Source organism: Streptomyces sp. NPDC031497, from assembly GCF_055580905.1.
In genome coordinates, this window is sequence record NZ_JBVIKO010000032.1 from 1 (window position 1) to 55971 (window position 55971).

The 55971-nt window shown below is 71.9% G+C and carries 54 protein-coding genes (1 of these 54 only partly in view); 37 read left to right on the plus strand and 17 right to left on the minus strand.

From position 1 onward, the window contains the following. Positions 1 to 168: 168 nt before the first annotated feature. Positions 169 to 1017, minus strand: coding sequence for a siderophore-interacting protein (locus ACZ5K7_RS41510; protein ID WP_468922448.1), 849 nt, complete (start codon positions 1015 to 1017; stop codon positions 169 to 171). Between the two features lie 115 nt (positions 1018 to 1132). Next, positions 1133 to 2062 (minus strand): 5'-3' exonuclease, encoded by a 930-nt coding sequence (locus ACZ5K7_RS41515; protein ID WP_468922604.1) that lies wholly within the window; start codon positions 2060 to 2062, stop codon positions 1133 to 1135. 217 nt (positions 2063 to 2279) lie between these two features. On the opposite strand from ACZ5K7_RS41515, the gene ACZ5K7_RS41520 reads away from it, so the two are divergent. The 5 genes from ACZ5K7_RS41520 (at position 2280) to ACZ5K7_RS41540 (ending at position 7679) form a co-directional block, all read left to right on the plus strand. After that, positions 2280 to 3353 (plus strand): quaternary amine ABC transporter ATP-binding protein, encoded by a 1074-nt coding sequence (locus tag ACZ5K7_RS41520; protein ID WP_351700378.1) that lies wholly within the window; start codon positions 2280 to 2282, stop codon positions 3351 to 3353. Continuing rightward, positions 3346 to 5133: an ABC transporter permease/substrate binding protein gene (locus ACZ5K7_RS41525; RefSeq protein WP_468922451.1), complete on the plus strand. Its 1788-nt coding sequence runs from the start codon at positions 3346 to 3348 to the stop codon at positions 5131 to 5133. The genes ACZ5K7_RS41520 and ACZ5K7_RS41525 overlap by 8 nt, the downstream gene beginning before the upstream one ends. A 131-nt stretch (positions 5134 to 5264) precedes the next feature. Further along, a complete protein-coding gene (locus ACZ5K7_RS41530; RefSeq protein WP_468922453.1) occupies positions 5265 to 6242 on the plus strand; it encodes a hypothetical protein in 978 nt (325 codons plus the stop codon). Positions 6243 to 6393: 151 nt separating this feature from the next. After that, positions 6394 to 6963, plus strand: a complete 570-nt coding sequence (locus ACZ5K7_RS41535) for a helix-turn-helix domain-containing protein (RefSeq protein WP_351700387.1) — start codon at positions 6394 to 6396, stop codon at positions 6961 to 6963. Beyond that, positions 6963 to 7679, plus strand: coding sequence for a helical backbone metal receptor (locus tag ACZ5K7_RS41540; RefSeq protein WP_351700390.1), 717 nt, complete (start codon positions 6963 to 6965; stop codon positions 7677 to 7679). Before ACZ5K7_RS41535 ends, ACZ5K7_RS41540 begins: the two co-directional genes overlap by 1 nt. On the opposite strand, the gene ACZ5K7_RS41545 is transcribed toward ACZ5K7_RS41540, so the two are convergent. After that, a complete protein-coding gene (locus ACZ5K7_RS41545; protein WP_468922457.1) occupies positions 7591 to 8709 on the minus strand; it encodes a TDT family transporter in 1119 nt (372 codons plus the stop codon). The genes ACZ5K7_RS41540 and ACZ5K7_RS41545 overlap by 89 nt on opposite strands. 70 nt (positions 8710 to 8779) lie before the next feature. On the opposite strand from ACZ5K7_RS41545, the gene ACZ5K7_RS41550 reads away from it, so the two are divergent. Further along, complete coding sequence (locus ACZ5K7_RS41550) at positions 8780 to 9718, plus strand: LysR family transcriptional regulator (protein WP_351700396.1); 939 nt, start codon at positions 8780 to 8782, stop codon at positions 9716 to 9718. 148 nt (positions 9719 to 9866) lie between these two features. After that, a complete protein-coding gene (locus ACZ5K7_RS41555) occupies positions 9867 to 10820 on the plus strand; it encodes a phosphotransferase family protein (protein WP_351700399.1) in 954 nt (317 codons plus the stop codon). Here the strand turns inward: ACZ5K7_RS41555 and ACZ5K7_RS41560 are convergent. After that, a complete protein-coding gene (locus ACZ5K7_RS41560) occupies positions 10804 to 11490 on the minus strand; it encodes a gamma-glutamyl-gamma-aminobutyrate hydrolase family protein (RefSeq protein ID WP_468922461.1) in 687 nt (228 codons plus the stop codon). The genes ACZ5K7_RS41555 and ACZ5K7_RS41560 overlap by 17 nt on opposite strands. Positions 11491 to 11543: 53 nt before the next feature. Next, complete coding sequence (locus ACZ5K7_RS41565; RefSeq protein WP_468922464.1) at positions 11544 to 12278, minus strand: FadR/GntR family transcriptional regulator; 735 nt, start codon at positions 12276 to 12278, stop codon at positions 11544 to 11546. A gap of 95 nt (positions 12279 to 12373) precedes the next feature. Between ACZ5K7_RS41565 and ACZ5K7_RS41570 the strand changes: the two genes are divergently transcribed. From ACZ5K7_RS41570 to ACZ5K7_RS41585, 4 genes are read left to right on the plus strand one after another with little or no spacing between them, the layout of a single operon-like run. Then, positions 12374 to 13732: a glutamine synthetase family protein gene (locus tag ACZ5K7_RS41570; protein ID WP_468922467.1), complete on the plus strand. Its 1359-nt coding sequence runs from the start codon at positions 12374 to 12376 to the stop codon at positions 13730 to 13732. Between the two features lie 8 nt (positions 13733 to 13740). Next, positions 13741 to 15120 (plus strand): aldehyde dehydrogenase family protein, encoded by a 1380-nt coding sequence (locus tag ACZ5K7_RS41575; protein WP_468922469.1) that lies wholly within the window; start codon positions 13741 to 13743, stop codon positions 15118 to 15120. Continuing rightward, entirely contained in the window at positions 15117 to 15908 is a 792-nt protein-coding gene (locus ACZ5K7_RS41580; RefSeq protein ID WP_468922472.1) for a 3-oxoacyl-ACP reductase, read from the plus strand. Before ACZ5K7_RS41575 ends, ACZ5K7_RS41580 begins: the two co-directional genes overlap by 4 nt. Before the next feature lie 39 nt (positions 15909 to 15947). After that, positions 15948 to 16766, plus strand: coding sequence for a DUF2510 domain-containing protein (locus ACZ5K7_RS41585; RefSeq protein WP_351700684.1), 819 nt, complete (start codon positions 15948 to 15950; stop codon positions 16764 to 16766). On the opposite strand, the gene ACZ5K7_RS41590 is transcribed toward ACZ5K7_RS41585, so the two are convergent. Further along, entirely contained in the window at positions 16763 to 17965 is a 1203-nt protein-coding gene (locus tag ACZ5K7_RS41590; protein WP_468922475.1) for an amino acid deaminase/aldolase, read from the minus strand. The genes ACZ5K7_RS41585 and ACZ5K7_RS41590 overlap by 4 nt on opposite strands. Positions 17966 to 19192: 1227 nt before the next feature. Here ACZ5K7_RS41590 and ACZ5K7_RS41595 point away from each other — a divergent pair. Next, the gene (locus tag ACZ5K7_RS41595; RefSeq protein ID WP_468922477.1) at positions 19193 to 20266 is read left to right on the plus strand and encodes a hypothetical protein; all 1074 of its coding nucleotides are present in this window, start codon (positions 19193 to 19195) and stop codon (positions 20264 to 20266) included. Then, positions 20263 to 21426, plus strand: a complete 1164-nt coding sequence (gene mycP / locus ACZ5K7_RS41600; protein WP_351700423.1) for a type VII secretion-associated serine protease mycosin — start codon at positions 20263 to 20265, stop codon at positions 21424 to 21426. The genes ACZ5K7_RS41595 and mycP overlap by 4 nt, the downstream gene beginning before the upstream one ends. Positions 21427 to 21541: 115 nt before the next feature. On the opposite strand, the gene ACZ5K7_RS41605 is transcribed toward mycP, so the two are convergent. Then, complete coding sequence (locus ACZ5K7_RS41605; RefSeq protein WP_468922480.1) at positions 21542 to 22567, minus strand: serine hydrolase; 1026 nt, start codon at positions 22565 to 22567, stop codon at positions 21542 to 21544. Between the two features lie 150 nt (positions 22568 to 22717). On the opposite strand from ACZ5K7_RS41605, the gene ACZ5K7_RS41610 reads away from it, so the two are divergent. Beyond that, complete coding sequence (locus ACZ5K7_RS41610) at positions 22718 to 23449, plus strand: SseB family protein (RefSeq protein WP_351700430.1); 732 nt, start codon at positions 22718 to 22720, stop codon at positions 23447 to 23449. A 3-nt stretch (positions 23450 to 23452) separates the two neighbouring features. On the opposite strand, the gene ACZ5K7_RS41615 is transcribed toward ACZ5K7_RS41610, so the two are convergent. After that, complete coding sequence (locus ACZ5K7_RS41615; RefSeq protein ID WP_351700433.1) at positions 23453 to 23827, minus strand: DUF1844 domain-containing protein; 375 nt, start codon at positions 23825 to 23827, stop codon at positions 23453 to 23455. 399 nt (positions 23828 to 24226) lie between these two features. Between ACZ5K7_RS41615 and infC the strand changes: the two genes are divergently transcribed. From infC to ACZ5K7_RS41665, 10 genes are all read left to right on the plus strand, one after another. Further along, positions 24227 to 24895 carry a translation initiation factor IF-3 gene (infC, locus tag ACZ5K7_RS41620; RefSeq protein ID WP_351700687.1) on the plus strand — a complete coding sequence of 223 codons (669 nt, stop codon included), beginning with the start codon at positions 24227 to 24229 and terminating at the stop codon, positions 24893 to 24895. Between the two features lie 135 nt (positions 24896 to 25030). Continuing rightward, positions 25031 to 25225 (plus strand): 50S ribosomal protein L35, encoded by a 195-nt coding sequence (gene rpmI / locus ACZ5K7_RS41625; RefSeq protein ID WP_351320349.1) that lies wholly within the window; start codon positions 25031 to 25033, stop codon positions 25223 to 25225. Between the two features lie 98 nt (positions 25226 to 25323). Continuing rightward, complete coding sequence (rplT, locus tag ACZ5K7_RS41630) at positions 25324 to 25707, plus strand: 50S ribosomal protein L20 (RefSeq protein ID WP_018549117.1); 384 nt, start codon at positions 25324 to 25326, stop codon at positions 25705 to 25707. A gap of 167 nt (positions 25708 to 25874) precedes the next feature. Continuing rightward, positions 25875 to 26729, plus strand: a complete 855-nt coding sequence (locus tag ACZ5K7_RS41635) for a TrmH family RNA methyltransferase (RefSeq protein ID WP_351700437.1) — start codon at positions 25875 to 25877, stop codon at positions 26727 to 26729. 53 nt (positions 26730 to 26782) lie between these two features. After that, positions 26783 to 27928: a sensor histidine kinase gene (locus tag ACZ5K7_RS41640; protein WP_351700440.1), complete on the plus strand. Its 1146-nt coding sequence runs from the start codon at positions 26783 to 26785 to the stop codon at positions 27926 to 27928. Between the two features lie 164 nt (positions 27929 to 28092). After that, positions 28093 to 29214 carry a phenylalanine--tRNA ligase subunit alpha gene (gene pheS / locus ACZ5K7_RS41645; protein WP_468922488.1) on the plus strand — a complete coding sequence of 374 codons (1122 nt, stop codon included), beginning with the start codon at positions 28093 to 28095 and terminating at the stop codon, positions 29212 to 29214. After that, positions 29214 to 31727 (plus strand): phenylalanine--tRNA ligase subunit beta, encoded by a 2514-nt coding sequence (gene pheT / locus ACZ5K7_RS41650; RefSeq protein ID WP_468922491.1) that lies wholly within the window; start codon positions 29214 to 29216, stop codon positions 31725 to 31727. The genes pheS and pheT overlap by 1 nt, the downstream gene beginning before the upstream one ends. A 242-nt stretch (positions 31728 to 31969) precedes the next feature. Beyond that, positions 31970 to 33076 carry a PP2C family protein-serine/threonine phosphatase gene (locus tag ACZ5K7_RS41655; RefSeq protein WP_468922494.1) on the plus strand — a complete coding sequence of 369 codons (1107 nt, stop codon included), beginning with the start codon at positions 31970 to 31972 and terminating at the stop codon, positions 33074 to 33076. 213 nt (positions 33077 to 33289) lie between these two features. Further along, the gene (locus ACZ5K7_RS41660) at positions 33290 to 34630 is read left to right on the plus strand and encodes a transcriptional regulator (RefSeq protein WP_351700452.1); all 1341 of its coding nucleotides are present in this window, start codon (positions 33290 to 33292) and stop codon (positions 34628 to 34630) included. 97 nt (positions 34631 to 34727) lie between these two features. Next, positions 34728 to 35264, plus strand: a complete 537-nt coding sequence (locus ACZ5K7_RS41665; RefSeq protein WP_351700455.1) for an NUDIX hydrolase — start codon at positions 34728 to 34730, stop codon at positions 35262 to 35264. Here the strand turns inward: ACZ5K7_RS41665 and ACZ5K7_RS41670 are convergent. Together ACZ5K7_RS41670 and ACZ5K7_RS41675 are read right to left on the minus strand one after the other, a co-directional pair. Beyond that, on the minus strand, positions 35261 to 35518 hold the full coding sequence (locus ACZ5K7_RS41670; protein WP_351700458.1) for a hypothetical protein: 258 nt from the start codon (positions 35516 to 35518) through the stop codon (positions 35261 to 35263). The two genes, ACZ5K7_RS41665 and ACZ5K7_RS41670, sit on opposite strands and share 4 nt — an antisense overlap. 208 nt (positions 35519 to 35726) lie before the next feature. Further along, positions 35727 to 36587, minus strand: coding sequence for a 3-hydroxybutyryl-CoA dehydrogenase (locus ACZ5K7_RS41675; RefSeq protein WP_468922498.1), 861 nt, complete (start codon positions 36585 to 36587; stop codon positions 35727 to 35729). Between the two features lie 171 nt (positions 36588 to 36758). Between ACZ5K7_RS41675 and ACZ5K7_RS41680 the strand changes: the two genes are divergently transcribed. After that, a complete protein-coding gene (locus ACZ5K7_RS41680; protein ID WP_468922501.1) occupies positions 36759 to 37985 on the plus strand; it encodes a glycoside hydrolase family 10-like protein in 1227 nt (408 codons plus the stop codon). A 34-nt stretch (positions 37986 to 38019) separates the two neighbouring features. On the opposite strand, the gene ACZ5K7_RS41685 is transcribed toward ACZ5K7_RS41680, so the two are convergent. Continuing rightward, positions 38020 to 38220 carry a DUF1918 domain-containing protein gene (locus tag ACZ5K7_RS41685; protein WP_351700467.1) on the minus strand — a complete coding sequence of 67 codons (201 nt, stop codon included), beginning with the start codon at positions 38218 to 38220 and terminating at the stop codon, positions 38020 to 38022. 13 nt (positions 38221 to 38233) lie between these two features. Further along, positions 38234 to 39160 (minus strand): DMT family transporter, encoded by a 927-nt coding sequence (locus ACZ5K7_RS41690; RefSeq protein WP_468922504.1) that lies wholly within the window; start codon positions 39158 to 39160, stop codon positions 38234 to 38236. Between ACZ5K7_RS41690 and ACZ5K7_RS41695 the strand changes: the two genes are divergently transcribed. The 3 genes from ACZ5K7_RS41695 to ACZ5K7_RS41705 all read left to right on the plus strand — a co-directional run bounded on the left by ACZ5K7_RS41695 (position 39159) and on the right by ACZ5K7_RS41705 (position 41833). Next, the gene (locus ACZ5K7_RS41695; protein WP_468922507.1) at positions 39159 to 40604 is read left to right on the plus strand and encodes an aminotransferase-like domain-containing protein; all 1446 of its coding nucleotides are present in this window, start codon (positions 39159 to 39161) and stop codon (positions 40602 to 40604) included. The two genes, ACZ5K7_RS41690 and ACZ5K7_RS41695, sit on opposite strands and share 2 nt — an antisense overlap. Before the next feature lie 72 nt (positions 40605 to 40676). Next, positions 40677 to 41123 (plus strand): GNAT family N-acetyltransferase, encoded by a 447-nt coding sequence (locus tag ACZ5K7_RS41700; protein ID WP_468922510.1) that lies wholly within the window; start codon positions 40677 to 40679, stop codon positions 41121 to 41123. A 116-nt stretch (positions 41124 to 41239) separates the two neighbouring features. Then, a complete protein-coding gene (locus ACZ5K7_RS41705) occupies positions 41240 to 41833 on the plus strand; it encodes a histidine phosphatase family protein (RefSeq protein WP_351700479.1) in 594 nt (197 codons plus the stop codon). A gap of 195 nt (positions 41834 to 42028) precedes the next feature. Here the strand turns inward: ACZ5K7_RS41705 and ACZ5K7_RS41710 are convergent, their stop codons facing one another. Together ACZ5K7_RS41710 and ACZ5K7_RS41715 are read right to left on the minus strand one after the other, a co-directional pair. Continuing rightward, positions 42029 to 42472: a DUF6314 family protein gene (locus ACZ5K7_RS41710; RefSeq protein ID WP_468922607.1), complete on the minus strand. Its 444-nt coding sequence runs from the start codon at positions 42470 to 42472 to the stop codon at positions 42029 to 42031. Positions 42473 to 42510: 38 nt separating this feature from the next. Beyond that, entirely contained in the window at positions 42511 to 42747 is a 237-nt protein-coding gene (locus ACZ5K7_RS41715; protein WP_468922513.1) for a hypothetical protein, read from the minus strand. Between the two features lie 197 nt (positions 42748 to 42944). Between ACZ5K7_RS41715 and ACZ5K7_RS41720 the strand changes: the two genes are divergently transcribed. Then, a complete protein-coding gene (locus tag ACZ5K7_RS41720; protein ID WP_468922516.1) occupies positions 42945 to 45431 on the plus strand; it encodes an alpha-L-arabinofuranosidase C-terminal domain-containing protein in 2487 nt (828 codons plus the stop codon). Here ACZ5K7_RS41720 and ACZ5K7_RS41725 read toward each other — a convergent pair. Together ACZ5K7_RS41725 and ACZ5K7_RS41730 are read right to left on the minus strand one after the other, a co-directional pair. Continuing rightward, complete coding sequence (locus ACZ5K7_RS41725) at positions 45418 to 45870, minus strand: carboxymuconolactone decarboxylase family protein (protein ID WP_468922518.1); 453 nt, start codon at positions 45868 to 45870, stop codon at positions 45418 to 45420. The two genes, ACZ5K7_RS41720 and ACZ5K7_RS41725, sit on opposite strands and share 14 nt — an antisense overlap. Positions 45871 to 45921: 51 nt before the next feature. Beyond that, positions 45922 to 46824: a LysR family transcriptional regulator gene (locus tag ACZ5K7_RS41730; protein WP_468922521.1), complete on the minus strand. Its 903-nt coding sequence runs from the start codon at positions 46822 to 46824 to the stop codon at positions 45922 to 45924. Positions 46825 to 46905: 81 nt separating this feature from the next. On the opposite strand from ACZ5K7_RS41730, the gene ACZ5K7_RS41735 reads away from it, so the two are divergent. From ACZ5K7_RS41735 to ACZ5K7_RS41750, 4 genes are all read left to right on the plus strand, one after another. Further along, the gene (locus ACZ5K7_RS41735) at positions 46906 to 47829 is read left to right on the plus strand and encodes a DMT family transporter (protein WP_468922523.1); all 924 of its coding nucleotides are present in this window, start codon (positions 46906 to 46908) and stop codon (positions 47827 to 47829) included. Positions 47830 to 48023: 194 nt separating this feature from the next. Then, positions 48024 to 50645 (plus strand): YfhO family protein, encoded by a 2622-nt coding sequence (locus tag ACZ5K7_RS41740; protein ID WP_468922526.1) that lies wholly within the window; start codon positions 48024 to 48026, stop codon positions 50643 to 50645. Positions 50646 to 50668: 23 nt separating this feature from the next. Beyond that, the gene (locus ACZ5K7_RS41745) at positions 50669 to 51643 is read left to right on the plus strand and encodes a glycosyltransferase family 2 protein (protein WP_351700500.1); all 975 of its coding nucleotides are present in this window, start codon (positions 50669 to 50671) and stop codon (positions 51641 to 51643) included. Next, positions 51643 to 52062 carry a GtrA family protein gene (locus tag ACZ5K7_RS41750; protein ID WP_351700503.1) on the plus strand — a complete coding sequence of 140 codons (420 nt, stop codon included), beginning with the start codon at positions 51643 to 51645 and terminating at the stop codon, positions 52060 to 52062. The genes ACZ5K7_RS41745 and ACZ5K7_RS41750 overlap by 1 nt, the downstream gene beginning before the upstream one ends. A gap of 79 nt (positions 52063 to 52141) precedes the next feature. Here ACZ5K7_RS41750 and ACZ5K7_RS41755 read toward each other — a convergent pair whose 3' ends face one another. Then, a complete protein-coding gene (locus ACZ5K7_RS41755; RefSeq protein WP_468922530.1) occupies positions 52142 to 52465 on the minus strand; it encodes a hypothetical protein in 324 nt (107 codons plus the stop codon). A gap of 37 nt (positions 52466 to 52502) precedes the next feature. On the opposite strand from ACZ5K7_RS41755, the gene argC reads away from it, so the two are divergent. The 4 genes in view from argC to ACZ5K7_RS41775 are tightly spaced (at most 38 nt apart) and all read left to right on the plus strand, a layout consistent with a single transcriptional unit that may run on beyond the window. Further along, on the plus strand, positions 52503 to 53531 hold the full coding sequence (argC, locus tag ACZ5K7_RS41760) for an N-acetyl-gamma-glutamyl-phosphate reductase (protein ID WP_351700510.1): 1029 nt from the start codon (positions 52503 to 52505) through the stop codon (positions 53529 to 53531). After that, positions 53528 to 54679 carry a bifunctional glutamate N-acetyltransferase/amino-acid acetyltransferase ArgJ gene (gene argJ / locus ACZ5K7_RS41765; protein WP_351700513.1) on the plus strand — a complete coding sequence of 384 codons (1152 nt, stop codon included), beginning with the start codon at positions 53528 to 53530 and terminating at the stop codon, positions 54677 to 54679. Before argC ends, argJ begins: the two co-directional genes overlap by 4 nt. Continuing rightward, positions 54676 to 55584: an acetylglutamate kinase gene (argB, locus tag ACZ5K7_RS41770; protein WP_351700516.1), complete on the plus strand. Its 909-nt coding sequence runs from the start codon at positions 54676 to 54678 to the stop codon at positions 55582 to 55584. Before argJ ends, argB begins: the two co-directional genes overlap by 4 nt. 38 nt (positions 55585 to 55622) lie before the next feature. Further along, a protein-coding gene (locus ACZ5K7_RS41775) for an acetylornithine transaminase (RefSeq protein WP_450972294.1) crosses the window boundary here: on the plus strand, positions 55623 to 55971 show its start. It continues 806 nt past the right edge of the window; the window shows 349 of its 1155 coding nt (coding positions 1–349); its start codon is at positions 55623 to 55625; the stop codon falls past the right edge of the window.

A 55971-nucleotide genomic window follows, 5' to 3' on the forward strand; every position in this document is an offset into this window, starting at 1 on the left:
GGTGGCGGCCGGGGGGCGTTATGGGTGTTGGTGGGGCTGACGTCACCGGATACACCCAATACCCGCCGGTGGGTGCCCCCCCACCCCCCCCCCCCCCCCCCCCCTCCCCCCCCCCCGGTCCCGTGTCGCACGGCTCGACCGGCCGTGGGGCCTCGTGGCCCCGCGGCCTCAGGCGGCGGCCGCCCCGCCGCTCTCCTGCTCCGCCTCGATACGGGCGTTCCAGTCACGCTTGGAGGCCTGCCAGCCGTCCTCGTTGTGGCCGAGGCGCCAGTAGCCGGAGATCGACAGGTCCTCGCGCGGGATCTGGCGCTCGACGCGCAGCAGGGCCCGCAGGTCCTTCACGAAGCTCGCCTCGCCGTGGACGAAGGCGTGCACCCGGCCCTCCGGGAACTCCAGCCCCCGTACGGCCTCGACCAGGGCCTCGCCGACGGGCCGCGCGCCCCGGTGCAGCCAGACGACCTCCACGTCGGAGTCGATCTTCTGCTCCTCCTCGGGGCCGGAGATCTCGATGAAGGCGAAGGTCTTCGCCCCGGCGGGCAGGGACTCCAGGGAGCGGGCGATCGCGGGCAGCGCGCTCTCGTCGCCGGCGAGGAGATGCCAGTCGGCGTCCACGGCCGGGGCGTAGGCGCCACCGGGTCCCATGAAACGCACGGTCTCGCCGGGCTGGACGCGGCACGCCCAGGGGCCCGCCAGGCCCTCGTCACCGTGCACGACGAAGTCCAGGCTCAGCTCACGGTGTTCGGCGTCCCAGGAACGCACCGTGTAGGTCCGGGTCACCGGCCAGTGCTCGCGGGGGAACTCGGCGCGGATCCGCTCCACGTCGAAGGGCTCCGGATAAGTGACGCCTTCCGGTCCGAAGAGGAGCTTCACGTAATGATCGGTGCAGGTGTCCGCGGCGAAGCCGGCCAGTCCTTCACCGCCGAGAACGACGCGCTGCATGTGCGGGGTCAACCGCTCGGTGCGCACCACCTGGGCGGAATGGGGCTTGCGCGGCTTACGTCCCGGGCGCTCTGCCATGACCGACCTCCGTACTCCATCGCTTAGGTTTACCTAAGTTAGCATCTCCTTGGTAGTTAACACCTCTTCCATGAACACTTGATGAGTGTGTTTTGCCAGAACAATTCTCCGCCACTCACTCGCCGAGTGTCAGCAGCAGCCGGTGCAGCGAGCCGCCCAGCCCCCAGCGCGCCGACAGCGCGTCCAGCCGGTCGGGATCGCGCGGGGCCTTCGGCAGGGTGGTGTCGACGTCCGGCAGCGGGACGTCCCCGGCGACCCGGACCACCGTCGGCGCCACGGCCACATAGGGCCGGGCCTCGTCCAGCCGCTTGCGCTGCGACGGGGTGAGCCTGGCCTTCGGGTCGTCGACGGCAGCCATGATCCCGGCCAGGTCGCCGAACTCGGCGAGCAGCTTGGCGGCCGTCTTCTCACCGATGCCCGGCACCCCCGGCAGGCCGTCGCTCGGGTCGCCGCGCAGCAGCGCCAGATCCGCGTACCCGCCTCCGTCCACCCCGTACTTCTCGCGCAGCCACGCCTCGTCCGTCATCTGCAGGGTGCCGACGCCCTTGAGCGGGTACAGCACCCGCACCCCGCGCCCGTCGTCCACCAACTGGTAGAGGTCACGGTCGCCGGTGACGATGTCGACCGGGCCGTCGGCGCGGGCGGTGAACGTGCCGATCACGTCGTCCGCCTCGTAGCCGGCGACGCCGACCCGGGCGATGCCGAGCGCGTCCAGCACCTCCTCGATGACCGGCACCTGCGGGGAGAGGGTGTCCGGCACCTCCTCCTCGTCGGGTCCCGTCGCGTGCTCCTCGGCGACCCGGTGGGCCTTGTAGGAGGGGATGAGGTCGACCCGCCACTGCGGCCGCCAGTCGGCGTCCATGCAGGCCACCAGCCGGTCCGGACGGTGGTCCTTGACCAGCCGGTCGATGAAGTCCAGCAGCCCGCGCACGGCGTTCACCGGCGTGCTGTCAGGCGCCCGCACGGAGTCCGGGACGCCGAAGTAGGCGCGGAAGTACAGCGAGGCGGTGTCGAGAAGCATCAGTCGTGCGGTCACGCCTCGCATCATGCCGTACGGCACTGACAGCGACGGGGCGCTCCGCGGCCGTACGGCACGGACGGTCACGGGGCCCCGTGCCGGGGTGGGGCTTGTGGAGACCTCGTGACCTGGCCCACTTGTGCGTTTGACCTGCGCGGACCAGGGCAGGGGCGGCTCCTGTCCCATGTCCCCGAGGCGCCGGGGCCCGCGTTTGCAAGGGTCGGCGCCCCCGAGAGAGGTTCGCGTGTCACCCAGGCTAGAGACCGAGCACCTGTACAAAGTCTTCGGCAGACGACCCGACACCGCCGTGGAGCGGCTCCGCCACGGAGCCGACCGGGAGGAGCTGCGCGCCGACGGCACCACCGCCGCCGTGATCGACGCCTCCTTCCGGGTCGACCCCGGCGAGATATTCGTCGTGATGGGCCTGTCCGGCTCCGGCAAGTCCACCCTGCTGCGCATGCTCAACGGCCTGCTGGAACCGACCGCGGGACAGGTCAGCTTCGACGGCCAGGACCTCACCGCGCTCACCGACCGCGAACTGCGCGAGCTGCGCTCGAAGAAGATCAGCATGGTCTTCCAGCACTTCGCGCTCTTCCCGCACCGCAGCGTCCGCGACAACGCCGCCTACGGCCTGGCCGTGCAGGGCGTGCCCCGCGCCGAGCGCGTCCGCCGCGCCGACGAGGCGCTCGCCCTGTGCGGACTGGCGGGCTGGGAGGACTCCTGGCCCGACGAGCTGTCCGGCGGCATGCAGCAGCGTGTCGGCCTGGCCCGCGCCCTCGCCACCGACGCCGACCTGCTCCTCATGGACGAGTCGTTCAGCGCCCTGGACCCGCTGATCCGCCGCGACATGCAGGACCAGCTGCTGGAACTGCAGAAGACGCTGAAGAAGACGATCGTCTTCATCACCCACGACCTCAACGAGGCCATGCGCCTGGGCGACCGCATCGCGGTGATGCGCGACGGACGCATCGTCCAGACCGGCACCGCCGAGGACATCCTGCTGCGCCCCGCCGACGACTACGTCGCCTCCTTCACCCAGGACGTCGACCGCTCCCGGGTGCTGACCACCGCCGCCGTCATGGACACCGACGTGGCCGGCGACGAGGCGAACTGCGGCTGCGCCACCGCGACCCCGGACACCCCGTTCACCGAACTGTGCGCCCTCAGCGCCCGGTTGGCCCACCCGGTCGCCGTCCTGGACCGGGACAACGCTGTCGTGGGCGTCGTACGGCGAGCGCGTCTGGTCGGATTCCTCGCGGAGGACACGGGCGAACCCGTCGTCTGCGACGGCGGAGGGAAGGTGACCGCCCGTGCCTAGGCTGCATCTCGGCGACTGGGTCGACTCCGGTGTGAACTGGCTGGTCGCGCACATGTCCTGGCTCTTCGACGCGATCCGTACGGTCGTCGAGGGCATGTACGACGGCATCGACGGCGTCCTCACCGCCCCGGCACCTCTGCTGCTGGCGGGCATCTTCGCGGTCCTGGCCTGGTGGCTGCGCGGACTGACCGCGGGCGTCCTGGCCTTCGCCGGCTTCGCGCTCGTGGACTCCCTCGACCTGTGGGACCGCGCGATGTCCACCCTGGCGCTGGTCCTGGTCGCCACGGTGATCGCGCTGGTCATCTCGGTACCGCTGGGCATCTGGGCGGCCCGCTCCAGGGCGGTCAGCGCGACCGTACGACCGGTCCTGGACCTGCTCCAGACCATGCCGTCGATGGTCCTGCTCATCCCGGCGATCCTCTTCTTCGGCCTGGGCACCGCCGCCGGAGTGATCGCCACCCTGATCTTCGCGCTGGCCCCCGGCGTCCGCATGACCGAGCTGGGCATCCGCCAGGTGGACGCCGAACTGGTCGAGGCCGCCGAGGCGTTCGGCACCACACCCCGCGACACCCTGCTGCGCGTCCAGCTGCCGCTCGCGCTTCCGACCATCATGGCCGGCGTCAACCAGGTCATCATGCTGGGCCTGTCGATGGTCGTCATCGCCGGCATGGTCGGCACCGGCGGCCTCGGCGGCGCCGTCAACGAGGCCATCGGCCAGCTCGACATCGGCTTCGGCTTCGAGGCGGGCGTCGGCATCGTCGTCCTCGCCATCTACCTCGACCGGATGACCAGCGCGCTCGGCACCCAGCTGTCCCCGCTCGGCCGCCGCGCCGCCGCCAAGGTCCGCCCCACCCCCTGGACCTACCGCCCCCGCCCGGCCGTAGCCGTCGTCGGTGTGGTCGTCCTCGCTCTGGTCGCGAGCGGTCTGGGCATCTTCGGCTCCTCGTCCGACGGCACCCGGGCCTCCGCCACGAACATCGGCCAGGGCAAGGAGATCAAGATCGGCTACATCCCCTGGGACGAGGGCATCGCCTCCACCTTCCTCTGGAAGGAACTCCTGGAGGAACGCGGATACAAGGTCACCACCAGCCAGTACGCGGCCGGCCCCCTCTACACCGGCCTCGCCACCGGCCAGCTGGACTTCGAGACCGACTCCTGGCTGCCCACCACGCACGCCGAGTACTGGAAGAAGTACGGCAAGCAGCTCGACGACCTCGGCTCGTGGTACGGCCCCACCTCCCTGGAGCTGACCGTCCCGTCGTACGTGAAGGACGTGAACTCCCTGGCCGACCTGAAGAACCACGCCTCGGAGTTCGGCGGGAAGATCGTCGGCATCGAGCCCAGCGCCGGCATGATGGGCCTGCTCAAGTCCAAGGTCCTCAAGGCGTACGGACTCGACGGCGGCTACCAGGTCGTCGACGGCTCCACGCCCGCCATGCTCGCCGAGCTCAAGCGGGCCTATGCCAAGCGGCAGCCGATCCTGGTCACCCTGTGGTCCCCGCACTGGGCCTACAGCGACTACGACCTGAAGAAGCTGAAGGACCCGCAGGGCGCCTGGGGTTCCGGCGACGGCGTGCACACCCTGTCCCGCAAGGGCTTCGCCGGGGCCAACCCCGAGATCGGCAGGTGGCTCAAGGACTTCTCCATGACGGAGCAACAGCTCACCGGTCTGGAGGCCGCGATCCAGCAGGCCGGCCAGGGCAAGGAACAGGACGCGGTCCGGGCCTGGCTGAAGCACAACCCGGGACTCGTCGACACATGGGCGCCGATCCCGAAGTGAGCGAGGGGGAGGGGGGCCGCTCCACGCCGCACCGTCGGTGTGGCGAAGCCCACCTCCTTCGGGCTGCTTCGGGCGGGGCCGGGGACCGTACTGTCTGACGCCCCGGTCCCGCCCGTTCCTGTGAGCAGCCCGTGATCCGCAGGCTTCTGCCCCTCCTGCTGTTGCTGACGGCCGCGGTGACCGTGCCGCAGTTCTCCCAGGCGAGTCCGGAACCGGCCTCGGTCGCCACCGCCCGGTTCGAAGCGCTCGCCGGGGACGTGACACGGGCGGACGGCGCGGTCTTCGACGCCCGGGACGACACCGGCCGGACCATGGACACCGCCGACATCACCCCGATACCGGCGTCGTACGGCGGCGGCTACCTCGCCGTCTACCACACCACTCTCGCCGACGGCCGCTTCCACACGGCCGTCGCCACCTCCACCGACCTGCGCACCTGGACCCGCCGCCACGACTTCGGGCCGGGCACCAGCCAGCCCTCCCTGCGCACCGACGGCACCGGCGGATGGGTCCTCGCCTACGAAAAGGATCCGGCCAACCACATAGCGCTACGGCACTACCCAAGCCTCACCGCGCTGCTGACCGGAGCGGCCGACCGCGCGTTCGACGCGCCGCGCACCCTGTCCCGCTGCGCCGAGGGCACCCCGGACATCACGGCGGTCCACGGCGACACCGTGGAACTGACCGGCCACTACCGCGCCGGCTGCGCCACCGACCGCCAACTCCGCGCCACCCTGCGGGACTTCACCCTCTGGCGGGCCCGCCCCGATCAGCGCCTCGACCTGGCACTCCTGGCCTGGGGCACCGCCGGGAACATCGGGGACCGCGCCCGCATTGAACTGATGGGGCACCCCCTCGTCCTGATCGAGGGCCAGCGCCTGCGTGACGACTTCGGCAGCTGGTCGGTCTACGCCTACGACCCCGCCTCCGGCCGGGCCGACCGGCTCGGCCTGCGCACCCCCGGCGGCAGCGGCGCCTTCGCCAATCCGTCGGCCACGCTGCTCACCGACCCCGACGGCCGTCCGGCCCTCCTGGTCAGCGTCTTCATCCCGAAGGAGGAGTCCGCGCCCGGCGAGTCCGGCGAGCTCGTCTACTGGCGCGAACTGTGAGGGTCGCGCTCACCCGACGTGACGGGGATGTGACGGCCGCCTGAAACGGTTTGCCGAACATGCGTAGGGTGCAGAGAACCCAACAGCGGGGGTCCGGCCGAAGCGGGGCACCCGGAAGACGGAACGACGAGCGAAGGAGGGAGCCGGAGCGATGGGCGACCACAAAGACCAGCAGCCCGTGCGGGTGGGCGCGGCAGTCCGGCGGCGCCGTCGCGCGCTGGAGCTCACCCTCGCCGTCGTGGCCGAACGCAGCGGCCTGTCGGTGCCCTTCCTGAGCCAGATCGAGAACGACAGGGCCCGGCCCAGCCGCACCTCCCTGGAGAAGCTCGCCGACGCCCTGCGCACCACGGCCGTCGAACTCCTCGCCGCCGCCGACCCGGCGTGCAGCGTGGACGTCGTACGCGCCGACGCCACCGAGCCGGACTTCGCGCGCAAGGTGCGCTCCCTGGTGCGCGGCCACCATCAACTGCACGCCTCGGAGTTCACCGGCGACCACGACGCCGGCCGCGAATTCCAGCACCGCAACGACGAGTTGATGTACGTCGCCGACGGTGCCGTGGAGATCGAGGCCGAGGGCCGCGCCTACCGCCTCGGCCGCGGCGACACCCTCTACCTCACCGGCGGAGTCCGCCACCGCTGGCGGGCGACGGTCCCGGACACCCGGGTGATCGTGGTCGCGGTGGCGGAGCACATCGAGGCGGTCCAGGACCGCCCCCGCTGATGCGCGTGGTCTCCCTGGTCCCCTCGCTCACCGAGGCGGTCGCGGAAACGCTCCCCGAAGTCCTCGTCGGTGCCACCGACTGGTGCACCCATCCGGCCGACCTCGACGTCACCCGTGTCGGCGGTACCAAGAACCCGGGGATCGACCGGATCCTCGCCCTCGCCCCCGACCTGGTGATCGCCAACGAGGAGGAGAACCGCGCCCCCGACCTCGACGCCCTGCGGGCGGCCGGCGTGGAGGTGCTGGTCACGGAGGTGCGGGAGGTACCGCAGGCCTTCCGCGAGCTGGCCCGGGTGCTGACCGCGTCCGGCGCGCGCACCCGTCCGCGCTGGCTGGACGAGGCCGAGGAGGCCTGGTCGACGCCGGTGCCCGAGCCTCGTACCACCGCGGTCGTCCCGATCTGGCGGCGGCCGTGGATGGTCCTCGGCAGGGACACCTTCGCGGGGGATGTCCTCAAGCGGCTCGGGATCGAGAACCTGTACGCCGCCCACCCCGAGCGCTACCCCCGCGTCCCGGTCGCGGAACTGAACGACGCGCGGCCCGGCCTGGTCGTCCTCCCGGACGAGCCCTACCGCTTCACCGCAGGCGACGGCCCGGAGGCCTTCCCCGGCCTGCCGTGCGCACTGGTCAGCGGGCGGCACCTGACGTGGTACGGGCCGTCACTGGCCGAGGCGCCACGGGTGCTGGACGGGGCCCTGCGAGCAGCTCGCCGCTGAGCAGCCCGCGTACGGTGCCGGCGGCGGCCGCGAGCCAGCCGGCCACGAGGAGGGCGTACAGCCCCACCGCCAGCCAGTCGTACACCGCGAGCCCGGTGTGCCGGCCCAGCGCGGCGGCGCCCGTGACGCACGTCCCCACCGGGAAGGTGAAGGCCCACCACGTCATGGCGAACCGCATGCCGTGCCGCCGCGCCCGCACCACATGCGCGACCGCCAGCGCCAGCCACAGCAGCGCGAACCCCATGACCGGAACGCCGTACAGCACGGCGAGGAGGCCGAAACCGGCGGCGTACGGGGCCGGCACCACACCGGGAGCGAGGTCCGCGAAGGCACCGACCGCCGTCGTGGACTGCCCGAGCGGGCCCAGCACCAGGAAGATCGTGGGGGTGAGGGCGAGGGGCAGCGGACCGGCGGTGACCAGCCGGGCGAAGACGAGCGTCAGCATCAGCAGCGTGGCCAGCAGGCTCAGCCCGAAGAGCGCGAAGCAGCCGTAGAGCAGGGTCTCGCGCGGCTGTCCGGGTGGCAGATACGGGACCAGCCGCGGCCCGAGCGCGGCCGACACCATGGGCGCGACCAGCGGTAGCAGCCACACCGGGGTGGCCTGAGCGGGCTGGACCCGGTGCCGTACGGCCAGCAGGTACGGCACGGCGACGGCGGCCGCGAGCCCCACGGCCGTACCGGCGACGAACAGCACGGCGTCGAGGGCGACGGCCGCGGGCTCGCCGATCCAGTCCTGCCCGAGGGCGAGCGCACCGCCGCCGACCGCGAGCAGGGCCATGGCGAGACAGCCGTAGAAGGGGGCGACCGCCGGGTCGCGGAGGTGGGCGAGGGCCTGGTCGCGGTGGTGGGTCCAGTGCAGGGCGCGGGCGACCAGCAGGACCAGGAGTTGCAGCAGGGACAGTGCCCAGATGCCGACGAAGAGCTCGCGCGGACCGTCGGCGCCGAGCGCGGCGCCGCCCAGGGCGAGGGCCGCGGTGCCCATGACGGAGGCGTACCAGTTGGGGCCGAGATGCCGGACTGCGGTAACCATGAACCCACCGTCCCGCTGACCCGGGACCGCGACCAGGGAGTCCGTGTCTATGGGGGCATAAGCTGGTCTTATGAGCAAGACGGGCGAGGCGGGCGAGACGGGGGATCGGGCGGCAGGCGGCACACTTGCGCACCGTGTGCCGGATCTCGGTGCGCTGGAGCTGCTCCTTGCGGTGGCGCGGCTGGGCAGCCTCGGGGCGGCGGCCCGGGAGGTCGGCATCACCCAGCCGGCCGCCAGCAGCCGGATCCGGTCGATGGAACGGCAGCTGGGGGTGGCCCTCGTCGACCGCTCACCACGCGGCTCGCGGCTCACCGACGCGGGGGCGCTGGTGACCGACTGGGCGCGGCGGGTGGTGGAGGCGGCGGCGGCCTTCGACGCGGGGGCGCAGGCACTACGGGACCGACGGGACTCGCGGCTGCGGGTCGCGGCGAGCATGACCATCGCCGAGTACCTCCTGCCCGGCTGGCTGCTCGCGCTGCGCGCGCAGCGCCCCGACACCGCGGTGTCCCTGCTCGCGGGCAACTCGGCGGCCGTGGCCGAACGGCTGCTCGCCGACGAGGCGGACCTGGGCTTCGTGGAGGGGCTGACGGTTCCGCAGGGCCTGGACTCGACGGTGATAGCCCACGACCGCCTGATCGTGGTGACGGCCCCCGCGCACCCGTGGGCCCGCCGCCGGCGCCCGCTGGCGGCCGAGGAACTGGCGGCGACCCCCCTGATCCTCCGTGAACGCGGCTCCGGCACCCGCCAGGTCCTCGACGCGGCGCTGGGCGGCCTGGCCCGCCCGCTGATCGAGCTGTCGTCGACGACGGCGGTGAAGGCGTCGGCGGTCAGCGGCGCGGGTCCGGCGGTCCTGAGCGAACTGGCGGTGGGCGAGGAACTGGCGATGCGGCGGCTGGTGAGCATCCCGGTGGAGGGCGTCGCGCTACGGCGTGACCTGCGAGCGGTCTGGCCGACGGGCCACCGCCCCACAGGCCCGGCCCGCGAGCTGCTTTCCCTGACCCGGGGGTGAGGGACCTTGGCCCACCGGCCACCCCGGCTCGGTCACCTGAAGACAAGCGGTCTGAAAACACGGCTCGTCCGACGTTCGAGGAAGGGGCCGCTCCGGCCGACGTGAAAATCCTTGGCGGTAGCCATGCCACGGCCTCCACCATCGCCCCATGCCCACCTCCGCCCCGCCCGCCGAAGGCACCCGTACCCCCTGGGAAGCCCTTCCGGCCCCCGTCCGTACCGCCGTCGCCGACCTGCTCGGCGGCGCCCCGGTCACCCATGCCACCACCCAGACCGGCGGCTTCTCCCCGGGCGTCGCCGCCCGGATCCGTACCGCCGCCCACCGCACCGCCTTCGTCAAGGCGGTGAGCGCCGACTCCAACCCGCACAGCCCCGCCCTGCACCGGGCCGAGGCCCGCAACGCCGCCGCACTCCCCGCCTCCGTCCCCGCGCCCCGCCTCCTCGGCAGCTACGACGACGGCACCTGGGTGGCCCTGGTCTTCGAGGAGGTCGACGGCCGTCAGCCCCGCATCCCCTGGCGTCCGGACGAACTGCGCCGCGTCCTCGACGCCGTCGCCGCCCTCGGCCGTACCCTCACCCCTTCGCCCCTCGCCGCCCCGCCGGCCGCCGAGCACCTCGGCGACGCCTTCGACGGCTGGCGCAGCCTGATCGAGGCCCCCGCCGGCGTCGCCGACCGCCTCGACGCGTGGACCGTCTCCCATCTCGCCGAGCTGGCCGGACTCGCCGCGCCCTGGCGGGATTCCGTCGCCGGCGACACGCTCGCCCACGGCGACCTGCGCGCCGACAACATGCTGCTGACCGCCGACGGGGGAGTCGTCTTCGTCGACTGGCCGCACGCGGTGCGGGCCGCCCCCTGGTTCGACCTGCTGGTGATGCTGCCGTGCGTACGGGCGCAGGGCGGCCCGGACCCGCAGGACGTGTTCACCGCGCATCCGCTCGGCCGGGACGCGGACCCGGCCGCCGTCACAGCCGCCCTCGCCGCACTGACCGGCTACTTCCTGGAGCACTCGGTGCGGCCCGCGCCGCCCGGACTGCCCACCCTGCGCCCGTTCCAGCGTGCGCAGGGCGACGCGGCGCTGGCCTGGCTCAGGACGCGGCTGTGACCAGTGCCCGCATCACCCGCAGGTCCTCGCCCATCTCGGGGTGCCACTGCACTCCGAGGACCCAGCCGTGGCCGGCGGGGAGTTCGATCGCCTCGATCGTGCCGTCGGCCGCGTGGGCCGAGGGCAGCAGGCCGGTGCCCAGGCGGTCCACCGCCTGGTGGTGGAAGGTGGGGACGGCGGTCTCCTCCGGGACGGTGTCGGCGTACCGCGTGCCGGGAACGGGCTTCACCTCGTGGCTGCCGAAGACGCCGGGCACTTCGGCATGGCCGTCTATGTGCTGGACGAGCGTGCCGCCCAGGGCGACGTTCAGGAGCTGCATGCCCCGGCAGATCCCGAGCAGCGGCGTGCCCGCCGTCAGCGCCGCGTCGATCAGGGCCAGTTCCCAGGTGTCCCGGGCGCGGGCGGGACGGCCGGTGCGGGGGTCGGGTTCGGCGCCGTAGCGGACCGGCTCCACGTCCGGGCCGCCCGCGATCACCAGGCCGTCCAGGCGGGCCACCGTCGCCGCCGCGTGCTCGGGGTCGTCCGGCGGCAGCAGCGCGGCCAGGCCGCCCGCCCGCTGGACCAGCCGTGGGTAGCCGGCCGGCAGCAGGGCCGCCTCCAGCTCCCAGACGCCCCAGCGCGCCCCGGCCTCCAGGTATGTGCTCACGCCGATCAGCGGCCGTCCGGCCATGACCCCTCCTTCAAAGGTGTGCTTCCACACCTTTATGGCACGGCGACCGGCCGTTACGCCAGAAAGCCCCGCAGCAGAGCCGCCGTCCCCGCGCAGTGCTCCCGCATCATCTCCCGGGCGCCGTCCGCGTCCCCGTCCAGGACCGCCTCCACCAGGGCGATGTGCTGGCGCTGCGAGTGCTCCAGGTTGCGGACCAGGAGCGGGATGCAGTCGAGCAGGTCGTTGACGGTCGCCCGGACCGCCGCGTACTGCGCGGTCAGGGACGGCGAGCCGCACAGTTCGGCGATCGTGAGGTGGAGGAGGGTGTCCAGGCGGCGGTAGTCCGCGAGCGGTGCCTCGTGGGTACGGGCCAGGGCGTCGCGGAGGCGGACCGCCTGGTCCGCCGACAGCCCGTGCGCCGCGCACAGCCCGGCCGCGCCCACCTCGAGGACCTCGCGGAAGCGCAGCACGTCCTCGATGTCGACCTCGGCGACCCGGCGCCGCAGCTCGTCCTCGCCGCCCGCGTCGGCGCGCGGCAGCACGAACGTGCCGCCGTACCGTCCGCGCCGGGACTCCACCAGACCCTGGTCCTGGAGCACCTTCAGCACCTCGCGCAGCGTCACCCGGCTGATCCCCAGCCGCTCCGCGAGCTCCCGCTCGGCGGGCAGCCGCTCGCCGCCCGGAACCAGGCCCAGCCGGACGACCTGGAGGATCTGCTCCAGCGCCTCCTCGAAGCCGTTGCCCGCCCGTACCGGTCGCAGCACCGGCGTCAACGGGTCGTCGAGGGCGCCGTCCGCATCCAGCGACATATGGCCGTACCCCCTTCCCAAGCAATGGTTCTCAGCAATACCTTAGAGCTCCCGGCCCGGCCGCAGCAGCGCGATGAAGCCCAAGGAGTCCTCCCGTGGCAGACCGCACACCCCCGCTCAGCGTCGAGGAACTGCACACCCTCGTCGCGAGCGGTGAGATCGACACTGTCGTCCTGGCCTTCCCCGACATGCAAGGGCGCCTGCAGGGAAAGCGGTTCGCCGCCCGCTTCTTCCTCGACGAGGTGCTGCGCCACGGCACCGAGGGCTGCAACTACCTGCTCGCCGTCGACACCGAGATGAACACGGTCGAGGGCTACGCCATGTCCTCCTGGGACCGCGGCTACGGCGACTTCGCCATGCACCCCGACCTCGCCACCCTCCGCCGGGTGCCCTGGAACGCGGGCACCGCCATGCTCATCGCCGACCTCGCCTGGAACGACGGTTCCCCGGTCGTCGCCGCGCCCCGGCAGATCCTCCGCCGCCAGCTGGAGCGCCTCGCCGAACTCGGCTACACCGCACAGGTCGGTACGGAGCTGGAGTTCATCGTGTTCAAGGACACGTACGAGGCCGCCTGGGACGCCAACTACCGCGGGCTGACCCCGGCCAACCAGTACAACATCGACTACTCGGTGCTGGGGACCGGGCGGATCGAGCCGCTGCTGCGCCGGATCCGCAACGAGATGGCCGGCGCGGGACTGACGGTCGAGTCCGCCAAGGGCGAGTGCAACCCCGGCCAGCACGAGATCGCCTTCCGCTACGACGAGGCCCTGGTCACCTGCGACCAGCACGCCGTCTACAAGACCGGGGCGAAGGAGATCGCCTCCCAGGAGGGCGTCTCCCTCACCTTCATGGCCAAGTACAACGAGCGGGAGGGCAACTCCTGCCACATCCACCTGTCGCTGACGGACGCGGACGGCGCCAACGTCTTCGCCGCCGAGGACGGCATGTCCGAGGTCATGCGGCACTTCCTCGCCGGACAGCTCGCCGCCCTCCGAGACTTCTCGCTCCTCTACGCGCCCAACATCAACAGCTACAAGCGGTTCCAGCCGGGCTCCTTCGCCCCGACCGCGGTCGCCTGGGGCCACGACAACCGCACCTGCTCGCTGAGAGTCGTCGGCCACGGCCGCTCGCTGCGCTTCGAGAACCGGCTGCCCGGCGGCGACGTCAACCCGCACCTCGCCGTCGCCGGACTGGTCGCGGCCGGACTGTACGGCGTCGAGCAGAAGCTCGAACTCCCCGAGCCCTGCCCCGGCAACGCCTACACCGCCGACTTCGCGCACGTCCCGACCACGCTCCGGGAGGCCGCCGAACTCTGGGAGAACAGCCCCATCGCCCAGGCCGCCTTCGGCGACGAGGTCGTCGCGCACTACCGCAACATGGCCCGCGTCGAGCTGGCCGCCTTCGACGCCGCGGTGACCGACTGGGAGCTGCGCCGCTCCTTCGAACGCATGTGAGGCACCACTTGTCGCAACAGTACGAACTCGACGTCCTCGACCCGGCCACGGAGGAGGTGATCGCGACCGTCCCCGGGGCAGTGGAGGAGGACATCGACACCGCCGTACGACGGGCCGCAGAGGCCCAGCGGCGGTGGGCCGCGCTCGCGCCCGGCGAACGGGCCCGGCTGCTGCGCCGGTTCGCCGTCGTCGTCGACGAACACCGCGAAGAACTCGCCCAGCTGGAGGTCCGCGAGGCCGGGCACACCATCGGCAACGCCCGCTGGGAGGCGGGCAACGTCCGGGACCTGCTCGACTACGCGGCCGGCGGAGTGGAGCGGCTGACCGGACGCCAGATCCCGGTGCCCGGCGGCCTCGACATCACCCTCCTCGAACCCCTCGGGGTCGTCGGCGTGATCGCCCCCTGGAACTTCCCCATGCCCATCGCGGCCTGGGGGACCGCCCCCGCTCTCGCGGCCGGCAACGCGGTGCTCCTGAAGCCCGCCGAGACCACCCCCCTCACCGCGCTCCGCCTCGCCGAACTCGCCCTGGCGGCGGGCCTGCCCGAGCACCTCTTCCAGGTACTGCCCGGCCGCGGCGACATCGCGGGCGAGGCCCTGGTCCGCCACCCCGGCGTCGCCAAGATCGTGTTCACCGGCTCCACCCGCGTCGGCAAGCGCATCATGGCGCTCTGCGCCGACCAGGTGAAGCGCGTGACCCTCGAACTCGGCGGCAAGAGCCCCAACATCGTCTTCGCCGACGCCGACATCGAGGCCGCCGCGGCCGCCGCCCCCATGTCCTTCCTGGACAACTCCGGCCAGGACTGCTGCGCCCGCACCCGCATCCTCGTCCAGCGGTCCGTCCACGACCGCTTCCTGGAACTCCTCGCCCCCGCGATCGAGTCCGTCACCGTCGGCGACCCGGCCGACGAGAAGACCGACATGGGCCCGCTGATCTCCAGGTCCCAGCTGGACCGCGTCCGTTCGTACGTCGACCCCGAGGCGCCCGGCATCCGTGGCAAGGCCCCCGAGGGCCCCGGCTTCTGGTTCCCGCCGACCGTCCTCACCGGCGTCGACCCGCACGCGCGCGTGGCCGTCGAGGAGGTCTTCGGACCCGTCGCCGCCGTCATCCCCTTCGACGACGAGGCCGACGCGATCCGCATCGCCAACGACACCGACTACGGCCTCTCCGGCTCCCTGTGGACCCGTGACGTCGGCCGCGCACTGCGCGTCTCGGGGGCCGTCAAGGCCGGCAACCTGTCCGTCAACTCCCACTCCAGCGTCCGCTACTGGACCCCCTTCGGCGGCTACAAGCAGTCGGGGATCGGCCGCGAACTCGGCCCGGACGCGCTCACCGCCTTCACCGAGACCAAGAACGTCTTCATCAGCACGGAGGGCCCCGCACAGTGACCGCTGAGACCCCTGACATCGTCTGCCGCCGACTCGTCGGCCGCACCGCCGTCATCACCGGAGCCGGCAGCGGCATCGGCCTCGCCACCGCACGGCGGCTCGCCTCCGAGGGCGCGCACGTCGTCTGCGGCGACGTCGACGACACCCGCGGCAAGGCCGCCGCCGAGGAGGTCGGCGGGCTCTTCGTGAAGGTCGACGTCACCGACGCCGAACAGGTCGAGGCCCTCTTCAAGACGGCCTACGACACCTACGGCAGCGTCGACATCGCCTTCAACAACGCCGGCATCTCGCCGCCCGACGACGACTCCATCCTGGAGACCGGCCTGGAGGCCTGGAAACGCGTCCAGGAGGTCAACCTCACCTCCGTCTACCTGTGCTGCAAGGCCGCCATCCCCTACATGCGGCGCCAGGGCAAGGGCTCCATCATCAACACCGCGTCCTTCGTGGCGCGGATGGGCGCGGCGACCTCACAGATCTCGTACACCGCGTCCAAGGGGGGAGTTCTGGCCATGTCCCGTGAACTGGGCGTCCAGTTCGCCAGGGAGGGCATCCGCGTCAACGCGCTCTGCCCGGGACCGGTCAACACCCCCCTCCTCCAGGAACTGTTCGCCAAGGACCCCGAGCGGGCCGCCCGCCGCCTCGTCCACATCCCGCTCGGCCGGTTCGCCGAGGCCGAGGAGATCGCCGCCGCCGTCGCCTTCCTGGCCAGCGACGACTCCTCCTTCGTCAACGCCAGCGACTTCCTGGTGGACGGCGGGATCTCCGGGGCGTACGTCACACCCCTGTAGGAGCCACCCCAACTCCCGTCCTACAGTGCGGGAGTGAGCATGACGCCGCCCGGCTGGTACCACGACCCACAGGCCCCGCACCTGGAGCGCTGGTGGGACGGCAGGACCTGGACCGCGCACCGGCGCACCCCGTCCGGCCTCCCCGCGCCGCCGACCCCGACGGCGGCCGGGGCGTCCGGACGCGCCAAGGCGGTCGCGCTGATATCCGCCGGAGCGGTACTGGCGACGGCGATCGTCGGCGGCGCCACCGTGCTCCGCACCGACGGGCTGCGCGCCGGCACGGACACCACGATCAACACCGCCCCCACCGGCCCACCGCCGCCGTCCCTAGTGGTCGACCAGCTCAACGGCATCACCCTGCCGGTCCCGACCGGCTGGACCAGCCCCTCGTACCTCGCCCAGGACGACGTCGTGATGACCACCGACGGCACCTACGGCTGTCCGGCCGACACCGGCCGGTGCCGGCACGGCGAGGTCATCAGCCGTACGGCGGGCAGCGCCGACGGCAGCTCCGCGCGCACCGTCGCCGAACGGGACGTACCGGACGCGGCCGAGACGGCCTACGGCCACGATCCCGGCGGCCGGCGGCCCTTCGGCGGCATCCGTTCCCACCAGGTCGTCAAGGCCGGGCGGGTCGCGGTCGCCGGCGGCGACGGATACCTGGTGCGCTGGCGGGTCAGGACGGCCGAGGGACCCGGCGGCTACGTCCAGTCCCTCGCCTTCCCCTCCCACACCGGCATCCCGGCCCCGGTCGTCGTCCGGTTCGTCTTCGACGCAGGCCCGGACGGACCGCCGCTGTCCGACATGGACGCGATCACCAGCGGTATCCGCCCGGTGGACCGGAAACCGGAAGGTTAGAGGAAGGTGTGACCTTCCCCGCGGTACGTCGGCACGGTCGCCGTCACCCGGTCGCCCTCGACCAGCCGCAGCTCGTCGAACCGCTCACACAGCTCGCCCGCCTTGGCGTGCCGGAACCACACCTTGTCGCCGATCAGCAGGTCGTCCGCCGCGGAGCCGAGCAGCGGGGTCTGCACCTCGCCGGGGCCCTCCTGCGGGTCGTACGACAGCCCCTGCGGCAGGTACGGCACCGGCAGCCGGTCGGGGCCCGCGGCGCCCGAGGCCGGGTAGCCGCCGCCGAGGACGGTGACGACCCCGACACCGGGCCGCCGGACCACCGGCATGGCGAACAGGGCGGCCGGCCGGCCGGTGAACGACGTGTAGTTGTCGAAGAGCCGGGGCACGTACAGGCCCGACCCGGCCGCTATCTCGGTGACCGCGTCCTCCGCCGCCGTGGTCTGCACACTGCCCGTGCCGCCGCCGTTCACGAACTCCAGGTCCGGCGTCACCGCCCGGACCGCCCGCACCACCGCGGCGCGCCGCTCGGCCAGCTCACGGCGGGCGGTGGCCTGCATCAGCCGGACCGCGCGGGAGCGCAGCGGCCGGCCGGCGACACGGTCCCCGACCCCGGCGATGTGCCCCTCGTACGCCATGATCCCGACCAGCCTGAAGCCCGGCCGGCGGGCCACGGTCCGCGCCAGGTCGGCGAGCTGGGCGGGGGAGTACAGCGGCGACCGCCGGGCCCCGACCCGCACCCGGCCCCCGAGCAGCTTCAGCGAGGTGTCCAACTCCAGGCAGACCCGCACCTCTTCGTTCCCGCCGGCGCGGGCCGCGTCGATCAGGTCGAGGTGCGCCGGGTCGTCGATCATCACTGTCACGGCGGCGGCCAGCTTGGGGTCGGCGGCCAGTTCGGCGAACCGGGCCCGGTCGGCGGACGGATAGGCCAGCAGGATGTCCTCGAAACCCGAGCGCGCGAGCCACAGCGACTCCGCGAGCGTGAAGGACATGATCCCGGCGAAACCGTCCCTGGCGAGGACCCGTTCCAGCAGGTGCCGGCAGCGTACGGACTTGCTCGCGACCCGTACCGGCTTGCCGCCGGCCCGGCGCACGAGATCGTCCGCGTTGGCGTCGAAGGCCTCCAGATCGACGATCGCGAGAGGGGCGTCCAGATGGGCGGTGGCCCGGTCGTAACGGGCCCGGTCGGCGGCGCGCGCAGTCATGAACGAAGCCTGCCAGACAGGATTACCGCAGGGTAGGGGGACGATACGGGCAGATACCCCGGGGTCGTGGACTGGTTCCCGTTCGCCCTCGGACAACCCGTAGAGTGACGCGCACGTACGGCGGACGACCCCGGCCGCCTGACCCGCGCCGGGATGCGGATCCGCGTGTGCGGGTATGCGTGCCCGGGGGCGGACGTCTGTCGCGCCGGGGGGCACGCCGGCCCGTACGGGGAGTTGGCCCGGGCACGAGGAAACGGGGGGCGTATGAGCACGGAAGCGCGGCACGCCCCGATCCCGCGACGCCCTTCGCCCGATCCCGCGCGCAGCGCCGACGGCGGTGGCGACGGGGCGGCCGGCCAGGATGCGGAGCCGGGTACCGCCGACGCGAGCGGCCGGACCGGCGGCCCGGGGTTCTTCGACCGGCCGAACCGAGTGAACTGGTCGCACGGGTCCGACGTATCCAGTGGTAGGGCCGACACCACCGGGCAGGACCAGCTGCCGGGACGGCCCGGCGTGCAGCAGAGTCGTGAGGACCGGACGAGTCGGGGCGGTGCGGTGGCGCAGGGCGAGCAGGGTGCGGGGGACAGGGCGGGCGCCCGCCCGGTGTCTGCCGAACGCATCACACGCCCCCGCTATCCCGACCTCCGCCCCCCGCAGAGCCCGCCCACCGCGCCCCCACCCCCCGCCTCGGCCCGCTTCCCGGACACCCCACCCACCACCTCCGCCGCACAGCCCGGCCGGTCCACGCCAGCCGCCCCGCCCGCCGCACAGACCGCCCGGTCCGCGCCGCCCGTTTCCCCCGACCGGGAGGGTGGCGGCGTCACACCGTCCGGGGCTTCCGGGCGGGAGAGCGGCCGGAGTGTGCCGCCGGAGTTTTCGGGTCCGGGGGTCCGCCGCAGCGAATCGCCGGTGCCGCCCGGCGAGGATCGCCGGAACGAACGGCCGGTGTCTCCCGGAAGGGAGGCCGGTCGCGGTGCGCAGTCCCGGCCGCCGTACGGGCCCGGGCTGTCGGACCGGCGTCCGGAGTCCGCTTCGGAGTCGACCGCCTCGCTTCGTCCGGTCCGTGCCGCGGAGGAACCGGAGGCGTCCTCGGACGGACCCCCCGGTGCCGCCGAGCCGGCCCGAGGTTCCTCCGGCGTGCCCGGTGCCAGGCGGCCCGAGCGGTCGCGCGGTGACTTCCCGGCCCCCTTCGGTGCGCCGGAGTCGGGGACCGCCTGGAGCCCGCACATGCGGACGTTCCCGATGCCGACGGCCCCGCCGCGCCCCGCGACGCCTCCGCAGACGACCCCGCCGCCGCCCCGTCCGGCGAAGCCCCCCAAGCCGACCACCCCGCCGCTCCCGCCCCGGCCCACGGCACCCCCGGACCCCGGCGTCGCCCCGCCGTCCCGTGACACCGCCGCCTCGCCGCACGGCCCCGGCCCGTTGCCGGACCCGGCGATGTCCTGGACCGCCACCCCGGGAACTCCCGGCAGCAACCGGCCCGTTGTCACGTTCGGCGAGCCCGAGGGGTACGACGAGCGGGGCTGGGGGCGGTCGTTGGTCAGTCGGGTGGCGCCCCGTACCGCCGCTGCCGCCGCCTGCATGGTGCTCGGCCTGGGCCTCATCGGCGGTGCGGTGACCGGAAGCTGGATCGTCGACGACGACGGTGACGTGGCCGTGGCGACCAGCTTCAGCGCGGCCGCCGGCCTGTGGCACAACGTGCCCGTCGACGAACTCTTCCCGCCCACCGTGCTGGGCACCGGCGCCGGCCCCGGCGGAGCCGACCGCACCTGGACCCGGATCGCCGTCGCCCCCGCCACCGGCTGTGCCGACGCCTTCGACCCGCTGCTGCGCAAGGCGCTCGCCCCCGTCGGCTGCCAGCGCCTGATCCGCGCCACCTACACCGACGCCACCCAGAGCTATGTGACGACCGTGGGGCTGCTGTTCACCAAGGCCGACCCGGCCGGGATGACCGCCCTCGCCAAGCGGTTCAAGGACGAGCACCTGGACCGCCGTACCGACCTGATGCCCCTCCCGTACGCCGCGAAGGGCACCGCCGCCGAGCGGTTCGGCCGGCACCAGCGCGCCTCCTGGACGATCTCCGTGCTCACCGACGCCCCGGTCGTCGCCTACGCCGTCTCCGGCTGGGCCGACGGCCGCAGCGTCGACACCCCGCAGTCCGCCGCCGACGCGGAGGCCTCCGGCGCCACCACGGCCGCGGCCCAGGCCGGCCTCGGCAACGAGGCCCAGGGCCTGGCCGACCGCATCGAACGGCGACTGCGGCAGACCACCGCAGACTCGGCAACGGAGAAGCCCTCATGAAGCGCCGCGCAACCGGGGCCGCGGTGAGCCTGCTGCTCGCCGGCTCGCTTGCCCTCCTGCCGTCCACGACCGCCTACGCGGACAGCATCCGCGCCCAGCAGTGGGGCCTGTCCGCCCTGCACCTCGACGAGGCGTGGGGGACCACCAAGGGCAAGGGCGTCACCGTCGCCGTCCTGGACACCGGTGTCGAGGCCGACCACCCCGACCTGGTCGGCAACGTCCTCACCGCCAAGGACATGATCGGCTTCGGCGCCAGGCCCGGCGAGCGCACCTGGGCCCGGCACGGCACCGCCATGGCCGGCATCATCGCCGGTCACGGCCACGGGATCGGCGACGGCGAGGGCGTGATGGGGGTCGCCCCGGAAGCCAAGATCCTGCCCGTCCGGGTCATCCTCGAAGACGGCGACAGCGCCCGCGGCAAGGCCCGCTCCAGCCGTGGCAACGCCCTCGCGGAGGGCATCCGCTGGGCCGCCGACCACGGCGCCGATGTCATCAACCTCTCCCTCGGCGACGACTCCGACTCCGCGCACCCCGAGCCCAGCGAGGACGAGGCCATCCAGTACGCCCTGAAGAAGGACGTCGTGGTCGTCGCCTCGGCCGGCAACGGCGGCGACAAGGGCGACCACATCTCCTACCCGGCCGCCTATCCGGGCGTCATCGCCGCCACCGCGGTGGACAAGTTCGGCACCCGCGCCGCCTTCTCCACCCGCCGCTGGTACGCCACGGTCAGCGCACCCGGCGTCGACATCGTCATCGCCGACCCGGACCACAAGTACTACGAGGGGTGGGGCACCAGCGCCGCCTCCGCCTTCGTGTCGGGCGCCGTCGCCCTGATCAAGGCCGCCCATCCCGGCCTCACCCCGGCCCAGGTCAAGAAGCTCCTGGAGGACACGGCCCGCGACGCCCCGTCCGGCGGCCGTGACGACTCCCGGGGCTTCGGCATGATCGACCCGGCGGCGGCGATCAAGGACGCGGCCAAGCTGAAGACACAGAGCCTGACCTCGGCGTCGTACGGCAAGAAGTACTTCGGCCCGGGCCCGGACACGGAGAAGGCGACAACCAGCGCGACGGACTGGGCGGCCCCACTGGCGGGCGGCGCGGGCGGCGTACTGCTGGTGGCAGCGGGAGTCCTGTGGCGCAACCGCCGCCGGTCTCTCTGAACAGCCCCTGCTTTGGAGACGCCCTGACGGCAGGCGCCCCCTTCAGGGACGCGGGGAACTGCGCGACCAGCCCCCACCGGTCCCGCACCCGCCCGCGAACCGTTGCACCCTCCCCCTACTGCGAAGCCGAAGCAGACGCGGACGAATCGACGGCCGTGAAGGAACGCACCGCCGCCTTCGCCGCCCCCTCCACCAGCGAGATCCCCTTCGCCTGGCTCACCGTCCCGTTGGACAGCACCGCGACCAGATAGTCGGTCCCGCCCACCGTCACCCGCCCGATGCTGTTGACATCCCACAGCCCGGTCGAACTCCGCGCCAGCCACCCGTTCTTCAGCGCGAACTCCGAACCGTCGGCGGCGGCCGAAACCCCCCACCGCTGGTCGGACTCGATCGTCTTCATCAGGCCCTGGAGATACGACCGCGAGGCCTCGCTCAGTTTCGAGTCGTCCCCGAACACCTGCTGGAGCAGGGTGAGCTGGTCCGCCGCCGTGGTCTGGGTCAGCCCCCACAGCGCTCCGTCGCCGCCCTCGGTGTCCGTCAGCCCGAAGCGCTTGTTCGCCGCGTCCAGACCCGCCGCCTTGCCGATGACGTCCCACAGCTCCGACGCCGACGTGTTGTCGCTGTTCTCGATCATCTTCGTGGCGTACGCCTTCTCCGTCGCCGTCAGATGCCGTCCCGCGTCCTGCGCCTGGAGCAGCAGCGTCGCCAGGATGTCGACCTTGACGATGCTCGCGGTGTCGAACGCGGTGTCGCCGTAGACCGCGCTGTCCCCGGAGTCCAGGTCGAGGACGGCCGCCGACACCTTCGCCCCGGACGGCACGGTCACCGCCCCCATCGCCGTGCTCAGCAGCGCGTCCCGGTCCACGGCCGGCTCCGTCACGGGTTCCACCGATGCCTCCCCGCTCGCCGAGGCCGATGAAGAGGAAGAAGAGGAAGAAGAGGAAGGGGAAGAGGGCGTCGGCGAACCAGCCGAGGATACGGCGCCGCCGTCGCGGGCGTGCGCCTTCACGTACACGGTTCCCGCCGCGGTGACGCCGAGGACGGCGACCGTGGCGAGGGAGACGTAGAGAAGAGCCCGGCGCCGGGGCCGGGCACGGCGGCGGGCCCGCCGGGATCCTGGGGTGGCTCTGGGGGACTCCATGCCCGCGATGCTCGGGGCGTGGACTGTGCGATCCGTTTGCTGGACGTTAGAAGCAGATCAGGGATATCTGAGAATCCCGTGAAAGCCGTGTCGATCCGGTTTCGGGGGCCGCACAACCGCAGCAGCATCCCCCCGATAGGGTCGGGGACCGTGGCGAACAAGAACATTCCCGACTCCGGCTACTCCGCCGACGACGGCTCCGCCGACCCCCGGCTGGCCGCCGCGCTGGCCGCCTGGGCCGAGGACCGCACGGCGGTGGGACCCGTCCTGGCGGCACTGAAGGGCGCCCGGCTGCTCGTCCCGGTGGTGGCCGTCCTCGGCGAGGTGGAGGAGGACGGGAACGGGCTGCGCCGCGAGAAGACCAGCGACATGGCCGTGCCCACCCTGAAGGCCGGTCACCGCACCGCCCTGCCCGCCTTCACCTCCACCGAGTCGCTGGCCCGCTGGGACCCGGCGGCGCGGCCCGTCGCCGTCCCCCTGCATCAGGCGCTCCAGGCCGCCGCGCACGAGAAGGCGGACACGGTGGTGCTGGACCTGTCGGGGCCGGTGCCGTTCGAACTGACCGGGCCGGCGCTGCTCGCGCTCGCGGAGGGGCGGACCACGGTCGATCCGCTGGCCGACCCGGCCGTGATCGAGGCCGTCCGTACGGTGGTGGCCGCCGAGCCCGCCGTGCGCCGTGCCCACCTCGGGCCGGGCCGGGCCGACGGCACCCTCGCCCTGGTCCTCGACCCGGCCGCACCGCCCGCCGAGACCGCCCAGGCGGTCGCCGGGCGGCTCGCCGCCGACGAGACACTGCGGGCCCGCCTGGTACGCGGCCTGGACCTGGCGCTGCTGCCGGCCGGGGCCGTGCCGCCGGGCGAGCCCTTGTACGAGCGGAACTGACCGCTAGCCGTAGACCGGGCCGGTGTACTTCTCGCCGGGGCCCTGGCCCGGCTCGTCGGGGACGATCGAGGCCTCGCGGAAGGCCAGCTGGAGCGACTTCAGGCCGTCCCGCAGCGGGGCCGCGTGGAAGGAGCTGATCTCGGTCGCGGACGCGTCGAGCAGCCCGGCGAGGGCGGTGACCAGCTTGCGGGCCTCGTCCAGGTCCTTGTACTTGTCGCCCTCCTCGGTGAGGCCGAGCTTCACGGCCGCGGCGCTCATCAGGTTGACGGCGACCGTCACGATCACCTCGACCGCGGGGACCTCGGCGATGTCGCGGGTCATCTCGTCGAAGTCGGGCTGGCCGGCGTCACCGGTGCCGGGAAGGGGCGTTTCACTCATGACGCACACGATAGGCGCAGCGGGCCCGGGTCTCCGACCTGGCCCCACGACGCCCCAATTGGTCCTCTCTCGGCTTTGCTGCTAACCTTGTGTGACGACCGGCCGAACAGGTATGCCTCACGGCTCACCGACCCGGCCCACAAGTGGAGGCTTCGAACTCCCACCTGACCGCCCTGCCGGGCGGCGGGTCACCGGTCAGACGGTCGCTTCGCCGCTATGGCGACGGCGTTCCGTCCGATAGTGCGCCCCGCGATCCCCGCGGCGGTGCTCCGGTAGTTCGAGGAGCCCTGCCTGTGATCGTCCGGGGCATTTTTTGTGCTTCGGTGCGGTTAGGTCTTACGAGAAGAGACGTTACGCGGCTGTCCGCCAGACGTCGCGTGGTGCTACCGAGGAGGATCCATCAGCACCGAGCCCCGCATCAACGACCGGATTCGCGTTCCCGAGGTGCGACTTGTCGGTCCCAGTGGCGAGCAGGTGGGCATCGTCCCCCTGGCCAAGGCACTGGAGCTTGCGCAGGAGTACGACCTCGACCTGGTCGAGGTGGCGGCGAGCGCACGCCCGCCGGTCTGCAAGCTCATGGACTACGGCAAGTTCAAGTACGAGTCGGCCATGAAGGCCCGTGAGGCGCGCAAGAACCAGGCGCACACGGTCATCAAGGAAATGAAGCTCCGGCCGAAGATCGACCCGCACGACTATGACACCAAGAAGGGTCACGTCGTACGGTTCCTCAAGCAGGGCGACAAGGTCAAGATCACGATCATGTTCCGTGGTCGCGAGCAGTCCCGGCCCGAGCTGGGCTACCGACTGCTGCAGCGTCTCGCGGAGGACGTCCAGGACCTCGGTTTCGTCGAGTCGAACCCGAAGCAGGACGGCCGGAACATGATCATGGTTCTCGGTCCGCACAAGAAGAAGACCGAGGCGATGGCCGAGGCCCGGCAGGCGCAGGAAGCCCGCAAGGCCGAAGCGAAGGCCAACCCCGGCAAGTCGCAGAACGCCGCCGAGCTGGATGCCGACGCCGAGGTCGAGGCCGAGGCCGAGGCGCCCGCCGAGGAGCCTGCCGAGGCGTGATCCCGGGGCAACCGCCCCAGGTCAGCACCCAGGGGCGACAGCCTCAGGATGTAAACCGATACAAGAGCGACGTTCCACTGTGCCCGGTTTCGCGACCGGGCACCGGAGCGCCATCGACGAGGAGATAACGGCGCTATGCCGAAGAACAAGACGCACAGCGGTGCCAGCAAGCGCTTCAAGGTGACCGGCTCCGGCAAGGTCCTGCGTGAGCGCGCCGGCAAGCGCCACCTGCTCGAGCACAAGTCGTCCCGCGTGACGCGCCGCCTCACCGGCACCGCCGAGATGGCCCCCGGCGACACCGCGAAGATCAAGAAGCTTCTCGGCAAGTGACGCGCGGGCGCCGGCCGGCGCCCTGAAGTCAGATCCGGGACCCAGTCGTTTCCGGGCCGCGTGAGTCCAACCGCGGCCCCGCTACAAGGAGTTAACAAGTGGCACGCGTCAAGCGGGCAGTCAACGCCCACAAGAAGCGCCGGGCGATCCTCGAGGCGGCCTCCGGCTACCGCGGTCAGCGTTCGCGCCTGTACCGCAAGGCCAAGGAGCAGGTCACCCACTCGCTGGTCTACAACTACAACGACCGCAAGAAGCGCAAGGGCGACTTCCGTCAGCTGTGGATCCAGCGCATCAACGCCGCTGCCCGCGCCAACGGCATCACGTACAACCGCTTCATCCAGGGTCTGAAGGCCGCGAACGTCGAGGTCGACCGCAAGATCCTGGCCGAGCTGGCGGTCAACGACGCCGGCGCGTTCGCCGCGCTCGTCGAGGTCGCGCAGAAGGCGCTGCCGGCGGACGTCAACGCGCCGAAGGCCGCGTGACGCTGGCGCTGGCCCTGGCCGACGTGACTTGAGGACCCGCAGGCTTTAGGGCTTGCGGGTCCTGTTGTTGAGGTTCCACGGCCGCGGGCCGGTGGGGGCTGGTCGCGCAGTTCCCCGCGCCCCTACAGGGGCGCCTTTCGTCGCGTTACCTTGAAAGTGATCCACACATGCCCAGCCCCGAGCTGATCTCTCCCCGTTCCGCACGTGTCGCCGCTGCCCGGCGGCTTGAGAAGCGGAACTTCCGGGGGAAGGACCGGCTGTTTCTCGCCGAGGGGCCGCAGGCCGTGCGGGAGGCGGCTGGGCATCGGACCGGCGGAACGGCGACGCTCGTCGAGCTGTTCGCGACCGTCGAGGCCGCGGAGCGGTACGCCGACATCGTCGGGGCGGCCCGTGACGTCGGCGCCCGGATCCACCTCGCCTCCGAAGAGGTCATCGCCGACATCTCCACCACCGTCACCCCGCAGGGGCTGGTCGGTGTCTGCCGGTTCCTGGACACCCCGTTCGAGGACATCCTCGCCGCCCGCCCCCAGCTCGTCGCCGTCCTCGCCAACGTCCGCGACCCCGGCAACGCCGGGACCGTGCTGCGGTGCGCCGACGCCGCCGGTGCCGAGGCCGTCGTACTGACCGACGCCTCCGTCGACCTGTACAACCCCAAGGCGGTGCGCGCCTCCGTCGGGTCGCACTTCCATCTGCCCGTCGCCGTCGGCGTGCCCGTCGAGGAGGCGGTCGCCGGGCTGAAGGGCGTCGGCGTACGGATCCTCGCCGCCGACGGCGCCGGGACCGACGACCTCGACGACGAGCTCGACAAGGGCACCATGGGCGGGCCCACCGCCTGGGTCTTCGGCAACGAGGCCTGGGGGCTCCCGGAGGAGACCCGCGCGCTGGCGGACGCGGTCGTGCGCGTTCCGATCCACGGGAAAGCCGAAAGCCTGAACCTCGCCACCGCCGCCGCCGTATGTCTCTACGCAACGGCCCGTGCACAGCGCGCCTCCGGAGGGTGCCGTTCCGTCACCGAGAGCTAGTAGGGTGACCAGCTCGGGGGCCTCCTGCGCCGTCTGAGAGGTGGAGTACGGGGATGAGTGTCGGCACCAGCAACGCGCCGGGCGGCCGCGGCACCGGACGCGTACCCGCACCCCGGCACGGCGACCTCACCGGGCTCGGCATCGACCCCGACGAGCTGCCCGACGGCCTGGTGGTCGCCGACGAGCACGGCATCGTCGTCTGCTTCAACGCCGCCGCCGCCCGGATCACCGCCACCGCCCCCGCCGACGCCCTCGGACAGCGCCTGGAGAAGGCACTGCCCTTAGAGGACCTGGAGGGCAGGCGCTGGTGGCAGCTCACCGATCCCTACGGCGGCCTCGCCATCCGGTTCGGCCAGCCGGAGCGGAACCTTTTGCTGCCCGGCGGCCGGGAGGTGCTGGTCTCCGCCACCTACGTACGTGCCGAACCGACCGGGCCCGTCCGCCGGGTCGTCGTGTCGCTGCGGGACACCGAGGCCCGGCGCCGTACCGAACGCAGTCACGCCGAACTGATCGCCACCGTCGCCCACGAGCTGCGCTCGCCGCTGACCTCCGTCAAGGGGTTCACCGCCACCCTGCTCGCCAAATGGGAACGGTTCACCGACGACCAGAAACGGCTGATGCTGGAGACGGTCGACGCGGACGCCGACCGGGTCACCCGGCTCATCGCCGAGCTGCTGGACATCTCCAGGATCGACAGCGGACGCCTCGAACTGCGCCGGCAGCCCGTCGACATAGGAGCGGCCGTCGGACGGCACATCCAGGCGTACGTCGCCGCCGGGCAGCCCGCCGACCGCTTCCTGCTCCGCATCGAGCAGCCACTGCCCGCGCTGTGGGCCGACCCCGACAAGGTCGACCAGGTCCTCAGCAACCTCATCGAAAATGCCGTGCGGCACGGCGAGGGAACCGTCACCATTGACGTCACGCCCTCGGCGTCCCCCCGCGAAGGGGAGGACCTCGACAACACGGCCACGTCGGTCACCGTGAGCGACGAGGGACCAGGCATCCCGGAGGAGTCCATGAACCGCGTCTTCACCCGCTTCTGGCGGGGCAGCAAGCGCGGCGGCACCGGCCTCGGGCTGTACATCGTCAAGGGCATCGTCGAGGCCCACGGCGGCACCATCACCGTCGGACGCGCCGCGAGCGGCGGCGCCGAGTTCCGATTTACGTTGCCCGTGAGCGCACCGGCGTATCTCGCCTGAGATCACAGACACTGTCCGTGATCACGGAGACCGCCTGAGCCGCCCGCGGGCGCTTCGCATTCCGCCACCCCGTTAGACTCGGCCTTTGGCACCTTTGTGTCCTTCACACGGCCCACTCACGGTCTCGGGGACCACCGCCAGCCAATCGGGAAGCACGGGAAGAGATGTCGGCACCCAATAAGTCGTACGACCCTGTCGAGGTCGAGGCGTTGAAACCGGAAGAGATCGAGCGCATGCGGGACGAGGCGCTCGCCGCCTTCGCCGCCGCGGACTCGCTCGACGCGCTCCAGGAGGCCAAGGTCGCCCACACCGGGGGCACCTCCCCGCTGGCGCTCGCCAACCGCGAGATCGGCGCCCTGCCCCCGCACGCCAAGGCCGCCGCCGGAAAGCTGGTCGGCCAGGCCCGCGGCGCCGTGAACAAGGCCCTCGCCGGCCGCCAGGAGGAACTGGAGGCCGAGCGTGACGCCCGGGTGCTGGTCGAGGAGGCGGTGGACGTCACACTGCCCTACGACCGGGTCCCGGTCGGTGCCCGGCACCCGCTGACCACGTTCTCGGAGCGCATCGAGGACATCTTCGTGGCCATGGGCTACGAGGTCGCCGAGGGCCCGCAGGTCGAGGCCGAGTGGTTCAACTTCGACGCCCTCAACATCGGCCCGGACCACCCGGCCCGCGGCGAGGCGGACACCTTCTTCGTGCAGGGCCCCGAGGGCGGCACCGAGTCCGGTGCCGTGCTGCGCACCCACACCTCGCCGGTCCAGATCCGCTCCCTGCTCGACCGCGAGCTGCCGGTCTACGTGATCTGTCCGGGCCGCGTCTACCGCACCGACGAGCTGGACGCCACCCACACCCCGGTCTTCCACCAGGTCGAGCTGCTCGCCGTCGACGAGGGCCTGACCATGGCCGACCTCAAGGGCACCCTGGACCACATGGTCCAGTCGCTGTTCGGCGAGGGCATGGAGACCCGGCTGCGGCCGAACTTCTTCCCCTTCACCGAGCCCAGCGCCGAGATGGACATGCTGTGCTACGTCTGCAAGGGCGAGTCCGTCGGCAACCCCGACCGGCCCTGCCGTACCTGCTCCTCCGAGGGCTGGATCGAACTGGGCGGCTGCGGCATGGTCAACCCGCGGGTGCTCATCGCCTGCGGCGTGGACCCGGAGAAGTACAGCGGCTTCGCCTTCGGGTTCGGCATCGAGCGGATGCTGATGTTCCGCCACAACGTCGAGGACATGCGAGACATGGTCGAGGGTGACGTCCGGTTCACCCGGCCGTTCGGGATGGAGATCTGATGCGGGTCCCGCTTTCCTGGCTGCGGGAGTACGTCGACCTGCCGGCCACCGAGACCGGCCGCGACGTGCAGGCCAAGCTGATTTCGGCCGGTCTGGAGGTCGAGACCGTCGAGCAACTCGGCGACGGCCTCAAGGGCCCCCTGGTCGTCGGCCGGGTGCTGACCATCGAGGAGCTGGAGGGCTTCAAGAAGCCGATCCGCTTCTGCACCGTCGACGTCGGCACCGCCAACGGCACCGGTGAGCCCCAGGAGATCGTCTGCGGCGCCCGCAACTTCTCCGTCGGCGACAAGGTCGTCGTCGTCCTGCCGGGGGCCGTGCTCCCCGGCGGCTTCGCGATCGCCGCCCGCCAGACGTACGGCAAGACCTCCCACGGCATGATCTGCTCCAGCGACGAGCTGGGCATGGGCTCCGACGGCACCCACGGCATCATCGTGCTGCCGCCGGAGACCGAGGTCGGCAAGGACGCCATCGAGCTCCTCGAACTGGTCGACGAGGTCCTGGACATCGCCGTCACCGCCAACCGCGGCGACTGCCTGTCCCTGCGCGGCGTGGCCCGCGAGACCGCCATCGCCTACGGCCTGCCGCTGCGCGACCCGGCGCTGATCGACGTGCCGGGACCGAACGCCTTCGGCTACCCGGTCCAGGTCTCCGACCCGCTCGGCTGCGACCGCTTCACCGCGCGCACCGTCACCGGGCTGAGCCCCGAGGCCCGCTCCCCGATCTGGCTCCAGCGCCGCCTGCAGAAGGTCGGCATGCGCCCGATCTCCCTTGCGGTCGACGTCACCAACTACGTGATGATGGAGCTCGGCCAGCCGCTGCACGCCTACGACCGCTCCCTGGTCCAGGGCACCATCGGGGTCCGCCGCGCGGCCGAGGGCGAGAAGATCGTCACCCTCGACGGCGTCGAGCGGAAGCTGCACGCCGAGGACCTGGTGATCACCGACGACCGCGGCCCGATCGGCCTCGCGGGCGTCATGGGCGGCGCCAACACCGAGATCGCCGACCACGAGGACATCGAGAACGCCACCTCCGACGTGGTCATCGAGGCGGCCCACTTCGACGCCGTCGCCATCGCGCGCACCGCCCGCCGTCACAAGCTGTCCTCCGAGGCCTCCCGCCGCTTCGAGCGCGGGGTCGACCCGCAGGCCGCGGCCGCCGCCGCGCAGCGCACCGTCGACCTGCTGGTGCTGCTCGCCGGCGGCACCGCCGAGGCCGGCGTCACCGAGGTCATCGCGCCGTCCGCGCCGCACACCATCTCCGTCGCGGCGAACCACCCCGACACCGTCGCGGGTGTCGAGTACGGACGGGAGACCGTCGTCCGCCGCCTCCAGGAGGTCGGCTGCGACGTCTACGGGCAGGACGAGCTGATCGTCACCGTCCCGTCCTGGCGGCCCGACCTCCTCGAACAGAACGACCTGGCCGAAGAGGTCATCCGCCTGGAGGGCTACGAGAACCTGCCCTCCACGCTGCCCAAGCCGCCGGCCGGCCGCGGTCTGACCTACCGGCAGCGGCTGCACCGCCGGGTGGGCCGGGCACTGGCCGGCGCCGGTTATGTCGAGGCGCCGAACTACCCGTTCGTCAGCGAGCAGGTCTTCGACCAGCTGGGCCTGGCCGCCGACGACCCGGCCCGCCGTGCCGTCCGGCTGACCAACCCGCTCAACGACGAGGAGCCCGTGCTGCGCACCTCGCTGCTGCCGGGTCTGCTCGGTGCGCTGCGGCGCAACGACGGTCGGGGCGCCCACGACCTGGCGCTGTTCGAGACCGGCCTGGTCTTCCTCCCGCGCGAGGAGCAGGGCGTCGCAGGTCATCCGCCGGTCGACCGCCGCCCGACCGACGAGGAACTCGCCGCGCTGAACGCCGTGCTGCCCGAGCAGCCCCGGCACGTGGCCGTCGTCCTCGCGGGCGCCCGCGAGCAGGCCGGCTGGTGGGGCAAGGGCCGTCCGGCCGACTGGGCCGACGCCGTCGAGGCGGCGCGCGCGGTCGCCCGTGAGGCCGGCGCCGAGCTGATCGTGCGCTCCGGACAGTACGGGCCGTGGCACCCCGGCCGGTGCGCCGAGCTGGTGGTCGTCGCCGACGGCACCGAACAGGTCGTGGGCCACGCCGGTGAGCTGCACCCGCGGGTGCTCAAGGCGCTGGGGCTGCCCGCGCGCACCTGCGCGACGGAGCTGAACCTGGACGCACTGGAGCAGGCCGGCGACGGTGTGCCGCAGGCGCCGAGCATCTCGACGTTCCCGGTGGCCACGCAGGATGTCGCCCTCGTGGTGGACAAGCCGGTACCGGCCGCCGAGGTCGAGGCCGCGCTGCGCGACGGCGCGGGTGAACTCCTCGAAGGCATCCGGCTGTTCGACGTGTATGTCAACGACGAGCAGCTCGGCGACGGGAAGAAGTCGCTGGCGTACGCGCTGCGGTTCCGGGCCGGTGACCGGACGCTGACCGTGGACGAGGCGTCGGCCGCGCGGGACGCGGCGGTTGCCCTCGCGGGTGAGCGTACGGGAGCGGTGCTTCGGGGTTAGGCGCCGTGGGGACTGCGCGTTTCGGCCGGGTGCGAGTTGCGTCGTGGCTGATAGCGCAGTTCCCCGCGCCCCTTCGGGGGCGCCTGCCACCTGCATAAATGCGGGTGTCCTGTGGTTAGTCACTCATTTGGGTGAGATCCAACCCGGACATGGCCCTTTCGGGGCATGTCGTCGACAGAATCGGACCGGCCTTTCGGGGTCGGTCCGTCTGTTCTGTCAGGGCCTACTTGGGGGCCATCGGCATGATCCGCATCAAGGCTGGGGTTCCCCACAGAAGGCGGCCCCGGACCAGCTCTCGGCGCTCGCGCTGTGCGCTCACCCTGGGGTTGCCCACGGCGTGGGGGGCCGTCGCGGTCTCGTACAAATTCGGATGCCCGCTGGCCGAGCAGAACGGGCTCGGCGCGCGCATCGTCACCAGCGCCGTGTTCTTCGCGGTCGGCACCGGGCTGATACTCCATGTCCGGCGGGCCCTGCTCCAGGAGCTACGGCAGGCCCGCAAGGTCGCCGGCGCCGCGCAGAGCGTACTGCTGCGGCCACTGCCGCCCCGTCTCGCCGGGCTGAACGTCGCCGCCGCCCAGCTCTCCGCCGACCGGGGTGCGGCCATCGGCGGCGACCTGTACGAGGCCGTCGCCACCGAGCACGGCGTGCGGGTCGTGATGGGCGACGTACGCGGCCACGGACTGGCCGCCATCGGCACCGTCGCCGCCGTCCTCGGCAGCTTCCGCGAGGCCGCCCACGACGAGCCCGAACTGGGCCATGTCCTCGGCCGGCTGGACCGCGCCCTGGCCCGGCACCTACGAGAACGAGCCAGGGCGGAACACCCCGCCAGCGGCCTGGACCCGGACAACCCGGTCGCCGAGGAGTTCGTCACCCTGCTGCTCCTGGAGATCGCCGGGGACGGTGACGTACGGGCGATCAACTGCGGCCACCCGTGGCCGTATGTTCTGCGCGATGTGCGGGTGCAGCCACTGTCGTGCGCCGATCCACTACCACCCCTCGGTCCGTTCGCCCTACCGACGGACCTCACCCCCACCGACTGCGGCCCTCTGCACCTCGGCGAGTCCCTGGTGCTGTACACGGACGGCGCGGAAGACGCACGAGACGCGGGGGGTCACTTCTTCTCCCTGGCGGCGACGCTGGCGAAAGCGGTACGAGCGCACCCGGTCTCTCCCCAGGGCATCCTGAAGACGGTGTTCACCGCTCTCCTCCACCACACCAACGGCCGTCCCACCGACGACATCGCCCTCCTGGTACTTCGCAACGAACGCGCCCACCAACGCGCCCCTTTGGGGGCGCGGGGAACTGCGCGGCCAGCCCCCATTCACCCGCAGTCGACAACGCACCGCTGACCCACGAACCGTCGGCCAAGCCAACGGCCAGGCCACCGCACTGTACGAGGGGGGAGCCGGCGGCCCGGCCGGCCTCTTGCGAGGCAGTTAAGTCAACCGACCCGACACGCTCCGCAACAGCGCGCGCACGCTGCGGATTCGCGCACTCCGTTCACACCCCGTGTGAACACCCACGCACTACGCTGACGGCACCAGGCCATTCGGGGGGCATCCATGCAGCCCAACTCTCTGCTCGACGCGATCCTGGACGAGGCGGGGATCTCGCACGCCGGTCTCGCCGCCCACGTCAACCAGGCGGGCCGCGCCCGTGAACTCTCGCTCCGCTACGAACACACCGCCGTGGCCCGCTGGTTGAAGGGCCAGCGGCCGCGCGGCCAGGTGCCCGACCTGATCTGCGAGGTACTCGCCGCCCGGCTGCACCGCACGGTCACCCTCGACGACATCGGCCTCGGTGTGCCCGGCGAGCCCAGTGTCCCGCACACCACCTCGCTCTCCGGGTTCGTCGAACGGGCCACCGCGCTGTGGCGGTCCGACGAACAGCAGCGCCCGCACATACTCGGCGCCCCCGCCGTCACCGGCACGCCTGCCGTGATGCCGGTGTGGGAGTGGGAGAACCCCCCTGAGGACGTGGACGTCTCGCGCGGCGGACGGCACCGGGTCACCCCGGCCGACCTGGAGATGCTGCGTGCCGCCCGCGCCCACTACGAGCAGATGTACCGCAAGGCCGGCGGCATGGCGACCCGCACCCGGGTCGTCGGCTTCCTCAACGCCGAGGCGGCTCCGCTGCTGCGGGGCAGCTACACGGATGCCACGGGGCGTCAACTGCACCGGGCGACCGGCGGCTTGGTCGCCATCGTGGGGATCTGCGCCTACGACTCCGATGCCCATGGCCTCGCGCAGCGTTACTTCCACCAGGCCCTGCGCCTGGCGAAGGCGAGCGGCGACCGGGGACTCGGCGCGTACGTCATCGCGCTCCTTGTCAACCAGGCCCTGTTCATGCGGGAGTTCCGGCAGGCCGTCGCGTTCGCGGAGGCCGCGCTGCGGGCCGCCGGCAAGCACATCACCCCCGCGCTCGCCTCCGACCTCTACGCGATGCAGTCCAAGGCGTACGCCCACCTCGGCGACGGCACGAGCGCGCTGTCCTGCATCCGGCGTGCGGAGGCGGCCGCCGAACGCATCCGGCGGGGCTATGAACCCGACGAGACCGGCTATGTCCAACCCGGCCTGGTCAATGTGCAGGTGGCCGAGGCGCTGCTCAGTCTCGGCGAGCTCGCCGCCGCCCGGGAGCATGCCGCGGCCGCCGTCGACAACCCGGCCCACGACCGGGGCCGGGTGCACCGGCTGGCCATGCTGAGCACCATCGAACTGCGCCAGGGAAACGCGGACAACGCGGTGGCCACGGCCGTGCAGATGGCCGAACAGGCCCGCGGAATGGAGTCCCAGCGACTGCGCGACAGACTCCGCGCGGTGCGCGAGCACCTGGTGCGCAGCGGTTCGGCCGGAACCGCCGAGGCCGCCGAGCTCATCGACAGCGCACTGCGCGTACCGCTCTAGACCACACCCGTACGGATCCAGTCGATCCAGGCGCCCTGTAGGCCTGAGGAGTCCCTGCTGCGATATTGCCACTTACTCGGCGGAAGGTGGCAGAACCGTGCAGTGGACGAAACTGAACGAACAAACTGTGTATGAAAACCGCTGGTTCAGCGTCAATCTCGCAGATGTCGAGCTGCCGGACGGTCGGCATCTCGACCACTTCCTGATACGGCTGCGGCCCGTGGCCGTGGCGACGGTGGTCAACGAGGCGGGTGAGGTCCTGCTCCTGTGGCGCCACCGTTTCATCACCGACAGCTGGGGGTGGGAACTCCCGGCCGGGGTGGTCGAGGACGGGGAGGACATCGCCGTCGCGGCCGCCAGGGAACTGGAGGAGGAGACCGGCTGGCGGCCGGGAACCCTGCACCACCTCATGACCGTGGAGCCGTCCAACGGCCTCACCGACGCCCGGCACCACATCTACTGGTCCGACGAGGGCGAGTACCTCGGACACCCCGTGGACGACTTCGAGTCGGACCGCCGGGAGTGGGTCCCCCTCAAGCTCGTCCCGGACATGATCGCCCGCGGGGAGGTCCCGGCCGCCAACATGGCGGCCGCGTTACTCCTGCTGCACCACATGCGCCTTGCCGGCGACTAGTGGGCCAGCGCCTGCCAGACGGTGACGACGAGGGCGCCCAGCGCGGTGAGCGCGGCGATCGAGGGCAGGGGCCAGCGGGCGTTCTCCAGCAGGGCGAGCCGGGTGTTCAGGTCGTCCAGCTCCTTGGCCGTCTCCTTGGTGCGGTGACTGAGCAGGTTCAGGCCGCCCTCGACCCGGGCGTAGGCCACATCGAGGCGGCGACGTAACTCTGCGAGTTCTCCTTGGACCACGGGATGCTCTGGTTCGGTGGCCACGAGTCCACTCCTTTGCGTAGTCGAAGATGTCGTTCCGCATCCCTTTGCATGCGCATGAAGAGTGAACTCGCCTGGTGAGCGCGTGGGGAGAGTGTGCGAAGGGCATATGCGTGCCCGGAGCGCACACGGTGTGTGAAGCACACGGGCCCGGCACCGATGACGGTGCCGGGCCCGTGGAGCATCGCTCCCTGTAGTCAGCCAGGTGTGCTCAGCCGTAGGTGTAGAAGCCCGACCCGGTCTTCCGGCCCAGCCGGCCCGCCTCGACCATGCGCTGGAGCAGCGGGGGAGCGGCGTACAGCGGCTCCTTGTACTCGGCGTACATGCTGTTGGCGATGGAGACGATGGTGTCCAGACCGATCAGGTCGGACAGCTTCAGCGGGCCCATCGGGTGGGCGCAGCCCATCTCCATGCCGTTGTCGATGTCCTCGCGGCTCGCGATGCCGGACTCGAACATCCGGATGGAGGAGAGCAGATACGGCACCAGCAGCGCGTTGACCACGAAGCCGGAGCGGTCCTGGGCGCGGATCGCGTGCTTGCCGAGCACCTTCTCGGCGAAGACCTGGGCCCGGCTGATGGTGCCCTCGGAGGTGGTGAGCGCCGGGATCAGCTCGATCAGCTTCTGCACCGGGGCCGGGTTGAAGAAGTGGACGCCGATCACGTGGTCGGGACGGGAGGTCGCGACCGCCAGCTTCACCAGCGGGATCGAGGAGGTGTTGGAGGCCAGGATCGCGTCCGGGCGGGTCACCACCTGGTCGAGCACCTGGAAGATCTCCGTCTTCACCTGCTCGTTCTCGACGACGGCCTCGATCACCAGGTCACGGTCGGCGAACTCGCCGAGGTCCGTGGTGAAGCTCAGCCGTGCCAGCGTGGCGTCCCGCTCCTCCTCGCTGATCTTGCCGCGCTCGGCGGCCTTGGCCAGGGAGTTGAACAGCCGGGTACGGCCGATCTCCAGGGCCTCGCCGGTGGTCTCGGCGACCTTCACGTCCAGACCGGAGCGGGCGCACACCTTGGCGATGCCCGCTCCCATCTGGCCGCAGCCCACGACTCCGACCTTCTCGATGTCGGTCACATCGTCCCCTTCGCTGATCTACGGGCGGCCGGCAGGACCTCCGGATCCGGTGCCTGCTCCGTTCGTGCACGTTACCCGTAAGTATCGATGATCGATCGTGCGGGTGCGGGCATCCTGTGGCGCGGAGGCGATCCGTGACCGTACGGATCCGGAGAGTTAGAGGTTCTCACGATGGCACAAGTGTCTCGCAGGGCGTTTGCGGTGGCGGCGCTGTCGACGCTGGCGCTGGCTGCACCGGGGGTGCCGGCCGCGGCCCGGCCCCGGCGTGCGGCCGGCGAGATGCGGGGCATGTGGCTGGCGACCGTCTCCAACCGTGACTGGCCCTCGCGCACCGGGCTGTCGGCCTCCGCCCAGCGCAAGGAGCTGACCGCTCTCTTCGACAAGGCGGTCGACTACCGGCTCAACACGGTGATGTTCCAGGTGCGGCCCACCGCCGACGCATTCTGGCCCTCGCCCCACGAGCCCTGGTCCCAGTACCTCACCGGCACTCAGGGCAAGAACCCCGGCTGGGACCCGCTGGGCACGGCCGTCGAGGAGGCGCACGCCCGGGGCCTGCAGCTGCACGCCTGGTTCAACCCGTACCGGATCGCCAACCACACCGACCCGGGCAAGCTGGTCGCCTCGCACCCCGCCCGCAAGCACCCGGACTGGGTGGTGCCGTACGGCGGCAAGCTCTACTACAACCCGGGCATCCCGGCCGTGCGCGCCTTCGTGGAGAAGGCGATCCTGGACGCGGTCGCCAAGTACCCCGTGGACGCCGTCCACTTCGACGACTACTTCTACCCGTACCCGGTGGCCGGCCAGACCTTCGACGACGACGACGCCTACGACACCCACGGCGGCGACTTCTCCTCCCGGGCGGCCTGGCGCCGGGACAACATCGACATGCTGGTGACCGAGACCGCCGCCGGGATCAAGAAGCTCCGGCCCGGCACCCGGTTCGGGATCAGCCCGTTCGCGGTGTGGCGCAACGCCACCACCGACACCCGGGGCTCGGACACCAAGGCGGGCGTGGAGACGTACGACGACCTGTACGCGGACACCCGGAAGTGGGTGCAGAAGAACTGGATCGACTACGTCGTCCCGCAGGTGTACTGGCAGATCGGCAACGCGGCCGCCGACTACACCAAGGTCGTCGACTGGTGGGCGGGCGTGGCCAAGGGGTCCGGGACCCGGCTTTACATCGGTGAGGCGCTGTACCGGGCCGGAGCCAAAGGCGAGCCCTCGGCCTGGCAGAACCCGGCCGAGCTGTCCAAGCACCTGACCCTGGCCGACCAGTACCCGCAGGTCGGAGGGCATGTATACTTCGCGGCCCAGGACGTGGCCGCCGATCCGATCGGCGCGCTGACACGGGTGGTCGCCGACCACTACCGGCAGCCGGCGCTTCCGCCGAGCTGACCGGCCCGCGGCCGGCGACCCCCGTCGCCGCGGCCTACAGGTGCGGATGGGTCTCCTGGTGCCTGACCTGGCAGTCGGGACCGGGGGACATGATGGCCTCGTGGCCGTCCTCGAAGCGGACCCGGTAGGGCGGATTGCCCTCGGGGCCCAGTACCTGGACGACTTCCGAGACCTGGTCGTGCTGGCCGACCACCCTGCCGTGCTGGACAAGCTGGTCGCCCTCGGATGCACGCATCTCCAGGGCCTCCTCACGATCGCGATCGTTGGGTGACGGCGATGCACACGAGCACGGCGGCGGCCGTGAGTGGAGCGGCCGCGGTGAGGTGCTCGCCCAGCAGCAGCACCGACCACACCAGTGTGAGCAGCGGCTGGGCCAACTGCAACTGGCTGGCCTTCGGGATGCCGACGGCCGCCATGCCCCGGTACCAGACCACCAGACCGAGGAACTGCGAACCCACCGCCACCCACAGCACACCAGCCACACCGTGCACGTTCCAGACGACCGGCTCGTACGACAGCGCGACCACCGCGGCCGGCACGGTCAGCGGCAGACAGCACACCAGTGCCCAGCCGATGACCTGCCAGCCCGGCATGATCCGGGCCAGCCGGCCGCCCTCCGTGTAGCCGGCCGCGCACACCACGAGGGCCGCGAAGAGGTAGCCGTCGGCGGTCGTGAGCGCCCCGCCGCTCTGGGCGACGGTGAACGCCAGCACGGCCGCCGCGCCCGCGAGGGCCGCCGCCCAGAAGGTGCGGGAGGGGCGGATGCCCATGCGCAGGGCCGAGAAGAGGGCGGTGGTCAGCGGGAGCAGGCCCACCACGACGGCCGCGTGCGCGGTGGTGGAGGTCTCCAGGGCGAGTGTGGTCAGCATGGGGAAGCCGAGCACCACGCCGGCCGCGACGACCGCCAGCCCGGCCCAGTGCCGGCGCTCGGGCAGCCGTACCCGGAGGAACAGCAGACAGCCGCCCGCCAGGGCCGCCGCCAGGACGCTGCGCACCGCCACCAGCGCCCAGGGCCCGAAGCCCTCCAGGCCCCAGGCGGTGGCCGGGAAGGTGAGGGAGAAGGCGACGACACCGAGTGCGGCCTGCAGGGTGCCGGACCGGTGGGAGGCGGGGGCGGCCGGGGAAGTGCCGACCGCTATCGAACTCGGCTTGGTAGCGCTACTCTGTGCTCTCATGCAAGAGCGTAGCAGTGTCGTCGAACTGGCAGAACAGCTGCGGCGAGAGCTCGACCGCTACTCGCCAGGAGGAAAGCTCCCGTCCAGCCGGGCGCTCGTCGAGCGGTTCCGGGTGAGCCCGGTGACGGTCTCACGGGCGCTGGCCCAGCTGGTCGCGGAGGGGCTGGTCGTCACCCGGCCCGGCGCCGGCGCCTTCAGGGCCAGGCCGCGTGCCACGACCGAGCCCACCGGGGACACCTCCTGGCAGGAGGTGGCGCTCAGCGCCGACGGCGCCCTCGACGTGGTCCCGCGCACGGTCGACGCGTCCGGGGTCACCGTCTGCCTGGCCGCCCCGCCGCCCGGTGTGCTGGAACTGAGCGGCGGCTACCTCCATGCCTCCCTGGAACCCGAGCGCGCGATGGCGGCGGCCCTGGCGCGGGCCGGCCGCCGGCCCGGTGCCTGGGGACGGCCGCCCCTCGACGGGCTGCCGGAACTGCGCGAATGGTTCGCGCGGGACATCGGCGGCGCGGTCACCGCCGCCGAGGTACTGATCGCGAACGGCGGCCAGTCCGCCCTCGCCATCGCTCTGCGCGCACTGGCCCCGCCCGGTGCCCCGGTCCTCGTCGAGTCCCCCACCTACCCCGGCATGCTCGCCATCGCCCGGGCCGCGGGACTGCGCCCGGTCCCGGTCCCGGTCGACCCCGACGGGGTGCGGCCCGCCCTCCTCGCCGACGCGTTCCGCGCCACCGGCGCCCGGGTCTTCGTCTGCCAGCCCCTCTTCCAGAACCCGACCGGCGCCGTCCTCGCCCCCGACCGTCGCGCCGAGGTGGTGCGCATCGCCCGCGAGGCCGGCGCGTTCGTGATCGAGGACGACTACGTACGACGGCTGGTCCACGCCGACGCGGGCCCGCTGCCCCGCCCGCTCGCCGCCGACGACCCCGACGGAGTCGTGGTCCACGTCGGCTCGCTGACCAAGGCCACCTCGCCGAGCTTCCGGGTGGCCGCGCTCGCCGCCCGCGGCCCGGTCCTCGAACGCCTGCGCGCCATCCAGATCGTCGACACCTTCTTCGTCCCCCGCCCCCTCCAGGAGGCCGCCCTCGAACTCGTCGGCTCCCCGGCCTGGCCCCGTCATCTGCGCGCTCTGTCTGCCGAGTTGCAGGCCCGCCGGGACACCCTCACCGGCGCCCTCGCCCACCACCTCCCCGAACTCGCCCTCCCGCACATCCCCTCCGGCGGCTACCACCTGTGGCTCCGGCTCCCCGACGGCGTCGACGACGGGACCCTGACCGCCGCCGCCCTGCGCGCGGGCGTGGCCGTCACCCCCGGCCGCCCCTACTTCAGCGCCGAACCCCCGGCCGCCCACATCCGCCTGAGCTTCGCGGCGGTCGCCGGGACGGGGGAGCTCCTGGAGGGCGTACGACGGCTGCGGACGGCCTGCGACGAGGTGCTGCGCCCCGCACCCTGAGAGCCCGACCCCGAGATCCACGTTTTGAAATCCGATCGACGCCGGCGCCGCCGACCGGTGAGGATCCCCCCCATGAGCGACGCACCCAGCCTCCCCGAGGGCTATGAGTTCTCCGCCGACACCGACCGGGTGGACGTCGAACGCGTCCACCGCTGGCTGTCCACCGACGCCTACTGGGCGACCGGCCGCCCGCTGGAGCAGCAGCGGCGGGCGATGGCGGCCTCCCTCAACTTCGGGGTGTACGACACCGTCACCGGGGAGCAGGTGGCGTACGCGCGCGTGGTGACCGACCAGGCGCTGTTCGCCTGGCTCGCCGACGTCTACGTCGACCCGTCGGTGCGCGGCAAGGGCGTCGGCACGGCGATGGTCGGGGCGATCCGCGAGCATCTGCGGCCGTACGGAATCCGGCGGGTGCTGCTCGCCACGCACGACGCCCACGGGGTCTACGAGAAGCTCGGATTTGCCCCGCTCGAACACCCGGACCAGTGGATGGCGCTCTACTACGAGGCGCCGAAGTGACATTCCGGCTGACTTGTCGGACACCTCCTGACCTTTGGGTAACGTTTCCCCCACCTCGCGCAATTCACGTATCAAGAGCCCTTGACCTGCGCACTTGAGCGTCACACCATCGCCGCATGTCACTTCGGGTCACGTTCGTCGCGGCCGCGCGCAGCTCACCGCTGCTCGCGGAGCGCTTCGAGGACGCCCGCCCCCTGGATCAGGCGGGCTGGGACGAGGTGCAGCGCGTCGCCGCCGACCTGCTACCGCTCGCGGCGGCCGAGCTGCGCTACTGTTCGCCGACTCCGCGCAGCCGCGCGACCGGCGAGGGTCTGGGGTACGCCCCGCTGGTCCAGCTCGCCCTGCGCGACTGCGACATGGGCCGCTGGCGCGGGCTGACGCTGGGGGAGGCGATGGCCAGGGAGCCGGACCAGGTGGACGCCTGGCTCTCCGACCCGCGCGCCACCCCGCACGGCGGCGAGTCGCTGCTGTCGTTCATCTCCCGGGTCGGCGGCTGGCTCGACACCCGCCCGGTGGACGACGGCGGCCGGATCGTCGCCGTCGCCGAGCCCTCGGTGATCCGCGCCGCGCTCGTCTACGCCCTCAAGGCACCGCCGTCGACCTACTGGAACATCGACGTGCGCCCGCTGTCGACGACCACGGTGACGGGCCGCGGGGGCCGCTGGAACCTGCGGTTCGACGTGTCGCCGGCCCAGGCCTCACGCACCTGAGCGTCCGCCGGAAGCGCCGCACGAGCCGTCGGCCGCGCGCCGCACGAGCCGTCGGCCGCGCGCCGTACCGAGCCGTCGGCCGCGCCCACGCGCGTGGGCGGCCGTACCCGCGGACGGTGGGCGGCCGTGCCCGCGGGACGGTGGCCGGCCGTGCCCGCGTGACGGTGGGCGGAGGTCCGGTCCGCTCGTCCGGTCTCAGGCCTCGCGCACGTAGTCGGTGGTCAGGACGAGGTCCTTCGCCGGGCCGCCGACCCGCCACACCGTGCGCCAGTGGTCGGCGTCCCGGACGGTGAACTCGCCCCGGTAGAGGTCGGCCGCGCACGGGTGGTCGGCGACATACCGCCCCGAGGTCAGGTCCAGGTCGTGGAAGGGCCGCCCGTCGGCGAACCGCACGTCCGCCGTCCCGGGCCGCGGCCCCGGCAGGAACCGCAGCGTCCGCTCGGCCGGCCGTGCCACCCCCTGCCAGGTGAACGTCCCCGACTCCTCGTGCAGCAGCCCGCCCCCGTCCAGTGCCCGGAACACCGTGGCCCCCTCGAACCACCCTTCGTCCCCGCTCGCCAGATCCCGCACGCTCCGCTCGACACGCCACCGCCCGAGCAGATGCGCGAGCACATCCGCCACCGGCCAGAAATCGTCCACGGTCGTGCCTTCGGTCGTGTCTTCGGTCGTGTCTTCGGTCATGGCTTCTTCGGGCGGGGGGAGCCGGTCGGCGCCTTGCGCTCGGCCTGCTGCCGGATCTCGTGGTGCGAGGCGTGGCCGGTCGCCCGGAACGCCTCCTCGTACGCGGCCAGCGCCCCGCCCAGCCCGCCACCCGCCGTGCCCCGCCGCTGGATGTACCGCGCGAGCCAGGTGAAAGCCGTGAGAACGACGGCCAGTCCGGCGACCACGATCAGGTACGGCAGCAGCGTCTGCATGCCCCGACCTTACGCCCGCGGTGTCACCCGGCCCCGGGCCGGCCCACGTCCGCCCCATTGACGCGCTCATGCCGTGTATCTATCTTTCCGTTCGAAGTGCTGACCTCTGTCCGATATTTCGAACCTGAATGAACCTGGTCGTACCCGGTGACACCTGGTCGAGCCAGGCCAACTCCTTCACGAGCCGCGGAGTATCCATGTCACGCACCACCCGCACCCGGCTGAGACTCGGCCTTGGGGCAAGCGCTTTCCTGCTCGCCGCAGGCCTGGTCCCGGCCCCCGCCCACGCCGAGGACGTCACCGACTACGCGATCACCGTCGACCCGGCGGCCCGGGGCGCCGAGATCGACAAGACGATGTACGGCGTCTTCTTCGAGGACATCAACCGCGCCGCCGACGGCGGCCTCTACGCGGAACTGGTCCAGAACCGGTCCTTCGAGTACACGACCGACGACAACAAGTCGTACACCCCGCTCACCGCCTGGACGGTCACCGGCACCGCCCGGGTCGTCGACGACTCCGGCCGCCTCGACGACCGCAACCGCGACTACCTGGCCCTGTCCGCCGGTTCGGCCGTCACCAACTCCGGCTACAACACCGGGATCCGGGTCGAGGACGGCAAGAAGTACGACTTCTCGGTCTGGGCCCGCGCCGAGGGCCGTACGACCCTCACCGTCAGCCTCGCCGACTCCGGTGGCACGCTCGCCACCGCCCGCCGGGTGGCCGTCAGGAAGAACGGCTGGGCCCGGTACAAGGCGACCTTCACCGCCACCCGCACCAGCTCCACGGGCCGCCTCACGGTGGCCGCCCCGGACGCGGCCGCGCTCGACATGGTCTCCCTCTTCCCGCGCGACACCTACCGGCACGAGCCCAACGGCCTGCGCAAGGACCTCGCCGAGAAGATCGCCGCCCTGCACCCGGGCTTCGTCCGCTTTCCCGGCGGCTGCCTGGTCAACACCGGCTCGATGCAGGACTACAGCGCGGCCTCCGGCTACCAGCGCAAGCGGTCGTACCAGTGGAAGGACACCATCGGCCCGGTCGAGACCCGGGCCACCAACGCCAACTTCTGGGGCTACAACCAGTCGTACGGCCTCGGCTACTACGAGTACTTCCGCTTCGCCGAGGACATCGGCGCCATGCCGCTGCCCGTCGTCCCCGCTCTGGTCACCGGCTGCGGCCAGAACAAGGCCGTCGACGACGAGGCGCTGCTCGAGCGGCACATCCAGGACACCCTCGACCTCATCGAGTTCGCCAACGGGCCGGTGACCAGCGAGTGGGGCCGCAAGCGCGCCGAGATGGGCCACCCCGAGCCCTTCCACCTCACCCACATCGAGGTCGGCAACGAGGAGAACCTCCCCACCGAGTTCTTCGCCCGCTTCACGCGGTTCCGGGCCGCCGTCCAGGCCGCGTACCCGTACATGCAGGTCATCTCCAACGCCGGCCCGGACGACTCCGGCACCACCTTCGACACGGCCTGGCAGCTCAACAGGGACGCCGAGGTCGACATGGTCGACGAGCACTACTACAACAGCCCGCAGTGGTTCCTGCAGAACAACGACCGCTACGACTCCTACGACCGGAGCGGGCCCAAGGTCTTCCTCGGCGAGTACGCCTCCGGCGGCAACACCTTCAAGAACGGCCTCGCCGAAGCCGCCTACATGACCGGCCTCGAACGCAACGCGGACGTCGTCAAGCTCGCCTCCTACGCGCCGCTGTTCGCCAACGAGGACTACGTCCAGTGGCGCCCGGACATGGTGTGGTTCAACAACCACGCCTCCTGGGGCTCGGCGAACTACGAGGTCCAGAAGCTCTTCATGAACAACGTCGGCGACCGGGTCGTCCCCTCCACGGCCACCGGCACCCCGTCCCTGCTCGCCCCGATCAGCGGCGCCGTCGGCCTGTCGACCTGGAACACCAGCGCCGCCTACGACGACGTCAAGGTGACCGGCGCCGACGGGAACACCCTGCTCAGCGACGACTTCTCCGGTGACACCTCCCGGTGGACCCACACCGGTACCGGCAGCTGGAGCGTCCAGGACGGGCAGTACGTCGAGACCTCGGACACCGCGGAGAACACCATGGTCTCCGCCGGCGACCCCTCCTGGCACGACTACGACCTGCACGTGAAGGCCACCAAGAAGTCCGGGAAGGAGGGCTTCCTCGTCGCCTTCGGCGTCAAGGACACCGGCACCTACTACTGGTGGAACATCGGCGGCTGGAACAACACCCAGACCGCGGTCGAGCAGGCCGTGGACGGCGGCAAGTCGACGCTGATCGCCAAGCCGGGGTCGGTGCAGACCGGCCGGTCCTATGACGTCGACATCAAGGTGCGGGGACGGCAGGTCACCCTCCTTCTCGACGGGCAGGAGTGGGGCAGCTTCACCGACGACAGGCCGGCCGAGCCGTTCCGGCAGGTCGTCACCCGGGACAAGAAGACCGGCGACCTGATCGTCAAGGTCGTCAACGCGCAGTCCTCGGCGGCCCGTACGGCCATCGATCTCGGGGGCGCCGAGGTGTCGAGGAAGGCGAAGGTGACCACGCTCGCGGCCGCGCCGGACGCGGTGAACACCGAGACGTCCACCGCGGTCGCCCCGGTCAGCTCCACCTTCACCGGAGTCGCCGGCAGGTTCACGTACACCTTCCCGGCGAACTCGGTCACCTTCCTGCGGATCAGGCAGAAGTAGTCCCCTGCGTGGGCTGCCGCCCGACCGGCAGCAGCCCACGCTCGGCGAAGACCTTCTTGGCGACCATGGTGGCGTTGAGCGCCTTGGGGAAACCGCAGTACCCGGCGGAGTGCAGCAGCGCCTCGACGATCTCCTGGGGCGTGAGTCCCGCGTTCAGGGAGAAGTTGATGTGCACCTCCAGCTGGGGCTCGCAGCCGCCCAGCGCGGTGAGCATGCCCAGGGTCACCAACTGCCGGTCACGGGGCACCAGTTCGGGCCGGGAGTAGATCTCCCCGAAGCCCCAGGCGACGACCTGGTGGCCGAGCTCGGGGCTGATGTCGGCCAGCGACTCCAAGACCCGCTCCCGGAGCCCGCCGTCGACCTGGCTCATGACCTCCATACCGCGGGCGAAACGCTCGTCACGGGTGGTGCTCTCGCTCGTGTCAGCTCGTGCGTCCATGGGGAGAACGCTAGGAGTTGGAGCGTGCTCCAGGTCAAGCCCGCTTCGTGATCAGCCCCTGGCGCGGATGGTCTCCGCCGCGGCCCGCAGTGCGCCGAGCACGGTCCGCACCGCGCGGCGGGCCGTGCGTTCGGGGCGGTGGAGGGCGTCGATGTGGCGGTGGGCCTCGATGCCGTCGAGGGGTCTGAGGGTGACGCCCGGGTGCGGGCGGGACGTCCAGCGGGGCATCAGGGCGATCCCGCCGCCCGCGGCGACCAGCTCGGCGACCACCGTGGTCTCGTTGACGCGGTGGACGATGTCGAGCCGGTGCCCGGCCGCGGCGGCGATGGCCTCGACGGTCGCGAGCAGCGGAAAGCCGTCGTGCACGGTGATCCAGGGCTCGCCGGACACGTCCCGCGCGGTCAGGGCGGTCCGCGCGGCCAGCGGGTGGCCGACCGGCAGGGCGATGTCCAGGGGCTCGCGCAGCAGCGGGGTGGCCGTGGCGGTCCGCGGCCAGGGCGGGGCGTGGTCGAGACGGTGGGCGAGGACCAGGTCGTAGGCGCGGGTCAGGGGCGGGAAGTCGGCCTGGGCCACGTCCTCGTCGTGCAGGGTGATCCTCGGGGAGCCCGGGCCGCGCACCTGCCGCAGCAGCAGCGGATAGAACGCGGCGGCCCCGCTGTGGAAGGCGGCCACCGACACCGTGCCCTCGGGCTCGTCGACGTACTCCTCGACGGTGTGGCGGGCCCGGGCCAGGGCCGTCTCCACCCCGATCGCCGCGTCGGCCAGGGCCCGGCCGGCCGCCGTGAGCACCAGCCGGCGCCCGACGCGCTCGGTGAGCGGTACCGGGACGGACCGCTGGAGCAGGCGCAGCTGCTGCGAGATCGCCGAGGGCGTCACCCGCAGCGCCTCCGCGGCCGCCGTGACGCTGCCCAGTTCGCCCAGTTCCCGCAGGACGCGCAGCTGCCGTTCGTCCATGCCGTCAGTGTAGCTTCGCTACAGGGTTGGTTGAGCAAGTCGTCGTTTACTTCAAAGTCCTGGCCAGGGATCGTGGACGGCATGCCGCACACCCGTCGTACCGATGGGGTGCTCCTGGCTCTCGCCGTCGTCTGGGGCTCCAGTTACCTGACGGCGAAGACGGCCACGGACGCCCTCCCCGTGCTGATCGTCCTCTTCCTGCGCTACGCCATCGGCGCCCTCGTCTGCCTCGTCGCCCTGCGCGGCTTCGGGTCCCTCACCCGGGACGAGAAGCGCTACGGCGCGCTCCTCGGCCTCACCCAGGCCGCCGTCCTCGTCCTGGAGACCTACGGTGTCGCCCATACCAGCGCCGGGAACGCGGGTCTGATCATCAGCCTGACCCTCGTCCTCACCCCGGTCCTGGACCGCGGGCGGCTGCCGGGGAGGTTCTTCCTCGCCGTCGGGGTGTGCGTCGTCGGCGTCGCCCTGCTGGTGTCCGGCAACGGGCTGCGCGCCCCCGGCGCCGGTGACCTGCTGATGCTCGGGGCCGCGGTGGTCCGGGCCGGTCATGTGGTGCTGGTCGGGCGGGTGACCGCGGGCCGGGCCGTGCGCCCGTTCCCGCTGACGGCCGTGCAGACCGCCGTCGGCGCGGTCCTCTTCCTCGTGCCCGCGGCGCCCGGACTGCCGGCGCTCGCCCGGACCGGCGCCGTCACCTGGGCCGAGCTGGTCTACCTCGCCCTGTGCTGCGGCCTGCTCGCGTTCCTCGCCCAGACCTGGGCGGTGCAGCGCACCTCCGCGACCCGGGCCAGTCTGCTGCTGGGCACCGAACCGGTGTGGGCCCTCCTGGTCGGCGTCGGCCTCGGCGGCGAACGCCTCACCGCCCTCGGCGTGCTGGGGGCCGCACTGATCGTCTCGGGGACGTACTGGGGCCAATCCGTCGAACGCGCCCATCGGGCGGCCTCCCCGGAGGCGGCGTGCGATACGGCCCCGCGCCCCGCCGAGAAGGGCCTCTCACAGGCGCGTTAACCAGAAAAACACCTCTCTGAAATCCTCAGTTTCCTTTGAAGTCGCGAATTCTTTCCTGGATCGCACGCGGATTCGGAATTCGACTTATTACTTCATGGCTGAGGCACAACCATCAGGAACACCTACCCGTCTAAGTCGGCGAAACACCGACCAGCGGGGAGTACACCCCCGTATTTCTCTGGGGGCCGCACAGAATGAATCGCACGACCCTGACCGGGCGCGAACAGGGGGTGAAATCGGCGGGGGGCGAAGAGCGGGAGACCGAACCCGCGCGACGGCTCGACGCCGATCCGCGCCGGGCGGCCGCCCTGCTCGCGGCGCTCCTCACCGCCGTCGCCTTCTGCGCGGCCGACGTCGTGGCGCGCAGCTACCCCTTCGGCTCCCGCACCCGCAGCGTCAACGACCTGGGCAACCAGTACGTGCCCTTCCACGCGCACCTGTGGGACCTGCTGCACGGCAGGGCCGACGGCGGGATCGTCTTCAACTGGCAGTCCGGCTACGGATCCAGCTTCCTGCCGGACATCGGCACCTATCTCAGCAGCCCGTTCGCCCTGCTGGTCGGGGTGTTCCCGCGCGACGAGATCGATCTCGCGGTGTACGTGATCACCGTGCTGAAGACGGCGGTCGCCGGTGCCGCCATGGCCTGGCTGCTGCTCAGCCTGCGCCGCGGCCGCTGGTGGGCGGCCGGGATCCTGGGCGCCTCCTACGCCCTGTGCGGCTGGAGCCTCGCGCTCGCCTCGTTCAACCCGATGTGGCTCGACGGCCTGATCGCGCTGCCGCTGCTCTGCCTGGTCGGGGAGTGGGCCACGGCCGGCCGACGCCCGCTGCTCAGCGTGCTGATCGTGGCGCTCGCCTGGACCGCCAACTTCTACACCGCCTACATGGCCACCCTCGGTGCCGCCCTGGTGCTGCTGCTCCGGCTGGTCCTCGCCGAGCTGCCGTGGCGACGGGCCCTGGAGGTGGTCGGCCGGGCCGCGGTCGTCGTCGGACTCGGGGTCGGCCTCGCCGCGCCGCTGGTGATCGTCGTCTACTCCGGCACCAAGCACGCCTACCCGGGCCGCGAGGGCCACTTCGCCCCGGTCGGGGCCGACGACCTGTTCGCCCGGCTGCTGCCGACCACCTACAGCTACAGCTCCCCGGCCCTCTACGTGGGCATCACCGCGCTGGTGCTCGCCCTGGCCCTGCCCTTCCACCGCAAGGTCCCGGCCCGGGTGCGGGCGGGCTGGACGGTGCTGGTGCTCGCGGTGGCGCTGTCGCTGCAGTGGGCGCCGACCAGCCTGGCCTGGCACGCCTTCGCCGCCCCGAACGGCAGCTCCTACCGCCAGGCCTTCGTGCTCTGCGCCCTGCTGGTCATCGCGGCTTGGCATGCCCTTGCCTACGGTCTGCCGGACCGGCGTGCCCTGGGCGCGGCCGCCGTGCTCCTGGTCCTGGTCGCCGCCGTCGCCAGCCGCAGCACCCTCACCCAGCAGCACTCCCACCACACCTGGCCGGTGGTGCTGCTCGCCGCCGCGGGCGCCCTCGGCGGACTCGCCCTTCTGACCCTCAGGAACGGCCGGCCCGTCCTCGTCGGACTCGCCGCCGTGCTGCTGATCGGCGCCCAGTTCGGCGAGGCCGCCGCCACCTCCGCCGTGGCCACCCACATGCGCCTCACCCAGATGGACGACTACGCGCCCTGGGGCGACCGCCAGCAGCGGGAGTCGGACGCCGTCGCCCAGGCCGACGCCTGGCCGAAGTACCGCACCGAGCCCGGCCGCGACCAGACCGTCGCCAACGACCCGATGATGGTCGGCGGCCAGGGCTCCCAGTACTACAGCAGCCTCACCGCCGACGTCCTCAGCCGCACCATGACCGCCCTGGGCGACGGCTGGACCTCTCGCGGGCGCAGCCTGCAGAGCCTCGACAACCCCGTCACCGACGCGGTCTTCTCGGTGGGCGCCCGGGTGCACAACCCGCCGGACCCGCACCAGAAGTGGCTGCCCCAGGGCGGCGGCCCGTCGACCGTCACCCGCGAGGACGTCCCGCCGCTGGTGACCGTACGGCCCACCGCCCCGCACACCACCCCGGCCGCCTTCGGCGCCTCGCCGTACCGCAACCAGGAACTGCTGCTGGGCACCCGCGTCTACACCCTGCCCCGTACCACCCTCAGCGGTGAGGGCAAGGGCGACGCGGCGCGCGGGCTGCTGGTCGACGGAGCGCAGACGCTCACCGCGCGATGCCAGGCCGGCAGCGAGGCGTTCCTGTGGGCGCCGCACTACGCCGGTACGGCGCAACTGGCCACCGGCGGCGAGCGGCAGCTCTACCGGTCCGACGCCGAGGGCACGAAGATCGCCGCGATGCAGCCGCTCGGCACGGTACCCGCCTCGGGGCAGGTACGGATCGATCTGAAGCCCGACCGGCTCAGCCGCATCCCGGCGCAGGGCTCGGTCGGCTGTCTCGACACCGCCGGACTGCGCGCCGCCGTACAGCAGTTGAAGGCCACGGGGGCGACCGAGGTGACCGTCTCCGACGGCACCCTGCACGCCCGGCTCCCCGCCGGCAGCACGGGAACGGCCGTCGTGGCCGCCCCGCGGATCGCCGGCTGGCGCTGCTCCGCCGGGGGCGACGAGGTCGCGGCGAGCGAGTTCCACGGCCTGATAGCCGTCCCGCTGGGCGCCTCCGCCACCAGTCTGACCTGCACGTTCCACCCGCCCGGCCTGCGCCTGGGCACGGCCGTCGGCGGTGCGTCGCTGCTGACCCTGATCCTGCTCGGCGCCTTCTCGGCCCTGCGCCGCAGAACCGCCGTCCGCTCCGGCGAGCGCACGACCGCCGCTCACTGACCCGTCCCCAGGGGGAGAATCCCATGCTGATATCGATCGTCGCGCCTTGTTACAACGAGGAAGACGTCATCGAGCGCTTCCACGAGCAGGTCCAGAAGATCGCCAACGAGCTTCTGCCGCTCGGTCACGACATGGAGTTCGTGTACGTCGACGACGGCAGCCGTGACAAGACGCTGCCGCTGCTCAGCCAGATCGCCGACGGCGACGCGCGGGTCCGGTACGTCTCCTTCAGCCGCAACTTCGGCAAGGAGGCCGCCCTGCTCGCCGGCCTGAAGCACGCCACCGGCGACGCCGTGATCGTCATGGACGCCGACCTCCAGCACCCGCCGTCGCTCATCAAGCGCATGGTCGAACTGCGCGGCGAGGGCTACGACCAGGTCATCGCCAAGCGCACCCGGCAGGGCGACCGCTTCACCCGCACCCTCACCGCCCGCCTCTACTACCGGCTCATCAACCGGCTCGTCGACGTCGAACTCGTCGACGGCGTGGGCGACTTCCGGCTGATGTCGCGCCGGGTGGTGGACGCGATCGTGGACCTCACCGAGTACAACCGGTTCTCCAAGGGTCTGTTCGCCTGGGTCGGCTTCCCCAGCACCACCTTCGAGTACGAGAACGCGGTACGCGAACACGGCTCCAGCTCCTGGTCGTTCCGCAGCCTGCTCAACTACGGCCTCGACGGGCTGCTCTCCTTCAACAACCGCCCGCTGCGCGCCGCGCTCTACCTCGGCATGACCCTGCTGGCCCTGGCCGGCGTGTACACGGCGTGGATCGTGGGCGGAGCGATGATCAACGGCGTCCAGACGCCGGGCTATGTCACCATCATTACAGCCGTCACCGCCCTGGCCGGCGTACAGATGATCATGCTCGGGGTCATCGGCGAGTACACCGGCCGGATCTACTACGAGGTCAAGGGGCGCCCGCACTTCCTGGTGAAGGCGACGAACGTGGATCGAGCGGACAGCCGCACCCGCGGCACGACGAAGGACCTCATTCCCTGATGCCGAACGCCACCCTGTCGACCGCCACCGGACCCACTCGCCCGATATCGGGGCAGATCATCACCTTCGCGCTGATCGGGGTCATCAACACGGCGACGTACTACGGCCTCTACCTGCTGTTCCTGATGTATTTGCCGTACCTCGCCGCGCATATTCTCGCGTTTCTGCTGAGCATGATCGGTTCGTTCTTTCTCAACGCGAAGTTCACTTACCGAATACGGCCCACCTGGCGTAAATTCCTGCTGTTCCCGCTGACCAACGCGACGAATTTCGTGATCACCACGGTGGGTGTGTACGTGATCGTCGACGTCCTGCACGCCGGCAGCCGGTTCGCTCCGCTGATGGCGTCGGCGGCGGCGATTCCGGTGACTTTCGTGGTGTCGCGCTGGGTCATGCTGCCGAAGGTGGAGGCGGCGTAGGGAGAGCGGGCGCCTCGTCGGTCACGGACCGGATCTCCTCGTCGTCCAGGAACGCGCGGTAGTCCCGGTACGGCGACAGTCACCGGTCGCGCTCCCGCACCGCAAGCAGGGCGGACCGCCCGGCCGGTGAGACCGTGCCGATCCGGGCGACGGCGCGCGGCGCGGTGAGGAAGCTGCCGAAGGAGTCGTCGCCGTCGGCGACGGCCAGGACGTACTTCTCCAGGACGGACAGGCTCGGCTCCGTCTCGCCCGTGATCGACCACAGGGCGGTCGCCGCCCGCATGAGGACGCCGGGAGGGCGCGGGGAGGACGTTCTCCCTTGCCCCCTCGTGGGCATCATCGCCATGCCGCCGGTGCGCTCGGGGGGTGCGGCGGCGGAGCAGTCCGTTGCATAAAAGTGCATGGAACCGTATAGTCATGCCATCCAGAGGAGGATGGACATGGCGGTACGTGCGGCGGTTGCCGGAGCGAGCGGGTATGCGGGCGGAGAGGTTCTGCGGCTGCTCCTCGGGCACCCCGAGGTCGAGATCGGTGCCCTGACCGGCAACTCCAACGCCGGGCAGCGCCTGGGCGCGCTCCAGCCGCATCTGCTGCCGCTGGCCGACCGCGTGCTGGCGGAGACGACCGCCGAGGCCCTCGCCGGGCACGACGTCGTCTTCCTCGCCCTGCCGCACGGCCAGTCCGCCGCCGTCGCCGAGCAGCTCGGCCCGGACGTCCTCGTCGTCGACATGGGCGCCGACTTCCGCCTGAAGGACCCGGCCGACTGGGAGCGCTTCTACGGCTCCCCGCACGCCGGCACCTGGCCCTACGGCCTCCCCGAACTGCCGGGTGCCCGCGCCGCGCTGGAGGGGTCCAAGCGCATCGCGGTACCCGGTTGCTACCCCACCGCCGTCTCCCTCGCCCTGTACCCGGCCTACACGGCCGGGATCGCCGGGCCCGAGGCGCTGATCGTCGCGGCCTCCGGGACCTCCGGCGCCGGCAAGGCGCCCAAGCCGCATCTGCTGGGCAGCGAGGTCATGGGCTCCATGACGCCGTACGGCGTCGGCGGCGGTCACCGGCACACCCCCGAGATGATCCAGAACCTCAGCGCGGTGGCGGGGGAGCGGATCGCCGTCTCCTTCACGCCGACCCTCGCGCCGATGCCCCGCGGCATCCTCGCCACGTGCAGTGCCAAGGCCGTGGCCGGGGTGACGGCCGAGTCCGTGCGGGCCGCCTACGAGAAGGCCTACGCCGACGAGCCGTTCGTCCACCTCCTCCCCGAGGGCCGGTGGCCCGCGACGGCGTCCGTCTACGGTTCCAACGCCGTTCAGGTGCAGGTCGCGTACGACGACGCCGTGGGCCGCATCATCGCGATCAGCGCCATCGACAACCTGACCAAGGGCACCGCCGGCGGTGCCGTCCAGAGCATGAACCTCGCCCTGGGGTTCGACGAGACCACGGGGCTGAACACGATCGGAGTTGCGCCGTGAGCGTGACGGCAGCGAAGGGATTCACGGCCGCGGGCATCGCCGCCGGGATCAAGGAGAGCGGCAACCCGGACCTGGCCCTCGTGGTCAACAACGGGCCCCGCCGTGCCGCCGCGGGCGTCTTCACCTCCAACCGTGTGAAGGCCGCGCCGGTCCTGTGGTCCGAGCAGGTCCTCAGGAGCGGTCAGGTCTCGGCCGTCGTCCTCAACTCCGGCGGCGCCAACGCCTGTACGGGTCCCAAGGGCTTCCAGGACACCCACGCGACGGCGGAGAAGGCCGCCGAGGTGCTGGGGCGGGGCGCGATCGAGGTCGCGGTCTGCTCGACCGGTCTGATCGGCGTGCTGCTGCCCATGGACAAGCTGCTGCCGGGGGTCGAGACCGCGGCCGCCGCCCTGAGCGAGCACGGCGGCGAGAAGGCCGCCATCGCCATCAAGACCACCGACACCGTGCACAAGACGTCCGTCGTGGCGAAGGACGGCTGGACCGTCGGCGGGATGGCGAAGGGCGCCGGCATGCTCGCGCCCGGCCTCGCCACCATGCTGGTCGTGCTCACCACGGACGCCGTCGTCGAGAGCGAGGTCCTGGACAAGGCGCTCCGGGCCGCCACCCGCACGACCTTCGACCGCGTCGACTCCGACGGCTGCATGTCCACCAACGACACCGTGCTGCTGCTCGCCTCCGGTGCCGCCGAGGTCACCCCGGAGTACGCGGAGTTCGCCGAGGCCGTACGGGCCGTCTGCGACGACCTCGGCCAGCAGCTGATCCGGGACGCCGAGGGCGCCAGCAAGGACATCAAGGTGGAGGTGGTCAACGCCGCTTCCGAGGACGACGCCGTCGAGGTGGGCCGCTCCATCGCCCGCAACAACCTCCTCAAGTGCGCCATCCACGGCGAGGACCCCAACTGGGGCCGCGTGCTCTCCGCCATCGGCACCACCAAGGCCGCCTTCGAGCCCGACCGGCTGAACGTCGCGATCAACGGCGTCTGGGTCTGCAAGAACGGCGGGGTGGGCGAGGACCGCGAGAAGGTCGACATGCGTTACCGCGAGGTGCACATCGTCGCCGACCTCGCGGCCGGCTCCGAGACCGCCACCATCTGGACCAACGACCTGACCGCCGACTACGTCCACGAGAACAGCGCTTACTCGTCATGAGCACCACGCGAAAGCACACCGCGCTGCCCAAGGCCCAGATCCTCATCGAGGCACTGCCCTGGCTGACCCGGCACCACGGCAGGACCGTCGTCATCAAGTTCGGCGGCAACGCCATGATCGACGAGGAGCTGAAGGCAGCCTTCGCCCAGGACGTCGTCTTCCTGCACCACGCCGGCCTCAAGCCGGTCGTCGTGCACGGCGGCGGCCCGCAGATCAGCGCCGCCCTCGACCGGCACGGCATCGTCAGCGAGTTCAAGGCCGGACTCCGGGTCACCACCGAGGACGCCATGGACGTCGTACGGATGGTGCTCGCCGGGCAGGTCCAGCGCGAACTGGTCGGACTGCTCAACCAGCACGGCCCGCTGGCCGTCGGGCTGACCGGCGAGGACGCCCACACCATCACCGCCACCAAGCACCGGCCCCAGATCGACGGCGAACTCGTCGACATCGGCCGGGTCGGCGAGATCACCGCGATCGACACGGGCGCGATCGAGGCTCTGCTCGCCGACGGCCGGATCCCGGTCGTCTCCTCCATCGCCCGCTCCGAGGACGACGGACATGTCTACAACGTCAATGCTGATACGGCGGCTGCGGCACTCGCTGCTGCGCTGGGCGCCGAGACCCTCATGGTCCTCACCGACGTCGAGGGCCTTTACGAGGATTGGCCGAACTCCGACGAGGTGATCAGCCGCCTCACCGCTTCCCAACTGGAGAAGCTGCTGCCGGAACTGAGCTCCGGCATGGTGCCGAAGATGGAGGGCTGTCTGCACGCCGTACGCAACGGCGTCACCACCGCCCGCGTCATCGACGGCCGGGTCCAGCACTCGATCCTGCTGGAGATCTTCACGGACGAAGGCATCGGCACGATGGTCGTGCCCGACGAGCAGGAGGGGAAGCAGTCGTGAGCAACCAGGAGCTGACCACCCGGTGGCAGGGCGCGCTCATGAACAACTACGGCACCCCGCGCCTGCCGCTCGTCCGCGGCGAGGGCGTCAAGGTCTGGGACACCGAGGGCGGCGAGTACCACGACTTCGTCGGCGGCATCGCCACCAACGCGCTCGGCCACGCCCACCCCGCGATCGTCGAGGCCGTGAGCAGGCAGATCGCCTCCCTCGGCCACATCTCCAACTTCTTCATGGCCGAGCCCACCGTCACCCTCGCCGAACGGCTGCTCCAGCTCTTCGGCCGCGACGGCAGGGTCTTCTTCTGCAACTCCGGCGCCGAGGCCAACGAGGCCGCCTTCAAGATCGGCCGCCTGACCGGGCGGACCCACATGGTCGCCACCGACGGCG

Coding starts and splice junctions, on each gene's coding strand:
- ACZ5K7_RS41705 (WP_351700479.1), top strand. CDS start 41,240: ATGTCACTTCGGGTCACGTTCGTCGCGGCCGCGCGCAGCTCACCGCTG.
- ACZ5K7_RS41720 (WP_468922516.1), top strand. CDS start 42,945: ATGTCACGCACCACCCGCACCCGGCTGAGACTCGGCCTTGGGGCAAGC.
- ACZ5K7_RS41615 (WP_351700433.1), bottom strand. CDS start 23,827: ATGAGTGAAACGCCCCTTCCCGGCACCGGTGACGCCGGCCAGCCCGAC.
- pheS (WP_468922488.1), top strand. CDS start 28,093: ATGTCGGCACCCAATAAGTCGTACGACCCTGTCGAGGTCGAGGCGTTG.
- ACZ5K7_RS41540 (WP_351700390.1), top strand. CDS start 6,963: ATGCGCGTGGTCTCCCTGGTCCCCTCGCTCACCGAGGCGGTCGCGGAA.
- mycP (WP_351700423.1), top strand. CDS start 20,263: ATGAAGCGCCGCGCAACCGGGGCCGCGGTGAGCCTGCTGCTCGCCGGC.
- ACZ5K7_RS41735 (WP_468922523.1), top strand. CDS start 46,906: ATGCCGCACACCCGTCGTACCGATGGGGTGCTCCTGGCTCTCGCCGTC.
- pheT (WP_468922491.1), top strand. CDS start 29,214: ATGCGGGTCCCGCTTTCCTGGCTGCGGGAGTACGTCGACCTGCCGGCC.
- ACZ5K7_RS41730 (WP_468922521.1), bottom strand. CDS start 46,824: ATGGACGAACGGCAGCTGCGCGTCCTGCGGGAACTGGGCGAACTGGGC.
- ACZ5K7_RS41655 (WP_468922494.1), top strand. CDS start 31,970: ATGATCCGCATCAAGGCTGGGGTTCCCCACAGAAGGCGGCCCCGGACC.
- ACZ5K7_RS41690 (WP_468922504.1), bottom strand. CDS start 39,160: ATGAGAGCACAGAGTAGCGCTACCAAGCCGAGTTCGATAGCGGTCGGC.
- ACZ5K7_RS41565 (WP_468922464.1), bottom strand. CDS start 12,278: ATGTCGCTGGATGCGGACGGCGCCCTCGACGACCCGTTGACGCCGGTG.
- ACZ5K7_RS41595 (WP_468922477.1), top strand. CDS start 19,193: ATGCGGACGTTCCCGATGCCGACGGCCCCGCCGCGCCCCGCGACGCCT.
- ACZ5K7_RS41660 (WP_351700452.1), top strand. CDS start 33,290: ATGCAGCCCAACTCTCTGCTCGACGCGATCCTGGACGAGGCGGGGATC.
- argC (WP_351700510.1), top strand. CDS start 52,503: ATGGCGGTACGTGCGGCGGTTGCCGGAGCGAGCGGGTATGCGGGCGGA.
- ACZ5K7_RS41590 (WP_468922475.1), bottom strand. CDS start 17,965: ATGACTGCGCGCGCCGCCGACCGGGCCCGTTACGACCGGGCCACCGCC.
- ACZ5K7_RS41755 (WP_468922530.1), bottom strand. CDS start 52,465: ATGCACTTTTATGCAACGGACTGCTCCGCCGCCGCACCCCCCGAGCGC.
- ACZ5K7_RS41745 (WP_351700500.1), top strand. CDS start 50,669: ATGCTGATATCGATCGTCGCGCCTTGTTACAACGAGGAAGACGTCATC.
- ACZ5K7_RS41555 (WP_351700399.1), top strand. CDS start 9,867: ATGCCCACCTCCGCCCCGCCCGCCGAAGGCACCCGTACCCCCTGGGAA.
- ACZ5K7_RS41605 (WP_468922480.1), bottom strand. CDS start 22,567: ATGGAGTCCCCCAGAGCCACCCCAGGATCCCGGCGGGCCCGCCGCCGT.
- ACZ5K7_RS41535 (WP_351700387.1), top strand. CDS start 6,394: ATGGGCGACCACAAAGACCAGCAGCCCGTGCGGGTGGGCGCGGCAGTC.
- ACZ5K7_RS41635 (WP_351700437.1), top strand. CDS start 25,875: ATGCCCAGCCCCGAGCTGATCTCTCCCCGTTCCGCACGTGTCGCCGCT.
- ACZ5K7_RS41560 (WP_468922461.1), bottom strand. CDS start 11,490: ATGGCCGGACGGCCGCTGATCGGCGTGAGCACATACCTGGAGGCCGGG.
- ACZ5K7_RS41695 (WP_468922507.1), top strand. CDS start 39,159: ATGCAAGAGCGTAGCAGTGTCGTCGAACTGGCAGAACAGCTGCGGCGA.
- ACZ5K7_RS41515 (WP_468922604.1), bottom strand. CDS start 2,062: ATGCGAGGCGTGACCGCACGACTGATGCTTCTCGACACCGCCTCGCTG.
- ACZ5K7_RS41725 (WP_468922518.1), bottom strand. CDS start 45,870: ATGGACGCACGAGCTGACACGAGCGAGAGCACCACCCGTGACGAGCGT.
- ACZ5K7_RS41680 (WP_468922501.1), top strand. CDS start 36,759: ATGGCACAAGTGTCTCGCAGGGCGTTTGCGGTGGCGGCGCTGTCGACG.
- ACZ5K7_RS41545 (WP_468922457.1), bottom strand. CDS start 8,709: ATGGTTACCGCAGTCCGGCATCTCGGCCCCAACTGGTACGCCTCCGTC.
- ACZ5K7_RS41685 (WP_351700467.1), bottom strand. CDS start 38,220: ATGCGTGCATCCGAGGGCGACCAGCTTGTCCAGCACGGCAGGGTGGTC.
- ACZ5K7_RS41700 (WP_468922510.1), top strand. CDS start 40,677: ATGAGCGACGCACCCAGCCTCCCCGAGGGCTATGAGTTCTCCGCCGAC.
- ACZ5K7_RS41740 (WP_468922526.1), top strand. CDS start 48,024: ATGAATCGCACGACCCTGACCGGGCGCGAACAGGGGGTGAAATCGGCG.
- ACZ5K7_RS41715 (WP_468922513.1), bottom strand. CDS start 42,747: ATGCAGACGCTGCTGCCGTACCTGATCGTGGTCGCCGGACTGGCCGTC.
- ACZ5K7_RS41585 (WP_351700684.1), top strand. CDS start 15,948: ATGACGCCGCCCGGCTGGTACCACGACCCACAGGCCCCGCACCTGGAG.
- ACZ5K7_RS41750 (WP_351700503.1), top strand. CDS start 51,643: ATGCCGAACGCCACCCTGTCGACCGCCACCGGACCCACTCGCCCGATA.
- ACZ5K7_RS41640 (WP_351700440.1), top strand. CDS start 26,783: ATGAGTGTCGGCACCAGCAACGCGCCGGGCGGCCGCGGCACCGGACGC.
- argB (WP_351700516.1), top strand. CDS start 54,676: ATGAGCACCACGCGAAAGCACACCGCGCTGCCCAAGGCCCAGATCCTC.
- ACZ5K7_RS41550 (WP_351700396.1), top strand. CDS start 8,780: ATGAGCAAGACGGGCGAGGCGGGCGAGACGGGGGATCGGGCGGCAGGC.
- rpmI (WP_351320349.1), top strand. CDS start 25,031: ATGCCGAAGAACAAGACGCACAGCGGTGCCAGCAAGCGCTTCAAGGTG.
- ACZ5K7_RS41510 (WP_468922448.1), bottom strand. CDS start 1,017: ATGGCAGAGCGCCCGGGACGTAAGCCGCGCAAGCCCCATTCCGCCCAG.